Origin of the sequence: Burkholderia cenocepacia, assembly GCF_014211915.1 — a bacterium.
In the GTDB taxonomy this organism is placed as follows: domain Bacteria; phylum Pseudomonadota; class Gammaproteobacteria; order Burkholderiales; family Burkholderiaceae; genus Burkholderia; species Burkholderia orbicola.
Genome location: NZ_CP060039.1, coordinates 2,339,720 through 2,397,390, shown reverse-complemented (window position 1 = coordinate 2,397,390; position 57,671 = coordinate 2,339,720). Strand labels below are relative to the sequence as shown.

Genomic DNA, 57,671 nt, shown 5'->3' with positions numbered 1-57,671 from the left:
TCGATGCGTTCCGCATTCGCGGCTTTTCCGCCGCGGGCGACCTGCTGCTCGACGGCATGCGCGACGATGCGCAATACGTGCGCAGTCTCGGCAACATCGAACGCGTCGAAGTGCTGAAGGGGCCGGCTGCCGCGCTGTACGGGCGCGGCAGCGGCGGCGGCGTCATCAACCGGATCACCAAGCAGCCGTTGCCGGAAAACTTCGGGCATGTGTCGGCAGCGACCGGCAGCTATGGACGGCTCGGCGCGTCGGTCGATCTCAACCGCATGCTGTCGAGCGCATGGAGCGTGCGGTTCAATGCCGGACGCGAACACGCAGGCAGCTTCCGCGACCACGTCGACGGCACGCGCCAGTACGTCGCGCCGTCAATCAAATGGCGGGACGCGCGGCGAAGCTGGCTGCTGCAGTTCGAATACGACGCGTACCGGCGCGTGCCCGATCGCGGCATGCCGGCGCCGGTCGCCGCGGTCGACGCGGCCGGCAAGCCGTTCGCGTTCTCGCTGCCGTCCGCGCCACGCGCGACCTTCTTCGGCGCGGCGGGCCGCGACACGATCCGCGACGAGAACATGAACTGGCGCTCGGTCTTCACGCACGCGCTCGACGGCGACTGGGAATTGCGCCATACGCTCGGGGTGCTGAATTTACGCAGCACCTTCGACAATACCTACGTCACGCAAAGCTACGTCGCGAAGCCGCGCGACTACCGGCGCGTGCAGCGGGCGCGCTACCTGCAGGACATGACGCATCTCAACGTGCAGACCGGTGTCGAACTGGGCGGCAAGGTCGCGACCGGTCCGGCGCTGCATCACCTGCTGTTCGGCATCGAATACGGCTGGCAGAAACGCACGCCGACGCTCTGGCAGGCCGACGCGGCGCCGATTCCGGTGACCGGGCCGGATCGCTTCGCCTTGGTCGGCTCGACGCCGCGCCCGTACGCGATGAACCGCCACCGCGTCAGCGACTACGCGATCTTCGCGCAGGATCGCGTCGACCTCGGGCGAGCGTGGAAACTCCTCGGCGGCCTGCGCGGGGAACGTTTCGACGTCGATTCGACCAACGCGCTGAACGGCCTGCATGCACGGCGCACGACGGCGGCATGGAGCCCGCGGCTCGGCGTCGTGTGGTCGCCGGTCGGCGCGCACAGCCTGTATGCGTCGTACAGCAAGAACTTCGCGCCGGTCGGTGGCGACCTGATCGGCATCACGCCCGATGCGCGCGGCAACGCCAACGATCTCGGCCCGCAATACACGCGCCAATACGAGATCGGCGTGAAAAGCGACTGGCGCGCCGGCGCGCTGAGCACGACGCTCGCGCTGTTTCAGCTCGACCTGTACAACCGCCGCATCGCCGATCCGGTTCGCCCGGGCTTTTTCGACCTCACCGGCCTCGAGCGCAATCGCGGCCTGGAACTGGGCGTCGCCGGCCGGCTCGCGGGCAACTGGTTCGTCCGCGGCGGCATCGGCTGGCAACATGCGCGGGTGGTCGACGCCGAACCGAAGTACGCAGGCAAGCGCTCGGCGGGCGTGTCGGCGTCGAACGGCAGCCTGTTCGTCAGCCATGCGCCGCTACGCGGTTTTTTCGCGGAACTCGGGGTGGTGTACGAAGGCGCGCGTTACGCCGATCGCGACAACCTGCTCGAACTGCCCGCGTACGTTCGCTGGGACGGCAAGGCCGGCTATCGCACGCGCGACTTCGAGGTGACGCTGGCGGCCGTCAACCTGACCGATCGCGATTACTACGCGAATGCGACGGGCCTCGCGCAGATCATGCCCGGTACGCCACGCACGTTCACGCTGACGGCGGCATACAAGTTCTGACCTCGCGGGTAGCGCCGACACCCCGCGCAGCCGGCCCGCCGGGCGGCTTGCGGGTTGCACGCCTGTGCTATCGTATGCGCCGCGTTCGGTGCTCGCATGCGCATTCCGCGCATGCAGTTAAACGGGAAACAGGAGGCGGATCGCCGCCCGGCCTGTGCTGTCCCCGCAACGGTACGCCGCCCGCGCAACGCACTTCCCCGCGCTGCGCCCAGGCCGCCCGCGATGCCACTGCCCTTCGACCGGGCGGGAAGGCTGCGGCCTGGCAAGCGGCCAGCCCGGATACCGGCCGACGCAAGGGGCGAGCGCGCTGCTCGCCGAACGCCCGATCCGCGGGGGACGGATGGGGTGCGCATTCCACCCGCGCTCGCGCGGGTTTCGCCCGATCCGCCATGCACTGCCTGTCCGCCGGCCGCCGATGTGCCGCCCGCCTTCCCTGTTCCACTGTTTCGACACGGTGCGCGCCGTGCCGCGCACGATGAGCCGCGCCTGGCTCGTCGGCGCCGGCCCCGGCGACGCCGACCTGTTGACCCTCAGGGCCGTGCGCGCGATCGGCACGGCCGACGTGCTGCTCGTCGACGATCTCGTGAACCCCGACGTGCTGCGCCATGCACGCGCCGATGCGCTGATCGAGCACGTCGGCAAGCGTGGCGGCCATGCGTCGACGCCGCAGGAGGCGATCGTCGCCGCGATGCTCGCGCACCTGCGCGCGGGCCGCAGCGTCGCGCGGCTCAAGGGCGGCGATCCGTTCGTGTTCGGCCGCGGCGGCGAGGAACTGGTCGCGCTCGGCGCGGCGGGCTTTCCGGTGGAAGTCGTCAACGGCATCACCGCGGGCATCGCCGCGCCGGCCGCGCTCGGCATCCCGGTCACGCACCGCGGCGACGCGCAGGGCGTGATCTTCGTCACGGGCCACGGCGCGGGGGCCGACGAGCCGGACTGGCGCGCGCTCGCAGCCACCCGCATGACGATCGTGATCTACATGGGCATCCGCCGGCTCGACGCGATTGCCGCGGCGCTGCGCGATGGCGGCCTGCCCGACGACACGCCGTGCGCGGCGATCGAGAACGCCACGCGAGCCGGACAGCGCCACGTACTCGCGACGCTCGATACGCTCGTCGCGCGCGTCGGCGAGGCCCATATCGGTTCGCCGGCGATCGTCGTGATCGGCCGCGTCGCGGCGCTCGCCGACGATCCGGCGGTGCGCGCGGCGCTCGGCGGCCACGCATGATGCGCGTCGCGCTCGGTGTCGGCTTCCGCGCGGGCGTCACGGCCGCGCAACTCGATGCCGCGATCCGCGCCGCGCTCGCGCGCTACCCGGCCGCCGAACCGGCGCTCGTCGCGACGCTCGCCGACAAGGCATGCGCCCGTGCGCTGCGCACGCTATGCGCGCGCCGTGGCTGGCCGCTCGTCGCGTTCGAGGCGGCGCAACTCGCGAGCCGTCCGGAACTGGCCGCGAGCGGCCCGTCCGACGCCGCGCTGGCCCGCTTCGGCGTCGCGGGCGTGGCCGAGCCATGCGCGCAACTCGCCGCGCCGCACGGTCGGCTGCTCGGCGCCAAATCCATGCTGGGCGGCGTGACGGTCGCGCTCGCCGGCCCGCTCTGAACCCAATGTTTCGCTTTCGACAGGACGATTCCCGATGAAGACCGATTCCGAATCCCATCAGCGGATGGCCGAACGCCGCCGCGCCGGCCACGAGAAGAAGCAGGCCGCGGCCACTCAGGAAAAAGGCCTGCTGATCGTCCATACCGGCAACGGCAAGGGCAAGAGCACGGCCGCGTTCGGGATGGCCGTGCGCGTGCTCGGCCACGGCATGCGGCTCGGTGTCGTGCAGTTCATCAAGGGGGCGCTGCATACGTCCGAGCGCGACTTTCTCGGCGCGGTCGCGGAATGCGATTTCGTGACGATGGGCGACGGCTATACGTGGAACACGCAGAACCGCGACGCCGACATCGCGACCGCGCGCAAGGGCTGGGACGAGGCGCGCCGGATGATCGACAGCGGCGACTACCGGATGGTGATCCTCGACGAGCTGAACACCGTGCTGAAGTACGAATACCTGCCGCTCGACGAAGTGCTCGCGACGCTCGTCGCGCGTCCGGAGTCGGTGCACGTCGTCGTCACCGGGCGGCATGCGCCCGATGCGCTGATCGATGCGGCCGATCTCGTCACCGAAATGCGGCTCGTCAAGCATCCGTACAAGGAGCAAGGCGTGAAGGCGCAGCGCGGCGTGGAGTTCTGAGCATGCCGGCCTGCCCCGCGCTGTTCGTCAGCGCGCCCGCGTCCGGCCAGGGCAAGACGTCGGTGACGGCCGGCCTCGCGCGGCTGCACCGGCGGCTCGGCCGCCGCGTGCGCGTGTTCAAGACCGGGCCCGATTTTCTCGATCCGATGCTGCTCGAACGCGCGAGCGGCGCACCCGTGCATGCGCTCGACCTCGGGATGGTCGGCGGGGCCGGTTGCCGTGCGCTGCTCGCCGAAGCCGCGCGCGACGCGGACCTGATCCTGATCGAAGGCGTGATGGGCTTGTTCGACGGCACACCGAGCAGCGCCGATCTCGCGGCCGCGTTCGGCGTGCCGGTCGTCGCGGTGATTTCGGCGAAGGCGATGGCGCAGACGTTCGCGGCGATCGCGTTCGGGCTCGCGCGGTTTCGGCCGGGGCTGCCGTTTCACGGCGTGCTGGCCAACCGCGTCGGCTCGGCTCGGCACGCGGAGTTGCTGCAACAGGCGTTGCCCGACGACCTGCGCTGGCTCGGCCACGTGCCGGCCGATGCGGGTATCGCGCTGCCGGAACGGCATCTCGGCCTGCATCAGCCGGCCGATATCGATGATCTCGACGCGCGGCTCGATCGTGCGGCCGATGTGCTCGCGCAAACCGCGCTCGCCGAATTGCCGCCTGCCGTCGCGTTCGCGGAACCGGACGTTGCGGCGCCGCTGCCGCGCGCGCTCGCCGGCAAGCGGATCGCGGTAGCGCGCGATGCGGCGTTTTCGTTCATCTATCCGGCGAACCTTGTGCTGCTCGATGCGCTCGGTGCGGTGCTGCGGTTCTTCTCGCCGCTTGCCGACGAACCCGTGCCTGACGATTGCGACGCGCTGTTTTTGCCGGGCGGCTATCCGGAACTGCATGCGGCGACGCTGGCCGCGAATGCCACGACCGCACGGACGATTCGCGCGCATGCGGCAGCCGGCCGGCCGATCGTCGCGGAATGCGGGGGATGGTGTATCTGTGCGAATCGCTGACCGACGTGGATGGGTCGACGACGCCGATGCTTGGCCTGCTTCGGGGCCATGCGACGATGCAGCGCCGGTTCGCGGCGCTCGGCATGCAGCAGTTCGATACGCGCACCGGGCCGATGCGCGGGCATACGTTTCATTATTCGCGGCTGGATACGCCGCTGGTGCCGGTCGCGACCGCCGCCCGCCCCGATGGCTCGGAGGGCGGCGGCGAAGCCGTTTATCGCGTGGGCGCGATCGTCGCGACGTACATGCACATGTACTGGCCGTCGAATCCGGATCTGGTCGTGGCTTTGTTCGGTGGGGAAGTGTTCGAGACATGAGCGGCCAGCTTGCCGAGCGGCCGACCTTCGACGGTACGACGCCAACGATCTTCAGGATTCGGGGCAGGAATCGCGTGACCAGACGTGACCGGCCTTAGCCGCAACGCGTTGCGCCCGCATGCGAGCCAGGAAGGTTTCTCCGTCGAACGTATTGGGATGACCTGAGGCCTCCCCGGCGTCCAGCGCGTCCTGCAACGCGCGCACCTGCGCGTTGCGTGATTCGAGCAGCCGCAATCTCGCTCGCATGGTGTCGCTGTCGGAGCATCGCTCCGACAGCCCGTCGGCGTCGACGTACTCGGCAACGTGATCGTCTTGGGAAACAGGCACCTTTCTCGACATGGTTCACTTCGTTTGGTTTGAACACGATGGGCATATACCAAATACCAAGGCAAGGTACATGCCGTCTGTCATGGTTGGGAGCGGATTGTGAATTCCCGGCTCCAACCTCACGCCGCATCCTCCGTCACACCAGAAACGCCTCAGTTAACTTCACCCAATACGACGCACCGGTCGGCAACGCCGCGTCGTTGAAGTCGTAGCCGGGGTTGTGCACCATGCAGCCGCCCTCCCCGTCGCCGTTGCCGATGATCAAGTAGCACCCCGGCCGCTTCTCGAGCAGGAACGCGAAATCCTCGCTGCCGGTGAGCGGCACCATGCCGTCGATCAGATTGGCTTCGCCGACCCATTCACGGGCCACGCCGCGCGCGAACGCCGTCATCTCCGCATCGTTCACGAGCACCGGATGGCGGCGCTGGTAGTCGATCGTCGCGGTCGCGCCGTACACGGCCGCCTGCGCATGCACGACCTCCTTGATGCGCGTTTCGAGCAGGTCGCGCACGTCGGGCTTCAGCGCGCGCACCGACAGGCGCATCTGCGCGCGATCGGGAATCACGTTCGGCGCCTCGCCCGCGTGAATCGCGCCGACCGTGACGATCGCCATGTCGAGCGGCGACACGTTGCGCGACACGATGGTCTGCAGCGCCAGCACGATCTGCGCGCACACGACGACCGGATCGATCGCCCGGTGCGGCACCGCGCCGTGGCCGCCGCGACCCTGCACGTCGATGACGACGGTATCCGACGACGCCATGAACGAGCCCGGCAGGAAACCGAATTTGCCGGTCGGGAAGCCCGGCATGTTGTGCATCGCGAAGATCGCGTCACACGGAAATTGCTCGAACAGCCCTTCGTCGAGCATCTTCTTCGCGCCGCCGAGCCCTTCCTCGGCCGGCTGGAAAATCAGGTTCAGCGTGCCCGAGAAGCGGCGTTCGCGCGCGAGGTGCTTCGCGGCCGCGAGCAGCATCGCCGTGTGGCCGTCGTGGCCGCACGCGTGCATCTTGCCCGCGATCGTGCTCTGGTACGGCAGCCCCGTCGCTTCGTGGATCGGCAGCGCGTCCATGTCGGCGCGCAGACCGAGGCGCCGCTTGCCGTCGCCCACTTTCAACTGGGCGACGACGCCGGTGCCGCCGAGCCCGCGATGCACGGCGTAGCCCCACGACTGCAATTGCTCGGCGACGAGGTCGCCCGTCGCGAATTCCTCGAAACCCAGTTCGGGGTGGGCATGGATGCGGTGCCGGATCTCGATCATTTCGTCGGCGAGGCCGGCGGGGATCACGCTGTGCGTCACGGTATCGTCTCCTGTGTGCTGTAAGTGTGCGGGCAAGGATAGTCCGACGAACGGCAACCGAATAGACAGAAAGTCGTCACGATGGCAACTGGCGATTGCCAGCCGATCGCACGGCGCGAGGCGAAGCGCGGCTGCCGGGAGGGCTATCCCGTCCGGACGACTGCCGCTGGCGAGCGGCACGCCCGACACTGTGTGTTAAGGCTCGATTTTCACGTGGAGGTTATCGTTGGCGTCAGCTCAAAATTCCGGAATAATTCCTTTTTATCAAAGGGTTGAGAGCATTTGTTCATTTTTTGACGGTTGTACATTTTTTGTGTACGCTGACAAAACAGTGAACAATCGATCCTCCGTGATGCCGGCGAACGTCCCCCTCCCCCTATCGGAACAGCACGTGCTCGACGAGGCCTGTGCCGCGTTCGGACGCGCGACCCGGCGCTTCGCTGCGCGGCCCGTGCGTGTGCCGGCGGCGTACCAGGCGCGCGCCGACGCAATGATCCGCTTCGACATCGCCGGGCAGCGCTTCGAGATGCCGGCGGCCGTGAGCGTCGGGGTCGAATCGCTGCAGGCAGCGCTGGCGGCGCTGCGTCGCCGCGGCGGCACGCCGGCGCCGGGCGCGCGGCCGCTTATGCTGGTCGCGCCTTATTTTTCCGCCGAACTGGCCGCCCGCCTGATCGAGCACGACATCCCGTTTCTCGATACCGCCGGCAATGCGAGCCTGATCCAGCCGGAGGCCACCCTGATGATCGCCGGCCGGCCGAAACCTGCGCGCACGCCGCGCCGTCAGGCGTCGCGCGCGACCACGCCGAAGGGGCTCGCCGTGATGTTCGCGCTCGCGACGCAGCCGGGCCTCGTCGCGCAGCCGTACCGGGCGATCGCCGCCGCGTCGGGCGTCGCGCTCGGCACGGTCAACCTCGCGATGGACGACCTGATCGCGCGCGGCCTCGTCGCGCAGCGGCGCAACGGCGAACGGCTGATGCCCGACTGGCCGCGCTTCCTGCAGGAATGGGTCGCGCTGTACCCGAGCCGCCTGCGCGCGAAACTGCCGGCCCGGCGGTTTGCCGCGATCGCACCCGACTGGTGGCGCGGCTTCGATTTCGCCGCGTTCGATGCGCGGCTCGGCGGCGAAGCGGCGGCCGATCTGCTCACGCACGACCTGAAGCCGGCAGCGATCACCGTCTATACGCACGGCGCCATGTCGAATCGCCTGCTGCTGCAAGCCCGCCTGCGCCCGGACGAGCATGGCGACGTCGAGCTGCTCGAAGCGTTCTGGCCGCCGTCGCCGGCGCTCGACTGGCGCGAGCAGGATGTGCCGCTCGTGCCGCCGCTGTTGGTCTACGCGGATCTCGTCTCGTCCGGAGACAGCCGCAATCTTGCCGCCGCCGAACACATCCATGACCGATACCTCGCCCAGCCGCCCGCTTGAAATCGACGCGCGCCGGCCGCTCGAGCCGGCGGCGGTCGCGTTGCTGCAGGCGGTCGGCGCGGCCTGCGCGCGGCTCGACGCGGCATTCGTCGTGGCCGGCGCGACCGCGCGCGACATCCTGATGTGGCATGTCCACGGCATCCGTCCGGTGCGTGCGACGCGGGACGTCGACGTCGCTGTGTGCGCGGTCAACTGGCCGTTTCACGAGCGGCTCGTCGATGCGCTCGTCGCGACCGGGCAATTCGCCCGCGCGCCGAAGCATCGGCAGAAACTGCTGTTCGACAGCGGCTCGCCGGGGTTTCGCACCGAACTCGATCTGGTGCCGTTCGGGCCGCTCGAAACGCCGCCCGGCGAAATCGCATGGCCGCCGGGCGGCGACTTCGTGCTGAACGTCCTGGGGTTTCAGGAGGCGGTCGATACGGCGCTCGCCGTGTCGATCGGCGCCGGCATCACGGTGCCGGTGGCGAGCCTGCCGGCGCTCGCGCTGCTGAAGCTGCTCGCGTGGAAGGACCGGCGCGCGCGCCAGAACAGCGACGCATACGACCTGCTGTTCCTGCTCACGCATTTTCACGATGCGGGCAATCGCGAGCGCATCTGGGACGTTGCGCCCGACCTGATCGAACAACATGGCTTCCAGCCGGAGCTGGCGGCAGCGGCGCTGCTCGCACGCGACGCGAAGCAGATTGCGTCACCGCACACGCACGATGCGATCCGCGCACTGCTATCCGACGACGCGACTTACGCGATGCTCGGGCAGGATCTGCAGGCCCGCGCGTTCGCGCTGTTGCCCGGGGAATTCAACGACGACGCGGACCGGTATCTCGACGCGTTCCGCGGCGGCTTCCTCGCGGGTCCGCTCGTCCATCGGGCGTGACATCAGCCAGTCACGCCGTTTTCACCGTCCTGCCCGGGTCGGCTCGACGAGGAAGCTGGAATCGGCGAGCGGCTCGTTTGCAAAGGACAGCCACGTCAGCCGCACCGGCGCCGCGCACCCCCACCCCCGTCACGGCAACCGGAAAGTGTCAAAGAACGTATCGCGCTCGATCACCGTGAGCGCCGCGCGCTTGTGCGGGAAATCGAATTCCTTCAGCGTGTAGAAGCCGAGCCGGTGCATGTACGCGATGTGCCGCACGTGATCGACCCGCGGCTCGCCGACGAGCCGCTGCGTGCGCGGTTCGTCGACGAACATGTAGTGCAGCACCCCGCTCCACCACGCATGCAGCTTGCCGGCGCTCTGGAACCGCGAGTCGCCGATCAGCAGGTGCAGCCCGCGATCGTAGTCGTGCGCGTCGTAGAACGGCGCGAGGCGATCCTCCTTCGCCCAGTAGAACTCGAAATAGCCGAACGGCGTGTCGTCGAAATAGCCGATCATCGGGTGCATGTGCGGATCGGCCAGCCGTTCGGCCAGATACGCCGCGTGCTCGTCGCGCGTGCCGCGCTGATCCCAGAAATGCGCGACGCGGTCGAGGTTCATCCAGCCGCTGAAGAGATCCGCGTGTGCGTCGATGTCGACGGTGCGCAGGCTGAACGTCATCCCGACCTGCGGCATATGGCGCGCATAGATCTCGCCGGCCGGCGACGGCGGCCGCACCGGATGCCGATGGCCGTTCGTGATCGCGTAGCGCAGCGGCATCCCGCCCGATGCGCTCGCCTTCAGCCACGGCCGCGGGTTCTGCCAGAACGTCGTGCGCGACACGGTGAGCCGCAGCGTGTCGCCCGCGACCTGCGCGCCGTCGATCACGCCTTCACGCACCGCACGCGTGACGTACGAGGCCACGGCCGCCGCATCGGCGCCGCCGCGCGGCACCGTGATCGTCGCCGCGTCGTGCCGCGTGTCGGTGTTGAACAGCGCGACGAACGTCGCGAGCAGCGCGTCCGGCGCGTCGTCGGGCCGCCAGGCATCGAGCGCATGCTCGACGACGGCCGCCGCTTGCCCGTGCGCGGCGCCATCGAGCGCCGCGGCCACTTCACCTTCGACAGCGTCGGCGACGCCGGCCGGTTTCGTCAGCGTGTCTTGCATCACAATGCTCCCGCGTCGTGGCGGTCGGCGAGGACGTGCAGCCCACGCTCGAGCGCCGGAAACAGGCTGCGCTGGAAATTGTTCCAGCGCAGTTCGAGAATCGTGTCGTCCGGCGCGATCGGCGTGTCGAGCACGTCGCAGATCACCTCGCCGGAATCGATACCGTTGTCGACGTAGTGGAACGACGCGCCCGTCATCGTCACGGGTTCGATCGACGACGTCGCGCCGGTGACCCAGTCGACCCGCTCGCCGCGTGCGCCGTGCAGCGCGTCGAGCGTCGCCCACGCGCCGCGCCGCTGATACGGCGAGTCGTCGGCCGTAATGCCCGGATGGATGTTCGCGATGCGCCGATGAAAACGCGCGCCCGGCCGCACGAGTTCGTCGAGGATCACGAGCAGCCCGTCGAGCACGACGAGGTCGGCATCGAGTTCGAGCAGGCGCTCGAGCAGGCGCCGCTCGAATGCCTGTTTGCCGGCCACGCGCTCACGCGCGTCGCGCGGCAGCCGCCGGTACGTCGACGGGATCGAACAGAACAGCGCGTCGACCGGCCGGCCTTGCACCGTCAGGCCTTCCGGCAAAATCCACGGGCGGCCCGGCGTGCGCGCGAACCCGTAATCGGCGACTTTCGCGCGGTCGGCGGGCGAGCCTTCGTCGTCGTCGACGATCACGCCCTGGAGCGTATAGCGTTCGCCGAGCGGCGAATCGTTCAGGCGCTCGACGAGGAATTCGAGCGGCGCCTTCATGTAGCGCGTGCCGCCACGATAAGCGACCGGCTGGCCGGCACGATCAGCGGCGCCGTTGCGCAGCGACTGGATGTAGACGAGATTTTTCTTCGGCATGGAGGCGTCGTGGAAAAAGCGGACGAAGGCGCCGCGGCCGGCCCGCGCCGGCCATGAAGGCCGGCCGGCGAGCCGCGGCGCGCGACGTCACCAGTTGTATTTCGCGGTCGCGATCACGGTGCGGTCGGTCCCGAAAATGCAGACGTTGTTCGACTGGCAGCCGCTGATGTAATGGCGGTTGAACAGGTTCGTCCCGTTCACGGCGAAGCGCCAGTTACGCGTGTCGTAATGCAGGCCCGCGTCGAACAGCGTGACGCTCGATACCGTCAGCGAGTTGTCGGCCGCACCGGCCGACGCGCTCTGGTAGCGAATGCCGCCGCCGAGGCCGAAGCCGGCGAGCGGCCCCGTGTACCACGTCCAGTCGGTCCACAGCGACGCCATCTGGCGCGGCCGCGGAATGTCGACCGGCCAGTTGTTCAGCGAGACGTCGTTGGCCTGCACGTTCTTCACGTCCTGATAGACGTACGACGCGATCACCGACAGGTTTCGCGTGACCTTGCCGGTCGCGCTCAGCTCGATCCCGCGCGAGCGCACTTCGCCCGTCTGCACCGACTTCGTGCCGGTCGGGTCCTGGCTCGGCAGCGCCGACGTGAGCACGTTGGTCTGGTTGATCTGGTAGATCGCCGCGTTCAGCATCAGGTTCTTGCCGGGCGGCTGCCAGCGCAGGCCGGCTTCGATCTGCTTGCCGCGCGTCGGCTGCGGCAGCCCGCCGCCGACCAGGTTCACGCCGATCAGCGGATTGAACGACGTCGCGTAGCTGACGTACGGCGACAGCCCGTAGTCGCCCTGGTACGTGAGGCCGACGCGGCCGGTGAACGCCGTGACGTCGGCCTTCGTCGACGTACCGGCCGCGCGGTCGTCCATCCGCATGTTGACCCAGTCCTCGCGGCCGCCGAGCGTCAGCGTCCAGCGGTTCCACTTGATCTGATCCTGCGCGTACAGGCCGAACGTGTTCATCGTCGTGTACGTGTTGGTGCGGAACGTCGCGTCGGGCGTGAACACCGCCGTCGTGACGGGCTGGTAGACCGGGTTGTAGATGTTCAGCGGCGGCGCGGCGGCGAGCCATTCGCTGTCGGTCGCGGTCTGGCGGTTGTACTGGAAGCCGAGCAGCAGCGTGTGCTGCAGCGGGCCCGTCGCGAAGCGGCCCTCCAGGTTGTTGTCGATGTCGAAGCGGCTGTAGTTCATCTGGAACACGCCGGCCCAGCGCGACACGTCGGTCGTGCTGCCCTCGACGAAGCCGTTGCCGAACACCGAGCCGTTGTCGAGCGACAGGTGCATCAGCCGCGTGTTCTGGCGGAACGTCCAGGCCGGCGTCAGGTTGCGCTCGAACTGGTAACCGACCGACCACTGCTTCTTGCGGTAGTAGTTGAAGTTGCCGTCGCCTTCGTAGACGTCCTTGTTGATCTGGCCGTTCGGGTTCGGCAGCACCGTGCCTTGCGCGGGCAGGAAGTTCGACGAGATGTCGCCCCAGTCCTGCAGGTAGGTCGCGGACAGCGTCAGCGACGTATCCGCGTCGGGGCGCCAGCGGAACGACGGCGCGAGCGCGACGCGCTGGTCGTTGTTCGGGCCCGTCAGCGCGTTGCCGTCGCGCGCGACGCCGACGAACCGGTACGCATACTTGCCGTCCGGGTCGAGCTTGTCGCCGACGTCGATCATGAACTGCTTGCGCGCGTAGTTGCCGATCTGGACGCCCGCTTCGCGCACGCGCTCGCCGTCGGCGAGCTTGGTGTGCACGTCGATGATCGCGCCCGGATCGCCCGCGCCATACAGCACCGAGGTCGGCCCGCGCAGCACGCTGATGCTGTCGATCATGTACGGATCGACGCGCCAGCTCGCGAGGTTGATCGTGTTCGGCACCTGCAGCCCGTTCACGTAGGCGGTCGGCGTGAAGCCGCGCAGCGCCGCGTACCAGTCGGAGCGGTTGTCCGACCCGTACGACGAGAAGCCCGGCACGTAGCGCAGCGCCGCGTTCACGTCGGTGGCGCCGGTCATCTCGATCTGCTGCGCGGTAACGACGTTGATCGTCTGCGGGATCTCGTTGAGCGGCGTGTCGGTCTTGGTGCCGGTCGTGCTGCGTTTCGCGACGAGCCCGACCGTGCCGTCGCCGGCCGAGGCCGCGTTGACGGTGATCGCCGGCAGCGTGCCGTTTTGCGCGCTGGTCGACGTCGTCGCCGTCGCGCCGGTTTGCGCACTGCTGGCCGACGCCGTGGCGCCCGCGTTCACGGCCGGCGCCGTCTGGGCGTATGCGTGCCCTGCCGCCGCCGTACCGAACGCCACGCTTGCCGCGGCTGCGATCGCACGCAAACGCGTGCCTGTTGCCCACTCCATCTTCTTCTGCTCCACTTTTTTCATGCGGTCTCCGACCGCGCCTTTGTCAAAGAGCGAAAGCCATGCGGCTCGCGCTCACCCCGTCGTTCGGTCGTTTTTCATGCGTGGTCCGGGCCGCGCCTTCGTCATGCGCGGGCGCGATCCCGTCTTCGAGCGACGCGCAGATTTCGTCCGCGCGGCGCGCCAGTACCGACAGCAGCGTGTCGGACAGGCCGTGGCTGTCTTCGCAGCAGCCTTGCAGGTAGATGCGCGGCGCGAAGTGCTCTGGCGTCGCGAGCAGGTAGTCGCGTGTGACGTCGCCGCGCGTGAGCGCATCGCCCAGATGCGGCGCAAGCCCTTCGAGCAGCGCCGAATGCGTGTCGCGGCGGTAGCCGGTCGCGAGCACGAGCGCATCGAAGCGCTCGACGCGCGTCGCGCCGCTCATCCGGTCGCGCAACGTCAGCTCGATGCGGCCGTCGGCGGTGCGCACCGCGGCCTCGATCGCGCTGTTCGCGAGCAGCGCATGACGCGGCGTGCCGTCGATGCGCTGCAGGTACAGCATTTCGTAGATCTGCTCGATCAGCGGCCGGTCGACCACCGCATAGTTCGTGTCGCGATAGCGTTCGAGCAGCGCGCGGCGCGCGTCGTGCGGCTGCGCATAGACGACGTCGGTGAATTCGGGGCTGAAGATTTCGTTGACGAACGGGCTGTCGTCGGCCGGCTTCAATGCGCCGGCACGCATCACGAGGTTCGCGTCGACGTGCGGGAAACGGCGTGCGAGGTCGATGAACACTTCGGCCGCGCTCTGCCCCGCGCCGATCACCGCGACACGGCGGCGCTCGCCGTCGGGCGACGCGACGAGCCGGTCGATGTCGGTCAGGTACGACGACGAATGGATCACGCGGTCGCGGCCGAGCGCGGCGAACGCATCGGGAATCGCCGGCGTGCCGCCGACGCCGACCGACAGCGCGCGCGTGACGCGCTGACGCTCGTGGCCGGCCGCATCGCGCGACAGCACGCGCAGCGCGTCGATCCTCGCGCCGTCGCCGCGCACCGGTTCGATCCCCAGCACGGTCTCGCTGTAATGGACGCGATCGTCGAACGCATCGGCCACCCAGCTCAGGTAATCGTGGAATTCGACGCGGGTCGGATAGAAGTTCTTCAGGTTGACGAATTCGTTCAGCCGGCCGCGTTCGAACAGATAGTTGATGAACGTGTAGCGGCTTTTCGGATCGCGCATCGTGACGAGATCCTTCAGAAACGAAATCTGCATCCGGCAGTCGTCGAGCAGCATCCCGCGATGCCAGCCGAATTCCGGCTGACGCTCGATGAAGCAATGGGCGAGCGTGTGCGCGCTGCTGCGCTCCGCGAGGCGCACGGCCAGCGCCAGATTCGACGGCCCGAAGCCGACGCCGATCAGGTCGAATACGGTTTCTCTCTGCATGTCTCAGCTTCCTTGTCGGTGAATCCGGCCCGTCAGACGTGACGGCCGGAGAAGAACGTCTCGCGCAGCGTGCGCATCCACAACGGCTGCGCGTCGGCCAGCGCGAGACGGCGCTGCCGCGCGAAGCCATGCCGCGCGAGATGGTCGGCAACCCGCGTGTGGCCGGCCGGAACGGCACAGCCGACCGCTTCGGTACGCAGGTCGTCGAGAAACAGGTAATGCACGACGGACGGCAGCCAGCCGGCCACGCGATGCGCGCCGCGCCAGCGCGGCTCGCCGACCAGCATCCGCAGCCCGCGGTCGTAGTCGCCCGCCGCGACGTGCGGCCCGAGCGCGTCCTCCTTCAGCCAGAACACCTCGAAATACGCGAACGGCTCGCCGTCGAAACAGCCGACCAGCGGCGTCACGTGCGGATCGGTTTCCTGCGGGCCTTCCGTGCCGCGGGGCGCGGGCTGCGCGCCCGGCCAGCCGTCGCGCACGCGCGGCTCGTCGAACCAGCGCACGAGTCGGTCGGTGTCCTCCGCCGGCTGCCAGCCGCGCAACGTGAAGCGCACGCCGAGCGCCGGCAGATCGCGCGCATAGACATCGCCGCGCGGTGCGGGCGGCCGGCGCGGATGACGCCGGCCGTCGGTGATCGTTGGCAGCGTCGCGCACGGCAGAGGCGGGTCGACGCGCCACAGGTCGGCCTGTTGCGCCCAGCCGTCACGCAGGCAGCGGCCGCCGTCGGCGAGGACGCCGCTCGCGCGCAGCGCATCCAGCGCGACGGCCGGCCATGCGGCCGGGTCGAGCCGGATCGCCGCGTGGCACGCGCTGTCCGAAAACGCCGCGGCCAGGGCGGCCAGCAGCGCCCGTCGCTGGTCGGCCGGCGCCGCTCGATGGTTGTACGCGACGAGGCGCAGCGCGCCGTCGTCGCCGAGCTGCGCGCGCAGCAACTGCGCGCCGATGCCGTCGCCCTGCGCGACGCGGATCTCCACGCCGTCGCGCACGGCGAACAGGCCGTCCGCGAACGCGAGACGGTAGGTATCGAGCATCGTGAATCCGTCCGGACGCACTTCAGCCAGCATGGCGCGCCTCCTGCCCCGTTTCCGCGTGCGCATCGAGCCGCGCGCCGAGGGCCGCGAGCGTCGGTGCCGCGAACACGTCGGCCACCGTCAGCGCATGGCCGGCACGGCCGGCCGCGTCGACGAAGCGCACGACGTCGAACGACGTCGCGCCGGCTTCGAACAGGTCCGCATCGGGCTCGGGGGCGGCCGTCGCGAACGTGTCCGACCACAGCGCGGCGAGCACGGCGGCGGCAGGCGAAGGCGTTGCGTTCGGCCGGGTCGCGCCGTTGGCGCGCGCGTCGAACGCAGTGTGCTTGGCTGCGTGCGCATCCGGTGCACCCAGCGCCGCTTCCGACGCACCGGCGAAACGCGCGACTTCGTCGTGATACAGATCGACGAGCGCCTCGACGAAATCGCGCGCGAGCAGTTCATCCGCATACGAAAACGCGGCGCTCACGCGGCCGTCCGGATGCTCGACGACGTCCAGTTCCAGCGTGAACACGACGCGATGGCGCACGTCGTCGAATTCGGCCAGCGACAGGCCGGCCCAGTCGCGTGCGGCCGCGCCGGTCGGGCGCAGGTAGTTGAACATCACCTGGAACAGCGGATTGGCCTGCGCGGCGCGCGGCGCGCGCAGCGCGGCGACGACGTCGGCGAACGGCACGTCGGCATGCGCATACGCGGCGAGCGCCGTGTCGCGCACTTGCGCCAGCACGTCGGCGCGGCGCGCGGCCGGGTCGATCCGCGTGCGCACGACGACCGAGTTGATGAAGAGGCCCAGCGCGGTACGCGCCGCGTCGCCCGTGAGCTCGCGCGTCGACGCGAGCACGCCGACCGGCTGGTCGGCCACGCCCGTCGTGCGGAACAGTGCCGTGTTGAGCGCCGCGTGCAGCAGCATCGGCAGCGTCGCGTGCGAGGCCGACGCTGCGTCGCGCGCGGCGCGAATCAGCTGCGTATCGAATTCGAACGCGATGCGGGCCGCACGCCATTGCGGCACGGCCGGCGCATCGGTGCGCTGCGGCAACACGCGCGACGGCAGATCGGCGAGCGCATCGCGCCAGTACGCGACGCGCGCCGGATGGCACGGCGCGGGCAGCACGAGCGGCTGTGCGGCCGGTTCGACTGCTTCGTCGACCGGGGCGGCGCCGCGCTGCACGCGGGCGACATAACGGGCACGCACCGCGTCCAGCCACAGCTCGATCGATTCGCCATCCGACACGATGTGATGGATCGTCACCGACAGCACGTGATCGTCCGCCCCGAGCCGCAACACGCGGGCGCGCCACAGCGGCGCGTCGGCCGCGAGGTCGAACGGCGCGAGCGCATCCTCGTCGGTCAGCGCGGCCGCGCGGGCCAGCACATCGGCGTGCGCCGACAGGTCGATCACCGGCAGGTCGACGGCAACGTCTGCGTCGATCCGCTGGCCCGGCAGCGCGCCGTCGCGTGCGACGAGCCGTGCACGCAGCGCCGGATGCATGGCTGCCGCATCCGCGAACGCGGCGCGCAGCGCGTCGACATCGAGCGGGCCGCGCACACGCAGCGCGACCGGAATGTTGTACGCGGCGCTGTCCGGCTGCGCACGCCACAGGAACCACAGGCCGAGCTGCGCGGGCGACAGCGGCCACACGCCGTGCGCGTCCGGTTTGGCCACCGCGACGCCCGGCGCCGTGGCGCCGGTATGTGCGGCGCGCGGCGCATCGGCCACCTGCCGCGCGTATTGCGCGAGCACGGGCGCCTCGAACAGCGCGCGCACCGGCACGTCCCGGCCGAGCCGTTCGGCCACGCGCGTCGCGACACGCACGGCGGCGAGCGAATGACCACCGAGATCGAAGAAGTGGTCGCCGCGGCCGACCCGCTCCAGGTTCAGCACGTCGCACCAGATCGCCGCGAGCGCGGCTTCGTCGCCGTCGTGCGGCGCCTCGTACGCACGTTCGACGCGCACCGGCGCCGGCAGCCGCGCACGGTCGACCTTGCTGTTCGCGTTGCGCGGCAGCGCGTCGAGCACGATCAGTTGCGCGGGCACCATGTAATCGGGCAGCGTGCGACGCAGATGCGCGTCGAGCGTCGCGGCTTCGACCGGCTGCGCGGCCGCCTGCGCCTCGGCGGTCAGCTCGACGTACGCGACGAGCTGCGCGAGCGCGCCCTGCCCGTGCACGACCGCGCAGGCTTCGCGCACCGCATCGTGCGCGGCGAGCTGCGCTTCGATTTCGCCGAGTTCGATGCGCAGGCCGCGCAGCTTCACCTGGTGATCGACGCGGCCGATGAAATCGAACACGCCGTTCGCGCGGCGCCGCACGAGGTCGCCGGTACGGTACAGTCGCGCGCCCGGCGCGCCGTACGGATCGGGCACGAAGCGCTCGGCGGTCAGCGCCGGACGGTCGAGGTAGCCGCGCGCGACGCCGATGCCCTCGCCGCCCAGGTACAGTTCGCCGATCACGCCGACCGGCAGCGGATGCAGCCGAGCGTCGAGCACGTGCGCGGTGCGCGCGCCGACCAGCGTGCCGATCGGCAGATACGCGGCGTCGCCGAGCTTCGCGAGCGCGTCGCCGGGCCGGAACATCCACAGCGTCGGCGTGATGACCGTTTCGGTCGGGCCGTAACCGTTGACCATGCGTACGTTCGGCAGCGCGCGGCGCAGCATCGCGAACGCCTCGCGCGACGTCGCCTCGCCGCCGACGGTCAGCGAACGCAGCGTCGGCGGTGCGCCGTGCGCAAGCGCCCATTCCGCGAGCTGGGCCGCGCAGCCGGGCGGCACGTAGGTCATCGTCACCCCGTCGCGGATCATCATCGCGCAGGTCTGCGCGGGCGGCCACAGCACGTCGGCCGTCACCGACACGGCGGCGCCCGACATGTATTGCGAAAACCAGCCTTCGTGCGCGCCGTCGAAATTCACCGACTGGAACAACAGGAACACGTCGTTTTCACCCGCGCCGTAGCGCTCGGCGATCGCCGCGCAATGCAGCGCGAACGACGCGTGGTCGACGATCACGCCCTTCGGCTTGCCGGTCGAACCCGACGTGTAGATCGCATACGCCGCGTGACCGGGCAGCACGTCCGGCAGCGCGACGTGCGCGGCTTCGTCGAGCGCGTCGATTGCGTCCGCGCGCCAGATGCGCAGTTCAGGCAAGTCGGGCAGCGACGCGGCGCTCGCGGCGTCGGTCAGCACGTGCGCGATGGCCGCATCGCCGACGATCTGCGCGAGCCGTTCGCGCGGATGCGCCGGATCGAGCGGCACGAACGCGGCGCCCGACTTCAGCACCGCGATCAGCGCGACGAGCAGATCGACCGAGCGCTGCAGCGCAACGCCCACGCGCATCTCGTGCCGCACGCCGGCCGCCACCAGATGGCGCGCCAAACGTGCGGCACGGGCATCGACTTCGCCGCGCGTCAATGCGCGGTCGATATCGGCGACGCCGCGTGCGTCGGGCCGCGCGTGCGCATGGGCGGCGATGCGTGCATGCACCGGTACGAACGGCTCGGCCTCGGTCGCGCCCGCCGGCGCGTTCCATGCGAAGAGCTGTGCGCGTTCGTCGGCAGGCAGCCAGTCGAGATCGCCGATCGGCAGATCCGGGCGCGCGAGCGCGTCGGTCAGCAGCGTGACGAAGCGCGCGGCCAGCCGCGTGATCGCATCCGCGTCGAACAGGTCGAGCGCGTAGATGAAGGCGGCGTCGAACGTGCCGTCCGGCGTCGCTTCGACGGACAGCGTCAGGTCGAATTTCGCGGACGGCGTGCCGGACGGCAGCAACGCGGCCGACGCCGCGCCGAGGGCCGGCAGCGCGCGGCGTTCGCCGTACGCGGCCATCACCTGGAACAGCGGATGGTGGCTCGCGCTGCGCGGCACGCCGAGCGCATCGACCACCTGCTCGAACGGCACGTCCTGGTGCATCTGCGCGTCGACGAGTGCGCGCTGCGTACGCGCGACCAGCGACGAGAAATCGCCGTGCGCGGGCACGTCGACGTCGATCGCGAGCGTGTTGACGAAGAAGCCGATCAGGCCGGCGACTTCCGCGCGCTCGCGGTTCGCGGCCGGCACGCCGACGCAGATCCTGGCGTCGCCGGTTGCGCGCGCCAGCAGCGCATCGAGCGCGGCGAGCAGCACCGCGAACGGCGTCGCGCCGGATGCGGCCGCGAATGCGCGCAACTGCGCACCGATACGTGCGTCGAGCGAAAACACATGACGCGCGCCGCGCGCACTGCGACGGGCCGGCCGCGCGGTCGCGCCCGGCAGCGTCAGCACGCCGCGCTGCGGATCGAGCCGTTCGCGCCAGAACGCGAGCTGACGGTCGCGCTCGCCGGCATCGAGCCAGCGGCGCTGCCACAGCGCGTAGTCGGCGTACTGGATCGGCAGCGGCGCGAGCGGCACCGGCCGGTCGGACGCATACGCGCGATAGAACGCCGCGAGTTCTTCCAGCATCACGCCCGACGACCAGCCGTCCGACACGATGTGATGGACGGTCAGTGCGAGCCAGTGATGCGTCGCGTCGAAGCGGACCAGATGCGCGCGCACGAGCGGCGCCGTGCCGAGATCGAACGGTTCGGCTTCGTCGGCCGTCGCGACGGCTTCCGCGCGCGCTGCGCGCTGCGCGTCCGGCAACGCTTCGAGATCGGTTTCGCGCCACGGGCAGCGCAACGGCGCGTGGATCGTCTGCGCGACGCCGTCCTGCGCTTCGTCGAAGGTCGTGCGCAGCGCCTCATGGCGCGCGATCAGCGCATCGCACGCAAGACGCAGCGCATGCCCGTCGAGCGGGCCCGTCAGCGCGAGGCGCTCGGTGATGTGATACGCGTCCGGCGCATCGATCAGCCGCGCGTGCAACCACAGCCGCGTCTGCGCGAACGATGCCGGCACGCGGTCGCTGCGCGGCGTGCGCGGCGGGATCGGCAGCACGCGGAAGTCGATGCCGGCCGCGCCGAGCTTGTCGATGAAGACCGCGCGCTGCGCGTCGGGCAGTTGCGCGAAACGCGTCGCGAGCGCCAGCCAGTCGGGTTGAACCTTCGTCATCCGTCGTCCTTATTGGGTTTCCAGTTCGCCGAGCAGCGCGTCGATCGCGCTCGCCGCATCGGTCGCGCCGCGTGCCGCGCAGGCCGCGTCGATCGCTTCCGCGCAGCGCGCCAGCGTGCGCGTGTCGAACAGCGTGCGCAGCGGCAGCGCAAGCCCCCAGTGCAGGTTGGCCTGCGCGTGGGCCTGCGTCGCGAGTAGCGAGTGGCCGCCGAGCAGGAAGAAATCGCCGTCGCGGCCGATCGCGTCCACGTGCAGCACGCGTTGCCAGATGTCGGCGAGCGCGCGTTCGGTGTCGGTCGCGAGTTCGACGGCTTCGGTTGCTTCACGCACCGGCGCGGGCAGCGCATGGCGGTCGCACTTGCCGTTCGGCGTGACGGGCAACGCGTCGAGCTCGATCAGCTGCGACGGCACCATGTACGCCGGCAGTTGCGCACGCAGTGCGTCGAGCAGGGCCGTACGGTCGAGCGGGCCGGCGTCGCCGCGGGCGACATAGCCGATCAGTTGCTCGTCGCGCACGATCACGACCGCATCGTTGACACCCGGCGCCGCGCGCAGCAGCGCCTCGATCTCGCCCGGCTCGATCCGCTGGCCGCGCAGCTTCACCTGCGTGTCGACGCGGCCGAGGTAGTCGAGCGCGCCGTCCGCGCGCCGTCGTGCGAGGTCGCCGGTGCGGTACATGCGGGCGCCCGGCACGAACGGATCGGGCACGAAGCGCTCGGCGGTCAGCGCAGGACGGCCGAGATAGCCGCGCGCGAGGCCCGCGCCCGCCAGATACAGTTCGCCGGTCGCGCCGGCCGGCACCGGCTGCCATGCGGCGTCGAGCACGTGCAGTTGCAGGTTCGCGATCGGATGACCGATCGGCACCGCGACCGCATGCGCGTCGTCGGGGCCGCAGGTCCAGTGCGACACGTCGATCGCGGCTTCGGTCGGCCCGTACAGGTTCACGAGCGTCGCGTTCGGCAGCAACCGCGCCATCTTCGCGACGAGTTCGGGCGCCAGCGCCTCCCCGCTCGCGACGATCAGGCGCACGCTGTCGCATTGCGCGGCGGCCGAGAAATCGTCGAGATGCGCGGCGAACGCGGCAAGCATCGACGGCACGAAATGCAGCACCGTCACGCCGTGCGCGTGGATCGCGGCGGCCAGACGGGCTGGGTCGCGGTGGTCGCCGGGTGCTGCGATCGCGAGCTTCGCGCCGATCGCCAGCGGCCACACGAATTCCCACACCGACACGTCGAAGCCGAACGGCGTCTTGTGCAGCACGACGTCGTCGCGCGTCAGCCGGTACGCATGCTGCATCCACGCGATCCGGTTCGCCAGCGCGCCGTGCGTGTTGCCGGCACCCTTCGGCTTGCCGGTCGAGCCGGACGTGTAGATCAGGTACGCGAGCTGCGCGTCGTCGATCGCCGCGGTTTCATCGGCGATATCGCCCGCTTCGTCGGCCAGCAGATCCGCGACCGTCAGCAGTTGCGTGTCGGCGCCCTCGCCCAGCGCGGCCTCGACTTGCTCGCGCAGATGCGCCTGCGTGATCGCGACGGCCGGCCGCGCGTCGCGCAGCAGGTATGCAATGCGCTCGGCCGGATAGTCGGGATCGACCGGCAGATACGCGGCGCCGGCCTTCAGTACGCCGACGAGCGCCATCACCATGTCGAACGAGCGTTCGACGCATAGCGCGACCGGCGTGTCGGGCTGCACGCCGCGCCGGCGCAGCGCGGCCGCGATGCGCGACGTGGCGGCGTCGAGTTCGCGGTAGGTCGCGCGCTGCACGCGGCCGTGCGCGTCCGCATACTCGAGCGCGATCGCGTCGGGCGTCGCCCGTGCCGCGTCGGCGAATTGCAGATGCAGCGGCTGGCGTTGTTCCATCGGCCAGGTCCGTGCGGTGTCCTGCGCGCGCACCAGCGCGTCGCGGGTCGCCTCGTCGGCGATCGACAGCGTGCCGAGCAGCGCGTCCGGCGTGCGGGCCAGCGCATCGAGCGCGCAAGCGAACGCGCGGTGCCAGGTCTCCACCTGACTCGCATCGACGCGAGCGGTGTCGTAGCCGTAGTCGATCGTCAGTTCGGCGCCGCTCTCGATCACGAGCGTCAGTGCGAAATCGGTCGCTTCGATGCTGCGTACGCCGCTCAACGCCAGCGCGTGCGGATCGGCGTCACGCGCGGTGTCGTCCACCGGATAGTTCTCGAACACGACCAGCGTGTCGAACAGTGCGCCGCCCGACCCGCGCGCCCAACGCTGGATGTCGGCGAGCGGCGTGTGTGCGTGTTCGGCGGCCGCCGCGTTCTCGCGTTGCAGCGTTTGCAGCCAGTCGGCCGCGCGTTGCTGCGGCGCCGGCGCGGTGATGACCGGCAGCGTGTTGATGAAGAGACCGAGCACCGAGTCGACGTCCGCGAGCGCGTCGGGGCGGCCGGCGACGGTCGCGCCGAACGCGACGGCCGGCTGGTGCGTCATCCGCTGCAGCGCGAGCGCCCAGGCGCCCTGCACCAGCGTGTTGACGGTCAGCTTCAGCGCGCGGGCGGTCTGCGCGACGCGCGCCGTCGTGTCGGCATCGAGCGTTGCGCGCCACGTGACCATCTCGGCATCCGCGCGGTCGGCCGTGCGTTCCGCGATCAGCGTCGGCGCATCGAGCCGTGCCAGGCGCCCGGTCCAGAAGCGCTCGTCGGCATCGCGGTCGCGCGTGCCGAGCCATGCGATGAAATCGCGATAGCGCAGCGCCGGACGGCTCGCGAACGGCGACACGGCGTCCGGGTCGCGGTAGTCGCGCAGCACGTCGGCGAGCAGGCGCGCGGTGCTCCAGCCGTCGAGCAGCACGTGGTGACGCGTCCAGACGACCCGCCACGCGTCGTCCGTCACGCGGATCAGCGTGAGCCGCATCAGCGGCGGCTCGCGCCAGTCGAAACCGCGCGTGCGGTCGGCCGCGAGCCATGCATCGAAATCGGCATCGAGCGTGTCGCCGCGCGTGCGCCAGTCGAGCTGTTCGACCGGCATGCGCGCGTGACGATGCACGCACTGCAGCGGCGCGGCTTCGTCCGGCATCACGCTCGTGCGCAGGATGTCGTGACGGGCGACCGACGCGTCGAACGCGGCCGCGAGCCGGTCGGCGTCCAGCCCGGTGGCGGTCGCGACGAGCTGGTTCACGTAGCTCGCGTGGCCGGGCGCGAACAGCGCATGGAACAGGATGCCCTGCTGCATCGGCGACAGCGGATACACGTCGTCGATCGTGCGCCAGTCGAGCGGCGCGCGTTCGATCGCGGCCTGCGTGAGGCCGGCGGCCTGCGCGAGCGGGAAATCGCCCGGCGTCGCGCCGGCGCCGCGATGCGCGACGCGTGACGCACATGCATCGACGAGTTCGCGCAGCGCGGTGGCGAAGCGTTCGGCGAACGCATCGATCGTCGCGCGTTCGAATTGCGGCGCACCGTAGACCCAATGCACCTTCAGCGTGCGCGCGCCGTCGCCGTCCGTGTCGAGGTACGCATGAATCGCGAGCGCGTTGCCGAGCGGCCCTTGGGGATCGCGCTCGACGCCGGTGCCGCCGAAACGCGGCACGAGCGTCGCATCGCGCGGCGCGTCGAACTGGCCGAGATAGTTGAACGTGACGCACGGACGCGGCACGGCAGCCAGCGCCGCACGCGTGGCCGTATCGCCGAAGCGCGCGAGCACGCCGAAGCCAAGCCCCTTGTGCGGCACCGCGCGCAGCGTGTCCTTGACCGCGCACAGCGTGTCGCGGGCCGTCGCTGCGACCGGCAGCGTCACCGGGTAATGGCTCGTCAGCCAGCCGATCGTGCGGCTGGCATCCGCGTCGTCGAACAGCGCTTCGCGGCCGTGTCCTTCCAGTTCGACCCGGCACGATGCGGCGCCGCGCGCGCCGGCCAGCGCCAGCGCGAGCGCCGCGCCGAGCAGCTCGATCGTCTGCGTGCGATAGGCCGCATGTGCGTCGGTCAATGCGGCACGGGTCAATGCCGCGTCGATCGTCTGCACGACGACGCCGGCATCGGCGTTCGTCGCCGCTGCGCCGGGGTGATCGGGCACGATGTCGTCGCCCTGCGCCATGCCGGCCCAGTAGGTGACTTCACCTGCGAACGGCGACGCCGGTTCCGTTGCCGCGCGGGCGAGCCGGGCGGCCCATGCGTCGGCGCGCAGGCCCGGCTGCGACAGGCGGACCGGCGTACGTTCGCATGCCGCGCGGTAGGCGCCGTCGAGGTCGTCGAGCAGGATGCGCCACGACACGCCGTCGACGATCGCATGGTGAATCGCCAGATAAAGCCGCGTCGAACCGTCCGGCAGCCGTGCCGCGCACGCGCAGGCGAGCGGCCCGTTGCCGAGGTCGAGACGGCGTTGCAGCGCGTCGAAGCGTGCCAGCGCGTCGGCTTCGTCGCGTGCGGCGACTTCGACGAACGGCAGCGCGTCGTACGGCTTCGCCGCATCGCTCGCGTGCCACGTGCCGTCCGCGCCGCGTGCGAAGCGCTGGCGGAATGCGTCGTGATGCATGAGCAACGCGTCGAATGCGCGTGCGAATGCATCCGCGTCGAACGCGCCGCGCACATCGAACGACACCGATTGATTCCAGTGGCCGCGGTGCGGGATATCGAGCGCGAAGAAGCGTTGTTGTGCGGGCGTCAGGATCGGAGTGGCGGCCGGCGTGACCGTTGCAGGCGCAACCGCAGGGTTCGAGGCAACTGCCGTGTCATCCGTTTTCGCGATCCGCGCGAGTTCGGCGACGGTCGGCCCGTCGAACAGTTGCTTCGGCGTGAAGCGCACGCCGCGCTTGCGGGCACGGGCGATCACCTGCAGCACGAGGATCGAATCGCCGCCGAGTTCGAAGAAATTGTCGTCGCGGCCGACCTTCGGCGCCTTCAGCACGGCCTGCCAGACGTCGGCGAGCACCGTCTCGACCGCGCCCTGCGGCGCATCGCTGGACGCGACCGCGACCGGCACCGCTGCCAGTTCGCGCAATGCCGCGCGATCGATCTTGCCGTTCGCCGTCACGGGCAGGCGCATCAGCGCGACGAACTGCGCGGGCACCATGTAATCGGGCAACGTCGCGGCGAGCGCAGCGCGCACTGCCGCTTCGTCGAATGCCACGCCGTCGCGCATCACGACGAACGTCGCGAGCCGCAGGCGGCCGTCGTGCTCGATCGCGAGCGTTTCGGCCTGCGCGATCGGGCCGGCCGCGCGCACGGCGGCGCTCACCTCGCCCGGCTCGACGCGGTAGCCGCGAATCTTCACCTGATCGTCGATCCGGCCGAGGAATGCGAGGCGGCCGTCCGTGCGCAACCGCACGCGGTCGCCCGTGCGATACAGCCGCGCGCCGGGCGTGAACGGATCGGGCACGAAGCGCTCGGCGGTTTGCGCGGGGCGGCCGAGGTAGCCGCGCGCAACGCCCGGCCCGCCCAGATACAGCTCGCCGGTCGCGCCGGCCGGCACGCACGCGCCGAACGCATCGAGCACCAGCGCGCGCGCATTCGGCAGCGGCAGGCCGAGCGGCACGCCGCTCGCGGGATCGCGCGCGTCGGCGGCAATCGACGCCGTGTCGCACGCGATCGCGCCGACGGTCGCTTCGGTCGGCCCGTAATGGTTGATCACGCGGCAGGCCGGCGCGAGCGCGGCCAGGCGCGCGACGAGCGCCCACGTGAGCGTTTCGCCGCCCGTCACGAGCGCGTGGCGCGGCAGCACGTCGGCCGGCACGCGCGCGTCGAGCAGCGCTTGCAGATGGCTCGGCACGATCTTCAGCACGCCGACTTCGCGGCGGCGCATTTCGTCGGCGAACAGGTCCGGATCGAATGCGCACGCAGCCGGCAGCAGGTGCAGCGTGCGGCCCGCGCACAACGCGCCGAACAGCGTCGTGTGGCCGAGATCTGCCGCGACCGTCGAGACCATCGCGAACGATGCGTCGGGCGCGAACGCGAGTTCGTCGAGCATCCCCTGCACGTAGTCGGCCAGTGCGCCGTGCGACACGACGACGCCCTTCGGCGTGCCGGTCGAGCCGGACGTATAGATCAGGTATGCACCCTGTTCCGGGTGCGGCGCGACGCGCACGCCGGCCGCGTGGGCGAGCGTCGCGTCCTGCGCCAGCGCGTCGACGTCGAGCGACTGCGCGTCGAGGCCGGCCGGCCATGCGGCCGGCTCCGCGACGAGCGCCCAGCGCGCGCCGCAGTCGGCGGCGGCCGCGGCGAGACGCGCGGCCGGCTGCGCGGGGTCGAGCAGCACGGCCAGCGCGCCGGCTTTCAGCGCGCCGAGCAGGCCGACGACGAACCGTGTCGAGCGCTCGATGCAGACGACGACGGCCGCTTCGGCGGCCACGCCGCGTTGCGTGAGCGCCCGTGCGATGCGGTTCGATGCGTCGTCGAGTTCGGCGAACGTCAGCGAAATCGATGCGTCGGAAAGCGCGACGCGATGCGGATAGGCGGCTGCCTGCCGCGCAAACGCGGCGACGATGTCGGCATGCTCGATACGCAGCGCACGGCCGTCGCGCGGCTGGCGCGACGCAGCCGACGCATCGCACGGCAGCGCGGCCGTCGTGGCGTGCGGTTCATGGGCGGCGGACGCGACGAGTGCCGCATAGCTGTCGAGCCACGCACGTGCGGTGTCGGCCTCGATGCAGTCGGTCGCATAGGCCGCGACCAGTTCGATCCCGTTCGCGTCGTCGGTGAAATCCAGCGCGAAGTCGAAGCGCGCGGCGAGATCGGGCCCCGGCGTCGCGACCGCCGTCGCGCCCGGCAGCACGCTGTCGTGCCGTGCGTCGAACTGCTGCGCGAACTTCACGCGCAGCCATTCGTCGCCGCGCTTGACGGGTGGCTTCACCGCGTCGACGACGCGCTCGAACGGCACGTCCTGGTGCGCGACCGCGTCGAGCGCCGCGGTGCGCGCCGCATCGACGAGCGCACGGAACGGCAGCGTCGGCGCCACGCGCACGCGCAGCGCGACCGTATTCAGGAACAGACCCAGCAATGCGCGCGTTTCAGGACGCTGGCGATGCGCGACCGGCACCGCGACGACGACGTCCGTTTCGCCGGTCAGGCGCGACAGCCATGCGTCGAGCGCGGCCAGCAGCACCGTGAAGACGGTCGCCTGCGCGTCGCGTGCGAGTTGCCGCACGTCGGCCGCGACCGCATCGGGCAGGCGCACCGATACACGTGCGCCATGCAGCGTGCGCGTGGCGCCCGGCTGGCGGTCGACCGGCAGCGCGAGCGGGCCCGGCACGTCCCGCAACGCATCGCGCCAGTAGTCGAGCTGACGCTCGCCCTCGCCGCCGGCCAGCATGTCGCGCTGCCAGTCCGCGTAGTCGGCGTACTGGATCGGCAATGCGGGCAGCGACGGTTCGCGGCCTTCGGCATACGCGCGATACGCAGCCGACAGTTCGTCGAACGCGCAGCGCGAGCTCCAGCCGTCGGTGATCGCGTGATGCGCGGTCAGCAGCAGGCGGTGCCGGTCGTCCGCGAGCACGACCAGCGTCGCGCGCAGCAGCGGGCCGCGTGCGAGGTCGAACGGCACGGCCGCGTCGCGCTCGGCGAGGCGCGCGGCTTGCGCATCGCGGGCGGCCTGCGGTTGATCGCGCAGGTCGACCGCGGCGATCGATACCGGCAGATGCGCGTGAATCCGTTGCATCACGACGCCGTCGTCGTTGTCGACGAGCGTCGTGCGCCACGCTTCGTGACGGCCGATCACGTGATCGAGCGCGCGCTGCAGCGCGTCGCGGTCGAGCACGCCGTCGATCGTCCAGTGTGCGGCGATGTGATACGCGGCGCTGGCGTCGCGCGTTTGCGCGAGCACCCAGAAGCGTTGCTGCGCGAGCGATGCCGCACGATCGACGTACGGCGCGTCCGATGCGGCAGCATCGGCCGGCGTGCGGCGCGCGGTGATCGTGACCAGCGGTTCGCTGGTTTCGCGTTCCGCGCCATCGACCGTGTCGGCCAGCTCGGCGAGCGCCGGATCGGCGAACAGCGTGTCGAGCCGCAGGTTCACGCGCACGGCGGCACGGATCGCGGCCTGCAACTGCATCGCGGCGAGCGAATCGGCACCCAGCGCGAAGAAACGATCGTCGCGCGACGGCATGACGTCGAGACCAAGCAGCGTTTGCCAGAGGCCCGCGATCTGCTGTTCGGTCGGCGTGCGCGGCGCATCGCCGGCGGCTTGCGACGTGTCGCGCGCGGCGGCAATCCGCTCGCGCAGCGCGGCACGGTCGAGCTTGCCGTTCAGCGTGTACGGCAGCGCATCGCAACGCACGAACCGGTGCGGCTGCCACGCGGCCGGCAGTTGTGCGGCCACGTGCGCCTTCAACGCGGCATCGTCGGCCGTCGCGCGCAGCGCGACGCACGCGATCAGCCGCGTCGGCCCGTTGGCGGTGTCGGCGATCACGGCCGCGTCGGCCACGGCCGGATGCGAGCGCAGGCACGCGGCGATTTCCGCCGGCTCCACGCGTACGCCGCGCACCTGGACCTGATCGTCGAGGCGGCCCAGATAATCGTATGCGCCGTCGTCGCGCAGGCGTGCAAGGTCGCCGGTGCGATAGACGCGCGCGCCGGGTTCACCGTCCGCATCGGGAACGAACCGTTCGGCCGTGAGCGCCGGGCGGCCGTGATAACCGCGTGCGACGCACACACCGCCGAGCAGCAGTTCGCCCACTCCATCGGCATCGGCGTCGTCGATGCGTGCGACCCGCGGGCCGATCACGCGACCGATCGGCAGCGACGCATACGCGTCGTCCGCGGCCAGCGCCGGTGTCTCGCCCGGCTCGACCGGCCACAGCATCGGCGAGATCACGGCTTCGGTCGGCCCGTAACCGTTGATCAGGCGCACGGCCGGGAACGTGCGGCGCACGAATTCGAACGCCTGCTGCGGCAGCGCTTCACCGCCGAAAGCGAGCACGCGCAACGCCGGCGGCACGCCGTCGCGCGCGGCGACGGCCGCGAATTCGCGCAGGTAGGGGGGCGGAAACGCGGCGACGTTGACCGCTTCGCGCACCATCAGCGTGTGAGCGTCGACCGGCGCGAACGGCTGCGGCGGCGCCACGACGATGCCGGCGCCGACCGCGAGCGGCGCGAGCCAGCATTCGTGCGCGGCGTCGAAGTTGACCGACGCGAAATGCAGCAGACGGACGCCGGCCTCGATCGGCAGCGCGGCCGCGAGCGCGTCGCAATGCGCGGCGAGCGGCCCGTGCTCGACGACCACCGCCTTCGGCGTGCCGGTCGAGCCCGACGTATAGATCATGTAGGCGGCCGACCGCGGATGCACGGCCACGGTATCGTCATCGAACCCGTGATCCTGCGCGACGCCGGATGCTTCGGCCGTCACGTCGAACACGTGTTCGAATGGTGTGCCGAGCGCCGCGCGGCCGGCGGCGTCGACGATGCCGTGCCGCAGTTGCGCGTCCTGCACGATCCAGTCGAGGCGCGCGGCCGGATGACGCGGATCGAGCGGCACGAATACGCCGCCGGCCTTGAGCACGGCCAGCAGCGCGACGAACAGTTCGCCCGAACGCTCGACGCACACGCCGACCCGCACTTCGGCGCCGACGCCGGCCGCGCGCAGTTGCCGGGCGAGCTGCGACGCACGCGCATCGAGCGCACCGCGCGACAGCCGCAGGTCGTTCTGGAAAGGCACCGCGATGGCGGGTGCGTCGGGCGCGACGCGCGCCAGTTCGCGGATTCGGTGATGCAGCGCAGTCGGGAAACTCGTCATGTGCATGAAGTCCTTCGGTCCGGCCGCTTCGGCCAAGTCTCGGGGCCGCTTGGGGCGGCTTCACTGGTGTGACGAACGGCGCGGCCGATTTTTTACCGTTTTGCGCGCAAAGTACGTGCGGCCGCTTTTTTTGCCGATGGGACTAAATATTTGCGCGGCCCGTTCGTCTATCAGGGAGGAAAGCCGGAATGGGCTCGCCCCGCCGCTTTCGCGTCAGATTTGCCGTTTCCGCGTTATTGCCTGCCTTCCCTTTACCGACGTTGCCGATGACAGCCGCCCACGAGCCTTCTTCCCCGCCGTCCCTCGACGCTTCCCCCGGCCGCCCCGCGGCGCGCCTGATCCTTGCGCTGCTGCGCGAAAGCCGCGTGTCGCTCACGCTGGCGCTCACCGCATGCGTGCTGAACGGCGTCGCGAGCGTGCTGCTCGTCGCGACGCTGAACCGCGCGCTGTCGCAACCGGGCGCCGCCGACGCGGCGCTCGCGTGGCGCTTCGCCCTGTGCGCGGTGATCGCGCTCGTCACGCGGATCGTGTCGGGCACGCTGTTCGCCCGCCTGTCGCAGGACACGATGGCGCGCTTGCGCGTGCATCTGGCGCGGCGCGTCGGCGCGGCCGAGCTGCGCGACATCGAGCGGATCGGCGCGGCGCCCGTGCAGTCGGTGCTGACCGACGACGCGACCAACGTGTCGATGCTGTTCTTCGCGCTGCCGAACCTGGTCATGCACGGCTCGATCGTGTTCGGCTGCCTCGGCTATCTGGCGTGGCTGTCGTGGCCCGTGTGCCTGCTGGCGCTGGCCGCGATCATCGCCGGCTCGCTCGGCTATCACACCGGCGATCGCCGCGCGATCGCGGCGCTCGAAGCCGCCGGCCAGGCGCAGGACCGCCTGTTCGGCTATCTCGGCTCGCTGTTCTCCGGCGCGAAGGAGCTGAAGCTGCACGACGCGCGCGCCCGCCAGTTCGTCGACGGCCAGCTCGGCGCCGCGATCGGCGAAGTGCGCGACCACCGCCGCCGTGCGTTCAGCGCGTATGCGGTCGGGGTCGGCTGGATCATCTTCCTGTTCTACGTGTTCCTCGGCGTCGCGTCGTTCTGGCCGCAGCTCGGCGTGCATGCCGATCCGGCCACGGCGGCCGGCTACGTCGTCGTGTTCCTGTTCATGCTCGTGCCGCTCGACGGCCTGCTGAACAACCTGCCGACCGTCAATGCGGCGCGCGTGTCGCTCGGGCGGATCGAAGGCGTGATGGCCGAATTCGGCGCGCTGCGCACGGTGCCGCCCGCGGCCGATGCGCCCGACGTGCCGCCGGCCGGCGCCGTCACGCTGCGCGGCGTCACGCACGCGTATTTCCACGAACGCGACGAACGGATGTTCAGCATCGGGCCGATCGACCTGACGATCAAGCCGGGCGAGCTCGTGTTCATCGTCGGCGGCAACGGCAGCGGCAAGACCACGCTCGCGAAGGTGCTGACCGGGCTCTACGAGCCCGAGCAAGGCACGATCGAGGTCGACGGCCGCACGATCGGCTGGCGCGAGCGCGCGGCCTACCGGCAGCGCTTCAGCGCGGTGTTCAACGATTTCCACCTGTTCGATGCGCTGCTCGGCATCGTCGACCCCGACGATCCGTCGCGTGCGCAGGCCGATGCACGGGCGAACGCGCTCGTCGCGAAACTCGCGCTCGATCACAAGGTGAAGGTGGTCGACGGCGCGTTCTCGACGCGCGCGCTGTCGACCGGCCAGCGCAAGCGGCTCGCGCTCGTCGTCGCGTACCTGGAAGATCGCCCGTTCTACCTGTTCGACGAATGGGCGGCCGACCAGGACCCGTCGTTCAAGGCCGTGTTCTACGAGCAACTGCTGCCGGAGCTGCGCGCGCGCGGCAAGGCCGTGATCGTGATCACGCACGACGACCGCTACTTCAACCTCGCCGACCGTCTGCTGAAGCTCGACAACGGGCGCATCGTCAGCGATACGCAACCGGCGCGCCTGCGTGCGCAGGATGGCGTCGATGCGCTGAGCGCGTAACCTGACGACAGTCGATAAAAAACCGCCGGCACGCTGCATGGGCAGTGTGTCGGCGATCGTCGTTTTCAGCGGGGAATTCAGCAGCTGACGTGTGGCGAAAATGAAAGGCGGAAGCCACGCGTCGTCGTGCCGGTCACGACGCCCTGCCCGTCAACGCGGCATCACCTGCTGCTCGAAGCACGCCGCGCTCAACGCACGGCCGGCAGCTTCAACATCGTGTCGGTCATCACGTCGGCCAGCTTCAGCGCCGACATCGGCCCGCCGAACCCCCAGATGTTGCGCTCGATCAGCGCGATCCGGTGTTCTTTCAGTGCGGGCACGAAGCGCCACACCGGCGAATCGAGTTTCGCCGACAACGGCACGTCCATCCCAGACGCGGTCACGAACAGCACGGCGAGGTCGCGCTGCCGCAGCAGATCGGCCGACGTCACGTACAGCGTGCCTTCCCGCGTCGGCTTCTTCGGCCACGGCTCGAGCCCGAGCGCTCGCGCGAGGCCCGCCGACGTGCTGTTGCCCGTATAGGCCCAGTAACGATCGGGCAAGCCGAGATCCTGCAGCAGCGCGACGCGCTCGCCGTGGCGGCCCGCGGCCGCGAGCCGCGTCGCGTTGCGCGCGATGCCGGCGTCGAGTTGTGCTTCGACCGCCTGCGCGCGCGCGTCGCGCCCCGTCACCGCGCCGATCGTCCGGAAAATCTGCCGCATCCAGTCGAGCTGCGTGACCGGCACGCCGTCTTCCGACACGTTCGGGCTGAACTGGAACAGGATCGTCGGCGCGATCCGGTCGAGTGCGTCGAAAATCGGCGCGTGCCGGAAACCGACGCCGATGATGAGATCCGGCTTGACCGCCGCGATCGCCTCGAGCCCTGGCTCCTGCCGCGAGCCGATGTCGGTCACGTGCGCGAGCTGCTCGCTCCGATAACCGAGCCAGCCTGGGTAGAACGCCGTATCGGCCATCCCGACCGGCACGAGGTCGAGCGCGATCACGCTTTCCGCGAACATGAAGTCGAGCGCGACCACGCGCTGCGGCCGCACGGGCATCTTCGCGCTGGCCTGCGACACGACGGGATTGCCGGCCAGCGACACGGCGCGTTGCGAACCGCCCGCGCCCCCGGCCACGGAGGCGGCCGCCGCCGATGCGGAAAACGCGCCGCAGCACGCGGCGCCAAGCGCTGCCGCGAGTGCACCGAGCGCGTGCCGGCGGCCGGCGTGCGTCACCGGATCGCGTCCTGCTCGGCCAGCGCCGCGTCGTCCATCGTCAGTAGCAGGGGGCAGCTTCCACACAGTTGCGTTTCTCCAGGAATTTCGTAGCGCAGGCAGCACACGCGGCGCGCGCGAAACGGCGTCGGCAGCAGCGGCGAGCGCGGCACGGCATCGCGCACCGGCATGCGCAGCGGATTCGATTCGCCGCGCACGCAGGTCGAACCGAACAGCCAGTTCGCGTCCCCCACGGGATCGGCCGCGCACGGCAGCGAACGATACGTCTCGAGCAGATAGTCGAGCAGGTTGCCCGCGTTGCTCCACAGCACGCGCGGCGTGACGCGGCCCATCGCCGCGAGCAGGTCGATCACCGCGCCGAGATGCGCGATGAGCCCCGCATAGCGCGGCGCGGGATCGTCGCACGGCGCGCCGAGCGCATCGCTCGCGAAATACAGCGCGGCCGGCATCCCGTCGTCGAGCGCGACGAACGTGCGCTCGGGCGTCATGTCGAGCGGCCGGCCGAGCGTCAGCGCGGCGACGACGCCGGCCGGCGCCGCGCGGCCGAAATAATATTTGCTCCATTGCGACATCAGCGCGCGCGCATGCTGCGCCGGATCGCCGCCGTAATGGTCGACCATCGCGCCGAGCACGGCGTCGCGGTGGGCGGGCAACGCGCTGACGGGCACGACGACGCGGCCCGGCGCGTGCACATCGTCGGGCATGCCGAGCCAGACGACGTCGAGGTGCTCGGCGAACGGTTGCGGCGCGAACGCCGAAAAGCGCGTGGCGCGCGCGCCGTCGAGCGCCGGCGTCATCGCCCCGCGCGCCGGGCGCGGCGCCCCTCGAGAATCAGCAGACCGAGCAGGTACGGCGCGCCGATCAGCGCGGTCAGCACGCCGGCCGGCACCTCGCGCGGCGCGACGACGGTGCGCGCCGCGAGATCCGCGACGCCGAGGATCAGCGCGCCGCACGCCGCCGCGAGCCACAGCCGCGTGCGATGCCGGCGCGCGCCGAGCATCGTCGCAACGTGCGGCGCCATCAGCCCGATGAAGCCGACCGGCCCGACCGCCGCGACGGCCGCGCACGCGGCGAGCGTCGCGATCGTCAGCGCGAGCGGCCGCAGCGCGGCCACCGGCAGGCCGAGCGCGGCCGCCTGGTCGTCGCCGAGCGCGAGCATGTCGAGCGGTTTCGCGAGCCACGCGAACACCGGCACCGCGAGCACGCACCACGGCAGCAGCATTGATACCTCGCCCCAGCTGCGGCCATACGTGCCGCCGACGAGCCACACGACGAAACGCGCGGGTTGCACGCTTTCCTGCGTGATCAGCCATTGCGCGAGCGTGGTCCACAACGCGCCGATCACGATGCCGGTCAGCGCGACCGCGAGCGGCGCGTAGCGATGCCGGTGATTCAGCGCGAGCGTGATCGCGAGCGACAGCCCGCCTCCGATCAGCGCCGCCGCCGCAAGCGTCACATGACCCATCAGCGGCCACGTCGACAACGCGAACAGCGTGACGAGCCCCGCGCCCTGCGTGACGCCGAGTACTTCGGGGCCCGCGAGCGGATTGCGCACGACGCTCTGCATCGCGACGCCGCTGACCGCCAGCAACGCGCCGGCGAGCAGCGCGCACAGCAGGCGCGGCATGCGCAGGTCGATCAGCATGCGCGCGAGCGGATCGTGACCGGACAGCGCCGCCGACCAGCGCGCCGGCGACAGCCACTCGGGGCCGGCGGACACGCCGACGAAAACCACCAGCACGCCCGCCATGACGAACAGCACGGTGCGCAACGGCCAGCCGAGCCGTTCGAGCCAGCCGACGAGCCGCGTCGAGCCGCCGCCCGTCGCGCGTTCGGCATCCGCATGCAGCACGCCCGACCACGCGGCGCCGCGCCGGATCATCGCGAGCATCAGCGGCGTGCCGACCAGCGCGATCGCGACGCCGGTCGACAGCGTCGCGTCGAGGCCCGACGCGAGCACCGCGCTGTCGGTGACGAGCACGAGCGCGCCACCGGCAAGCGCCGACAGCGGCACCAGCACGCCGAGCCGCGCCGCGCGCGCGCCGCGCACCTGGCGCAGCAGGTTCGGCGCGACGAGGCCGACGTACGACAGCGGGCCCGCGATGCTGACGGCCACGCTCGTGAACGCGACCGCGACGATCGTCGCGGCAAGCCGCGTCGCATCGACGCGCACGCCGGCCGCGGCCGCCGCATCGTCGCCGAGCGTGAGCGGATTCAGCGGCCGGATCACGAACGGCAGCGCGGCGAGCGGCACGACGAGCCAGCGCGCGGCGAGCACGAGGCCCGTCGCGCCCGGCTGGTACAGGCTGCCGTTGGTCCACAGCGCGGCGCCCGCGATGTTCTGCTCGAAGAACGCGAGCACCAGTGTCGACAGCGCGGCGAACAGCAGCATGCATACGCTGCCCGCGAGCACGAGCCGCAACGGCGTCGCACGCCAGCCGCCCGCCGCGACGATCGCGCACGCGGCCGCGACGAGCCCGCACACGAACAGCAGCGGCACCGTCGCGACGCCCGCCAGCGCCGGCACCAGCATCGCCGCGAGCAGGCCGAGCTGGGCGCCGCCCGTCACGCCGAGCAGGTCGGGCGACGCGAGCGGATTGCGCGTGAGCGACTGGAACAGCGCGCCGGCGATGCCGAGGCAGCCGCCCGCGACGAGCGCGGCCGCCACGCGCGGCAGATTCAGGTCGAACAGGAACACGTGCGCGAGCGACGCGGCATCGCTGCCGGGCGCCGCGTCCCACCACACGCGCAGATCGGGGGCGATCCGCAGCGCCGCGAGCAGCGCGATCAACGCGACGAGGCCGAACGCGATCGCGCCGGCTCGCCCGCGGGTCGCCCCTCTGCCCGTCGCCGCGAGGCGCTTGCGCATCGCGAACGTCGTCATACGGCGAGATCCCGATCGAACACGCCGGCCGCCTGCGGCGCGGCGTCGGTCGACGGCCCGTAGGCCGGTACGCACATCGGCGCGCCCGTCTGCGGATGCGCGAGCTTCAGCATCTCGACGCCGAACGCCGCGCGCAACCGCGCCGGGTCGAGCATCGCGTCGGGCGTGCCTTGCGCGACGAGACGGCCCGCGCGCATCAGCACGATCTCGTCGCTGTACGCGGCCGCCTGGTTCAGGTCGTGCAGCACCCACACGATCGTCAGTCCGCGCGCGCGGTTCAGCGCGCGCAGCGCATCGAGGATGTCGAGCTGGTGATGAATGTCGAGATAGGTCGTCGGTTCGTCGAGCAGCACGATCGGCGCCTGCTGCGCGAGCGCCATCGCGATCCACGCGCGCTGGCGTTCGCCGCCCGACAGCGCGCCGACGTCGCGCTCCGCGTCGCCCGCGAGGCCGCTCGTGTCGAGCGCCTCGTCGATCGCCGCATGATCGGCGCGCGACAGGCCGCGCAGGAAACCGCCGTACGCATAGCGCCCGTACGCGACGAGCTCGCGCACGGTGAGCCCCGACGGAATCTGGTTGAACTGCGCGAGCATCGTCAGCTCGCGCGCGAGCGCGCGACGGCGAAACGACGCGAGCGGCTGGCCGTTCACTTCGACATGGCCGGCACGCGCGGGCTGCAGGCCGGCCAGCGTGCGCAGCAGCGTGCTCTTGCCGCAGCCGTTCGGTCCGCACAGCGCGGTTACGCGGCCGGCCGCGATCGACAGGTCCAGCCCGTCGATCACGACATGGTCGCGATATCCCACCGACAGCCCGCGCGCGGCAAGCGCGGCGGTACTACGCGTCATCAATCCTCCGTTCGGTCGCGCGGGACCGTGTAACTCTGCGCCATCGCGACGACGACCTTGCGCGGCCCCTCGAACGGGTCGCGGGCATGCGCGGTCAGCATGTTGTCGAGCATCAGCACGTCGCCGGTGCGCCACGGGAACACGATGCGCTGCTGGTCGAGCACGCCGCGGATCTGCGCGAGCGCATCCGCCTCCAGCGGCTCGCCATCGCCGTAATACACGTTGCGCGGCACGTTCTCGAGCCCGACCGCGTCGACGAGCGCTTCCTGCATGTCGTCGTCGAGCGCCGACAGGTGAAACAGGTTTGCCTGGTTGAACCACACGCGCTCGCCGGTGCGCGGATGACGCGCGACGGCCTGGCAGCGTTCGCGCGTGCGCAGCAGCAGCTCGCCGTCGTCGTCGGTGCGCCACGCACATTCGATGCCGCGCGCCGCGCACATCCGCTCGACCTCGGCCGGCTCGTCGGTGCCGAACGACTGCTGCCACGGCAGATCGAGCCCCTGCCCGAAATTGCGCACGTACAGCAGCTCGCGCCTCTCGAAGCGCGCGACGAGCGCGGGATCGAGCGCGCGATACACGGCACGGCTGTCCGCGATCGGCGTCGCCCCGCCCTTCGGCGCGGCCAGCGCGCAGTGGAACCAGATCCGCAGCGGCCATTCGCGCGTGTACGACTGCTCGTTGTGCAGCGGAATCGCGCGGTGCGGCGGGTATTCGGTCGACGTGTAGACCGCGCCTTCGACCTGGCTGCGCGGCGTCGACGCGTATTCATAGCCGATCAGCGGATCGCCGAACGAGGCCGCGAATTGCTGGAACGCGTCGATCGACGGCACGTGAAAGCCCGTGAACAGCACGCCGCCCGCCCGTTCGAGCGTGTCGGCCGCGATCTCGCGCGCCAGCGGCGCGACGTCGTCGATCGACATTCCATCGCTGCCGCGCGGCGACACGACGGTGGGCAGCCCCGGCTCGATACGCAGGTCGTCGAGCGTCGGCAACGAAAGCAGGGTCATGCAACGTCCTCTTCAGGTGGTGCGCCGCACACGCGGCGCAACGGGTCACGACGCGCGCGTGGCGCGCTCGCCGTCCATCGCGCGGCGCAGGCTCGCGGGGCGCATGTCGGTCCAGACGGTCTCGATGTGCGCGAGACAGTCGGCCTTCGGGCCGCTCACGCCGACTTCGCGCCAGCCGGCCGGCACGGGCCGGAACGTCGGCCAGATCGAATACTGTTCTTCGTCGTTGATGACGACCGTATAGACGAGATCGTCGGTGTCGGCGGAAGGCGTCGGAGCTTGCGTCATGATCGGAAATCGCTGGGCGGTTGAAGGAGGCGAAGCGGCGAATTCGGCCGCTCCTGTCTGATAGACGGTTGGCCGGCGCGTTTTTTTACCGCCGCCGCGCGCGGCCGCCCAGGAACACCGGGCAAGCGACGCCGCGATGGCACGCGTCGAGGCATTCCGCGCAGTGACGCTCCGCGTCGCGCACCATGAAATGCACGAGCGTCTGCGACACGTTCAGCGCGCGCGCCGCGGTCTGCAGCGTCTCCTCGCGCAGCCGCACCATCTCGAACGCCGCCCGGCTGCGCGCCGGCAGGTCGTCGAGCGCGGCCCACACGCGCCGCAGCGTATCGCGCGTCATCAGCGCGGCTTCCGGCGTCGGCTCGGGCGACGGCACGTCGAAGCCGTCGTCCTCTTCCGTGTGATAGACGTTTTCGAGGCTTTGCCGGCGGCACGCGTCGATCGACGCATTGCGCACCATCCGCGTCACGTACGCGACCGGCTGGCGCACCGCGTCCTGGTTCGGGAATTCGACGAGCTTCACGAACACGTCGTGCACGACGTCTTCCGCACGGCTCGCGCAGCCGACGAAGCCGCGCGCGACGTTGACCAGCATCGCGCGATGCGAGATCAGCACGTCGAGCAGCGCGCCCTGCGCAGCGGGCTGGGACGCCCGGCGCGCACGCGGCGCGGCGCGCGGCGGCAGGTCCGGATAACTGCCGAGAAACGGGTTTGCCGCTGCCGCCGCCGGTCGGTCGAGCACTTCCGCCATGGCCATCGATCTGCTCCGTCAAATTCCGAGATAGCGCAATCTAACGTAAACGCAAATCATTCTCAATCTGATTACAGGATGCCCCTTTCGGTTGTCGGGATTTGTCTGAACAATTGCCGGAATCGTTGCCCGGGCGGACGCGTACGCGTCCGGGCCGCGCGCACTGCCTTCACTTCGCCGACGCAGGCTTTCACGCTGCTGACGACGGGCTTGCACGTGTCATCGGCGGTAGCAACTTCTTACCACGTGAAATTTCGGGGGCTCGTACGATCGACTTGCCGTTTCCAAGGGAGAACAACATGAAATCCATCGTGTTATCCGCCGTCATGGCGGGCGCGCTGTCGAGCGTGATGCTCACCGGCTGCGTCGCCTACCCTGGCCCGGCCGAAGTCACGATTGGCTGGCATGGCGATCGTTACTGGGACGGAAATCGCTACTGGGAGCGCCGCGACTGGGAAGCCCGGCATGCCGGCCCGCGTGACGACCGCCGCGACGATCGCCGCGACGAACCCCGGCCGCAGTGGTGATGCCGCTGCGCACCCTTGATCCATCATTGAACGACAGGACCTCGACATGAAGACGCTACTGAAAACCCTCACCGCCGCCGCCGTGGCCGCTGCCGTGCTCGTGCCGGCCATCGCCGAAGCGCATCCGCACCGCGTGTGTCACTTCGAGCATCACCATCACCGGGTGTGCCACTGGGTGCGTTGAGCATCGCGCGGCAGACGCGGGAAAGCGCCGGCACGCCGGCGCTTTTTTCGTTTTGGCGGCTCGAATTGCGCGGATGCCGCCGTATCGGGATTCACGCGCACGGCGTCGCGAGCGTCAGGCCGGTGCCGGTGGAAGCCGATCCTGCTTTCGCGAACACGCCGCGCCATCCGTTCCCCGGATGGCGGGCCACGCGGATGGATGTGGCCCGGGCATCGCCCTCGATATCAATAGATGAACAAGCGGATCGTCGCCGTCGCGTCGAACCGGCCGATCTTCGGCGGCCCGAACGACTTCAGCACCGCGTCCATCAATACGCTCTGGTTCATGACGTTGGACGGGAATTGCGCGAGGTTGAACTGTTCGTTGAACGGAATCGCCTTGCCCTGGCTGTCCTCGATGCCGATACCGAAATTGCTGTCCTTCGCGGGAACCAGCAAGCCGTTTTGAACCGGATAGCTCGTTTCGAAGTACCCGTCCACCCGCACCGCGACGTTGCACTTCTTGGTCAGCGACAGCGAAAAGCGCTTGCGCGGCACCGCCGGCAGGAAGCCGTTGCCGACCGCCTGCACCTGCCCGAAATTGACGATGCCCGGTTCGGGCGTCACGAGCACGTCGACGAAGCACGGCGTCGGCTTGAGGTTGCGCAGGCCGCTCAGACGGTACTGGAAGCTCGTGCCGAACGCATTCAGCCCGAACTCGCCGTCGAACTGGAACACCGTATAGATATCGCTCGGCGGCTGGACCCAGTTGCCTCTTTTGCGCACGACGACCTGATAGTCGATGCTGATGCTCGTCCGCTGGCAACGCCCGCGGTCGAAGTCGTACCTGCTGCACGGCGGCACCGAATATCCGGTAAACACCCCGCCGCCGCGATTACTGGTCTTGTCGAAATAATCGACGCCCTTGTAGCGGATGCCGATCTCGAGCCCCCATGCGGCGGGGTCCGTGCGATTCGGATTCGCATAGAAGTAAATGTTGTCGACGACCTTCAGGCTGCCGGCGTCACCCAGGTCCTTGTAGCAATACCCCGACGTCGTGCGTACCGGCGACACCCAGATCACGTAGCCGTCCGGCGCATCGGTCGGATACGACGCCACGCCGCCGATCGGCTCGGTCAACGAGGTCGCGCCGCTGTTGGTCAGGCAGCGCAGCGCCCACGCGGGCTGAACCGCCGCGAGCAGCATCGCCAGGACGACCCAGCGCAGCCACGCCGCGAGCGGTGCGTTGCGTTGTCTCGCGGCCCCGCTCATTTCTTCACGCTCTTGCACGCACCGGCCTCGCACGCATACTCGACCGCCACCTGGCCGCCGTAGTCGTCGATGTGCGTGACGAACAGCGTCGACGGCGTCGCGGCCTTGAACGGCACGTCGGCCGTGCTCATCGGGCTCACCATGACCGGCTCGATCGGCACCGGCGTCTTCTGCGCGCCCGCGCTCACGTCGACCACCGTCACGTGGTAAGGCGTCGGATTGTCGAACACCAGCTTGTGCGCGGCCGCATCCACCCGCAGCGTCATCGGCAGCGTCCAGTCCTCGTCGCGCGCGGGCTGCACCGCCTTCGGCCGGTAGAACAGCTTCATCTGCGTGTGCAGCGCGATCTGCAGCGTGTTCGGCGTATCCGTCTTCGGCGGCACTTCGCGGATGTTCAGGTAGAACACCGTTTCGCGATCGGCCGGCAGTTGCGTACCGGGCAGCTTCGCGATCCGCAGCACGTTGCGCTCGTTCGCCTCGACCCGCTGCAGCGGCGGCACGACCATCAGCGGCGACGTGATCTTGTTGCCGTTCGCATCTTCGAGCCACGACTGCACGAGATACGGATACGTCGTGCTCTTGTTGGTGATCGTCACGATCGCGGCCTGTTCGCCTTCGTTGAAGATCACGCGCGTGCGATCGGGCACGATCGCCGCATGGGCGGCGCCGGCAAGCAGCGCACCGACGGTCGCGAACGCGCACAGCGCGCGCCGCGGGGAGGAAAGGGAAAAGGAATGCTTCATCGCTGGGTCCGTGAAATCATCGTTCGCCCCGCGCGGCCGCTGCATGCGACTCGCCGGGCGGCTGGCACGTCACCGGGATCGGCGTGCCTTCGAGTTGAAGCTGGTTCGGCAGTGCGTCGACCGTGCAGAGCGTCCGTTCGCCCGCCCGCACCGCCAGCGTGGATTTCGGCTGAACCTGGGTCAGGAACGCCGCACCGCTCTCGCCGACGATGCCGAGTTCCTTGCCGTTCGCCGCGTCCTGCACCGACGCGCCGAACGGCAGCGGCTTGCCGGCCGCATCGGTCAGCGTCAGGTACAGGTTGCTGCCGCGCGCGGCGGAGAACTTCACGAAGCCGATCGCGCCGTCGGTCAGCACCATGCGCTGGATCGGGTTCGTCACCTGCACTTCGAGCGGCAGCTTCTCGACGTTGACGGTCGCGTCGTACACGTTGTACGGCGAGATGCCGTCGAGCACCGCGTAGCCGCGCGAATCGGTGTGCGTGAGCGTGCCGGACAGCGGCACGTCGGGCACGCCGTCGGTCGACACCAGCAGCCGCGTATCGCCCGCATTGCCGTTCGCGTGCGCGGACACGCCGTACTGCGTCGCGACGAACGAGCCGTCGACTTCGAGCGACGCGGCCGCATACGCATTGGCGAGCGTCGACGCCTGTGCGTTGAGCTGGTACGCCGACGTGCGCTGGCGGAAGCTCGCGTTCGCCGACGCGCGGCCGTCGGTCGCGCCCGCGTTGACCTGATAGGTGCGGCCGGCCGAATCGTCGTAGATGTAGCCGGCGTTCGCGCTGGTGCTGCCGTTGCCCGTCGTCAGGTTCGACGTGACGGTGTGGCGGCCGCCGATCGGCAGCGTCGCGGTGACCGAGAACTGGTTACCGCTCGCGCCCGCGCTCTGCGTGCGGAATGCCGACACGCTGACGTTCAGGTTGCGCAGCGTGCCGATCGAGAACGCACGCGTGAGCGTCAGGCCGACCCGCTGCTCGGACGAACGCGCCCAGTAGGTCGTCTGGTCGTACGAGAAATAGGTCGACGTGTCGCCGAAGCGCTTCGACATCGTCGCCGAATAGCGCTGCTTGCTGTTGGCGAGGCCGTATGACGTCGGGTCGCCGGAGAACTGCGCGAAGTTCGTATATTCGCGCTCGGAGAAGCGGTAGCCGAAGAAGCGCACGTCGGCATCGAGCCCGTCGAAGTGCTTCGAATAGTTGATGCGGTACGAGTTGCCGTTGCGCGTCGCGCCGCTCCACCACAGCTTCGCCCGCGCGTGCGTGACATCGGCCGACACTGCGCCGAACGCGCCGAAATCGCGACCGACGCCGAGCGCGACCGACGTGTAGCCCGACGCGGCGATGAAGCCGCCATAGGCGGTGATGTCGAACGGCAGGCCGTACGCGATTTCGCCGAAGCCGAAGAACGGCGTGATGCCGCCGCCACCGAACAGGCGCGGCTTGCCGACCGCCGCCTTGTAGCGCAACTGGCCGGTGCGGGCGAGGAACGGCACGGCGGCCGTCGTCACCTGGAAGCGCTGCACGCTGCCGTCTTCTTCCTCGACCGCCACGTCGAGCGTGCCCTGCACGCTCGTGTTGATGTTCTGCAGCGCGAACGCGCCCGGCGACACGCGCGTCACGTACAGCACGCGGCCGGCCTGCGACACGGTCACGGTCGCGTTGGTGCGCGCGACACCCGAGATCAGCGGCGCATAGCCGCGCAGCGACGGCGGCAGCATGCGGTCGTCGCTGCGGATCGACGCGCCCGTCAGCGCGAACGTGTCGAAGATGTCGGAGGTCAGGTAGTCGTCGCCGAACGTCACCGTCGACTGGATCGACGGCAGCGCGCGAAACGCATAAAGCCGGCTGAAGCGGAACGTGCGGTCCGCGTACGCCGTGTTGCCCACGTTCGATTGCGCCTGGTAGTCGCCGCGAAAACGCCACGCATCCCAGTTCGCGCCGATCGTCCCGTAGGCCTGGATCGAATTCGTCTGCCCGCCGCCCGCCCCGAAGTTGCGATTCGTGTTCGCGATCACGCGATAGTCGAGCATCGCACCCGGAATGCCTTCGGACCAGCGCGACGGCGGCAGGTAGGTCGAATCGGTGAACTCGAGCGCGGCCTGCGGAATCGTGATCTTGAGCCGCCCGTCGCTTTTCAGGTAGCGCACGGTCGCGCCCTCGATCGCGCCGAGATCGACGCACCGCCCGCCCTGGAAGCGCGGCAGGTCCTTCGCGAGCGATGGCTTCAGCCCGAACTGCGCGACGAGTTCCGGCCGCAGGCACGGCTTGCCCGCGCCCGATGCGTCGAGCGCGATGAACTCGATCGCTTGCAGCCCGTAGAACAGGTCGTTGACCTGCACGTCGAGCATGTACTCGCCGGGCAACGTGAAGTCCGGCTGCGAGAACTGCGACAGATCGACGTTGCTCGTTCCGTCGATGTCGAGGAACGACGAATTGAATTCCGTCGCCTGGCTCTGGCTGCCGACGACCAGCACGGAGACGCAAAGGAAGGAATGTCTGATTCGCACGCGGCGCTACCGGGAGTCCAGGAAGAAGGAAAACGGGAGGAAAGAGGCAGGAGGAAGGGATGCACGCATCCCTCCTCCGGTACGGACGCTTACTGGTAGCGGACCGTGAAGTTCGCGACGCCGTCGGCGGTACCCGGCGTCACGCCGGCTGCCGTCGCTTCGTACATCGCGGCGAAGCGCGCGGTGTTCGTGCCGTTCTGCAGCAGCGTCGGGGCCTTCTGCTCGGCGCCGTTGTCGAGGTATTCGCCCGACGCGGCTTGCAGGCGGATGCCGACGTTGGTGGCCGAACCTATCGTGGCGAGCAGCTTCGGCTGGCCGGCGCTCGACGTGCCCGTGAACGTGAAGTACGCGTTCTGCGCGATGCTGGTGTCGCAGTCGGTCAGCTTGATGTCGAACGACACCGGGTCCGACTTGTCGCCGGCTTGCTTGAACTTGTTGGTCGGCACCTTGCCGAGCTGCACGGTCTGGTTGACCGAGTTCGAGTCGATGCCGCATGCGCCCGCGACGATCTCGCCCGTGAAGTTGATCGTGCCGGTGCCCGCTGCGAAGGCCGAGGTGGACAGGGCCGCGAGTGCGACGGCGGACAGGATGGATTTTTTCATGACGTTTCCCGTAAGGAGTGCGATTGGAATGGACGACGTGGCGGACACAAACGGCAGCGCATGGTGGCCCCGTCCGACACGAGGCGGCATTATCGAGATAACCGTGAAAGATTTCTGTAAATCATTGTCAAATGATTCTGACAATGTTCGATTCAGCCCTCTAAAACCCCATTCCTTCCTTTTAATTTTCAATCACGGAATTTTTATCCGCAGTCCTTTTTTATTTTTCGGAACCAATTGAAGATTAAGGGAATTTCTTGCCGATAATCGCCACCGCCCCGCTCTCCCTTGCCGGTATTGGCTTGCGCAGCCCTGCCTCTCAAAAGACAAAATATTGTCCAATGCCGCCATCGTTGTCCGATTACAACGTGAGCATCGATTCATTTTCAACTGACACGAAATGAACGGCGACATTCATGCGATACGGGTTTATCGCGCAAACGATTGCGAAAGCATACAAACGTTTTACCGCGACATTTTGCCGCCGCCATTAATTCCAATACATTGATTAATTGGATCGTCAATTGCAGCTATGCATGCGCGGCCTCTGGAACGCGGCTGACATGCCGGATCGGGCGAGATGAAAAAGCGGAAGAAGTGCGGCACACGTTAGCGCCGACGGGCGGCACGATCGGTTTGCGGATGTGGATGCGGGTGCGGCGAAAGCCACCCTTTCGCGGTGCTGCTGGATGGGAACGCGACGAGCGGATGTGCTGAACAGCGAAAGAAAGCGCCGATGACGATCGGCGGTACGACGGGCAGCATGCCCCGTCGAAGCGGCGGCCGCACGTCGACGCGCGCGACCGCCGTCATGCCACCCGACACGCCGCGGCGTCGGGCGACGCATCGCCCGTCACGCGGAAGCCGCGGCCTCCGCCGTGGCCGGCGCCCAGCCGCCGCCGAGCGCGCGATACAGCGCGATCGCATTCGCGAGCCTGAGCTGCCTGAGCCGGATCAGCTCCTGCCCCGACTCGTACGTGCTGCGCTGCGCGTCGAGCAGCTCGAGATAGGTCGCGACACCGCCCGCATAACGACGCTCCGCGAGCTTCAGCCGCGCGCCGTCCGCCGCATACACGTCCTGCTGCGCGACCAGTTGCCGGTCGATCCAGTCGCGCGCGGCGAACGCATCGGCCACTTCGCGAAACGCGGTCTGCACCGCCTTCTCGTATTCGGCGACCGCAATGTCCTTGCGCGCGTGCGCGACGTCGAGGTTCGCGCGATTGCGTCCGCCCGCGAAGATCGGCAGCGTGATGCGCGGTGCGAACGTCCATACGCTCGTGCCGGCCGCGAACAGGTTCGAGAACGCGTCGCTCACCGAGCCGTAGTCGGTCGTCAGCGCGATGCGCGGGAAGAACGCCGCGCGCGCCGCGCCGATGTTCGCGTTCGCGGCCTTCAGCCGTGCCTCGGCCTGCCGGATGTCCGGCCGCCGTTCGAGCAACTGGCTCGGCGCACCCGGCGCCACGGGCGCGATCGACAGCGAATCGAGCGCGGTCGCGTCGTCCGGCACGTTGCGCGCGAAATCGCCCGCCAGCAGTTGCAACGCGCGGACGGCCTGCGCATGCTCGCGCTGCAGCGCGGCCTGCGACGCGCGCGCGGACGCCACCAGCATGTCGGCCGAGCGCAGCTCGATCGCGTCGCTCGTGCCGGCGGCATAGCGGCGTTGCGTGAGCGCGGCCATCCGCTCGCGCGCATCGAGCGTGCGCTGGGCGAGCGCCAGTTGCTCATGCAACGATCGTTCGGAAACGTACGCGCCCGCCACTTCGGCGATCACGCCGATGCGGACCGTGCGCTGCGCATCGGCCGTCGCGAAATAGTCGGCGAGCGCCGCATCGGACAGGCTGCGCACGCGGCCGAACAGGTCGAGCTCGTACGCGCTGACGCCGACACCCGCGCGATACAGCCCGCTGATCGCGCTTTCGCGCACGACCGGGTCGTACTGGCGCGCGCGCTCATAGCCGAGATTCGCATCGACCGACGGCATCCGGTCCGCGCGCTGCACGCCGTACAGCGCACGCGCTTCCTCGAGCCGGCCGGCGGCGATCCGCAGGTCGCGGTTGTTCGCGAGCGCCGCGTCGATCCACGCCTGAAGCGCCGGATCGGTGAAATACGCATGCCAGTCGTCGAGCAGCGCGGCATCCTGCGCGATGGCCGGTTCGGCGGCCGGCGTCGTGCCGCCGTCGACCGGCGCATAGGTCGCCGGCACCGGCGCGGCCGGGCGCTCGTACCGCGGCGCGAGCGAACACCCGGCGAGCGCGAGCGCGGCGGCCAGCGCGAGCGGTACCCTCAGCGCGCCACGTGCATTCAGCGCAAACATCATGGTTGCGAACCCTCCATCGTCGTCGGCTGCGCCCCGCCGCGCCGGCGTGGGCCGACGTCGAACAGGCGGCCGACGATCACGAAAAACAGCGGGACGAGGAACACCGCGAGCACGGTCGCCGTGATCACGCCGCCGAGCACGCCGGTGCCGATCGCCATCTGCGCGCCGGACGCGGCGCCCGACGCGAACGCCAGCGGCAGCACGCCGACGCCGAACGCGAGCGACGTCATCACGATCGGCCGCAGCCGCAGGCGCGCGGCCTCGAGAGCCGCGTCGACGAGCGACATGCGCTGCGCGACGAGGTCCTTCGCGACCTCGACGATCAGGATCGCGTTCTTCGCGGACAGCCCGATCGTCGCGATCAGTCCCACCTTGAAATAGATGTCGTTCGGCATCATCCGCAGCGTCACGCCGAGCACCGCGCCGATCACGCCGAGCGGGACGACCAGCATCACCGCGAACGGAATCGACCAGCTCTCGTAGAGCGCCGCGAGCGCGAGGAACACGACGAGCACCGACAGCGCGAACAGCATCGGCGCCTGCGCGCCCGACAGCCGCTCCTCGAACGACTGCCCCGACCACGCATAGCCGATGCCGGCCGGCAGCTTCGCGGCGATCCGCTCGATCGCGCTCATCGCCTCGCCGCTGCTGTGGCCGGCCGCGGCCGAGCCGTTGATCGTGAACGACGGATAACCGTTGTAGCGCGTGAGTTGCGGCGGCCCGAGCGTCCAGTGCAGCGTCGTGAACGCCGCGAGCGGCACCATCTCGCCGCGCGCGTTGCGCGCGCGCAGCTTCTTCACGTCGTCCGGATCAAGCCGGTGCCGCCCGTCGGCCTGCACCATCACGCGCCGCACCTGCGTGCCGTGCATGAAGTCGCCGATATAGTCGGAGCCGAACATCACCGCGAGCGTCGTGTTGATCTCGTCCATCGACACGCCGAGCGCGGACGCCTTCGCGCGATCGATGTCGAGCTTCAGTTGCGGCGCGTCCTGCGTGCCCGCGAACATCAGGTCGGTGAGCGCGCGATCCTTGCCGCCCGCCGCGAGCAGTTGCTCGCGCGCGGCGCTGAACGTCGCGTAATCGAGCCCGCCGCGGTTCTGCAGCCGGAAGTCGAAGCCGCTCGACGAACCGAGATCGGGCAGCGCCGGCGAGTTCATCGCGAACACCGTCGTGTTCGGCGTGCCCGCGAAGCGCTCGTTGATGCGCGCGACGATCGACTGCACGTGATCGCGCGTGGCCTTGCGTTCCTTCCAGTTCTTCAGCGTGACGAAGATCATCCCGCCGTTCGGCCCTTCGCCGTACAGGTTGAAGCCGCCGAGCGCATACGTATAGGCGGTCGGCTCGTCGCGACGGATGGCCGACTCGACCGCGCGCACGCTCTGCATCGTCTCCGCGAGCGGCGTGCCTTGCGGGCGAATCACCATCACCATGAAGTTGCCCTGGTCCTCGTCCGGCAGGAACGCGGTCGGCAGTTGCGTGAGCATCAGCGCGGCCGCCGCGGTCAGCGCGCCGTACACGACGAGCCAGCGCACCGGCTTCTTCAGCATCGCGCCGACCCGCGTCGCGTAGCGCTGCGTCGCCCGCGCGACGAAGCGGTTGAACCCGCCGAAGAAGCCGCGCTTCTCGTGATGGTCGCCCGACACCGGCTTGAGCAGCGTCGCGCACAGCGCGGGCGTCAGCGACAGCGCGAGGAACGCCGAGAAGCCGATCGACACCGCGAGCGACAGCGCGAACTGCCGGTAGATGTTGCCCACCGCGCCGCCGAAGAACGCCATCGGCACGAACACCGACGTCAGCACCACGGTGATCCCGACGATCGCGCCGCTGATCTGTTTCATCGCCTTGACGGTCGCGTCGTACGGTGCGAGCCCTTCCTCGACCATCAGCCGCTCGACGTTCTCGACGACGACGATCGCGTCGTCGACGAGGATGCCGATCGCGAGCACCATCCCGAACATCGTCAGCACGTTGATCGAGAAGCCGGCCGCATACATCACGCCGAACGTGCCCGCGAGCGCGACCGGCACGACGAGCGTCGGAATCAGCGTCGCGCGCAGGTTCTGCATGAACAGGAACATCACGAGGAACACCAGCACGCCGGCCTCGATCAGCGTCGTGACGACCTTGTTCATCGACACGCGCACGAACGACGACGTCTCGTACGGGATCTGGTATTTCACGCCGGGCGGGAAGTACCTGGACAGCTCGTCCATCGTCGCGCGCACGCGCTTCTCGGTGGACACCGCGTTCGAGCCCGGCGCGAGCTTGATGCCCATCCCGGTCGCGACCTTGCCGTTCACGTACGACGGATAGTTGTAATCGTTGCCGCCGAACTCGATGCGCGCGACGTCGCGCAGGAACAATGCGGAGCCGTCGGGTTGCGCACGCAGCGCGATCGCCCCGAAATCGGCCGGCGTCTTCAGCGGCGCGTCCGCGAACACCGTCGCCGCGATCGGCGCGCTGTCCGGCACCGCGCTGCGGCCGATGTCGCCGATCGTCACGCGCGCGTTGTGCGCACGCACGGCCGATGCGATGTCCGACGCGGTGAGGCCGTGCCCGGCCAGCTTCACCGGGTCGGGCCAGATCCGCATCGCATATTCGGCGCCCCAGAACTGCACCTTGCCGACACCCTCGACGCGGCGCAGCGCCTGCACCACGTTCGCCGACGCGTATTCGCCGAGCTGCACGTCGGTCATCCGGCCGTCGTCGGAGGTCAGCGACACGACGAGCTGGATGTTGTCGGCGGCCTTCTCGACCTGGATGCCGTCGCGGCGCACCGGCTCAGGCAGGCGCGCATCGACCGTCTTCAGCCGGTTCTGCACTTCGACGGCCGCGAGATCGGCGTTCACGCCCTGCTTGAACGTCAGGTACAGCGACGCAGCCCCCGCGCTGCTCGTCGCGGACGTATACAGCAGCCCCGGCGCGCCGTTCATCTCGCGCTCGATCAGCGCGGTCACCGATTCCTCGACGACTTGCGCGGACGCGCCCGGATACGTCGCATAGATGCTGACGACGGGCGGCGCGATGTCCGGGTACTGCGCGACGGGCAGCGCGCGGATCGCGAACAGGCCGCCCAGCATGATGAAGATGGCGATCACCCACGCGAAGACGGGGCGATCGATGAAGAAACGTGCCATGTTGGTTTGAACCGGTCAGGTTTGACGGGCGGCCGCCTGCGAAGCGGCCGCTGCCGGCGCCGCCTTCGACGGCGGCGCTTTTTCGACGGGCTTGACGGCCGTATCGGGCGCGAACTGCGCGACGTCGTCGACGATCACGCGCTCGCCGCCCGCGAGGCCGCGCGTGATGCGCCAGTCACGGCCGCTCATCTGGTCGGCCGTGACCTCGACGTCCTTGACCTTGCCGTTCGCGCCGACGACGCGCACCGACGTCCGGTCGGCGGTGCGCAGCAGCGCGTCGCGCGGCACCAGGATCGCCCGCTGGTCGACCGCCGTGTCGAGCGCGATCCGGACGTACGCGCCCGGCAGCAGCTCGCGCTCCGGATTGGGGAACAGCGCGCGCATCGCGACGGTATCGGTGGTCGGATCGACCGCGAGATCGCTGAACAGCAGCTTGCCCTTCAGCGGATACGCGGTGCCGTCGGCGCGCAGCAGCGTCACCGCGACGTCGTGCTGCGCGATGCCCGTCGCGCGCCCGCTCTTCACCGCGCGACGCAAGGCGTCGACGTCGGCGGCCGGCTGCGAGAAGTTCACGTAGATCGGATCGAGCTGCTCGACGGTCGTGAGCGGCGTCGCCTGGTCCTGGCCGACGAGCGCGCCCTCGGTCACGAGCGCGCGCCGTGCGCGGCCCGCGATTGGCGCGGTGACGGTCGCGTAATCGAGCTGCAACTGCGCGCGCGCGAGCTCGGCCTTCGCGGATGCAACCTCGGCCTTCGCCTGCGTATCGGCCGCGACGGCTTCGGTATGGTCGCGCTCGCTCACCGCGCGGTCGCGCACGAGATCGTCGTAACGGCGGCGCTTGTCGGTCGCCGCGAGCGCGGCGGCCTGCGCCTTCGCGAGCGCGCCCTGCGCGGCGTCGCGTGCGGCCTTCAGCGGCGCGGGATCGATGCGGAACAGCACCGCGCCCTGCTTCACTTCCTGGCCTTCCTCGTAGGTGCGTGCGGTGACGATGCCCGCGACCCGCGCGCGGACTTCCGCCTGCCGGTAGGCGTCGAGCCGGCCCGGCAGTTCGACGGTCATCGGCACGGCCGTCGGGCGCACCGTCACGACGGTGGCCTGCTTCGCGGTCTCCGGCGCGGCATCCTTGTCGCCCTTTCCACATCCGGCCACGGCCAACAGGGCCGCGAGCGCGAACGGCGCCAGCCGCGTGCGGCGCCACAGGGTGCGTTTGTTATTCATGTTCTGACCTCGGATCATTCACCGCCGATACAATGCGGCGGCTCAGGGTGGCCGATTATAATCAGTCACGACTGATTAAATACACGCGCTTTCAATCCGGCTGACACACTGTCTCAATAAAACGACAGCGAACTGTAAGGAATTTCACGACATGGCCCGCAAGACCCGGGAAGAATCGCTCGCCATCAAGCACCGGATCCTCGACGCCGCCGAGCTCGTCCTGCTCGAAAGAGGCGTCGCGCAAACCGCGATGGCGGACCTCGCCGAGGCCGCCGGGATGTCGCGCGGCGCCGTCTACGGCCACTACCGCAACAAGATGGAAGTGTGTCTGGCGATGTGCGACCGCGCGTTCGCGCGCACGTCGGAAGGGTTCGACGCGGGCGACGGCCTGCCGCCGTTCGCGACACTGCGGCGCGCCGCATCGCACTACCTGCAGGAATGCGGCGAGCCGGGCCCGATGCAGCGCGTGCTCGTGATTCTCTATACGAAGTGCGAGCAGAGCGAGGAAAACGGCGCGCTACAGCGGCGCCGCATGCTGCTCGAGCTGCAGATGCTGCGGATCACGAAAGCGCTGCTGCGTCGTGCGATCGCCGCCGGCGAGGTCGCCGCCGATCTCGACGTGCACCTGGCCGCCGTCTATCTCGTGTCGCTGCTCGAAGGCGTGTTCGCGTCGATGATCTGGACCAACCGGCTGCGCGGCAACCTGTGGAACGACGCCGAGGCGATGCTCGACGCCGGCTTCGACGCCGTGCGCACCTCCGCCGCGCTGCGCCGACGCGCGCAAAAATTGCCGGACTGACGAGAATCGTCGTAACAAATGCTGATTTAACCCGACTTACCGCACTGCGAAACGAATGAGCTGACCCTCTTTAAAATTTTTAACGTTTCGCGGAACATCGGTAGACTGACGCTGTCATCTTTCTTTAGCGTCTTCGTGATAACCGGGTTCGACCCGGTATGCACGCCGCCGTTCGAAGCGGGCACTGCCCCGCAGGTTGGGTCGAACGGAAACGACACAGGCCCCTGGCGGGGCCTGTTTTGTTGCACGCCCGCCGCCCGCCCCGTCGCCGTTTGACGGTGTGCCGCCGGCGGCCCCCGCCCACACCCCTTTGAACCGCTTTCCTGGATGTGGACACCTTGGTCAAGTCCGTCGCAACCCCTGATGCCGTCGCACCCGGTCGCGCGCAGCGCGTCGTGCGCACGCTCGTGCCGGCCGCCGTGCTCGGTGCCCTCGCCGCATTCGGCCTCGCCGCCGCGCTGCCGGCCGTGTCGCAACTGCCGGGCGCCGTCGACTCGGGCACGGCCGCGCTGCCGCAGCGCGTGCTGTCCGATACACCGTTTCCCACCGCGCAGCATTTCGTGACGAGCGAGCTCGCCCGCACGATCGGCGAGCGCAACGAACACCTCGATCGCAACGATCGCAACCTGCAGCCCGGCCTGTTCGCGCCGCTCAGCGCGCATCGCAACGACATGCTCGGCTACGCGAGCCTGTTTCAGTTCGCGGCGCCCGACCACCAGCAAGGCATGCGCGCGGGCGACATCGAACTCACGCTGTCCGATACGCTGAACCGTCTCGACGTGCCGCCCGAAGTGCGCATCCAGCTCGGCGATCTCGTCACCGGCAAGGTCGCGATGCGCGCGAGTGCGCAGCGCGGCGACTATTACCGCGTCGCGTTCGACACGAACGACGGCACGCCGCGCCTCACCGCGCTCGAGCTGCGCGTCGCCGGCCGCACGTTCGGCGCGATCTGGTTCCGCGCGCCGGGCGCCGAGCACGGTGCGTACTACGCGCTCGACGGCTCGCCGCTCGAAGCCGCCGCATTCACGATGCCGGTCAAGTGGACGCGCATCAGTTCGTTCTTCGGCGAGCGCATCCATCCGCTGTCGCAGGCGATGGCGTTTCATACGGGCGTCGATCTCGCCGCGCCGAGCGGCACGCCGGTCGATGCGGCGGCCGACGGCGTCGTGTCGTTCGTCGGCACCGATCCGGGCGGCTACGGCCGCTATGTGATCGTCGATCATGCGGATGGCTATTCGACCTACTACGCGCACCTGTCCGCGTTCGCTCGCGGGCTCAAGACCGGCGAAACGGTGAAGCAGGGGCAACGTATCGGCTCGGTCGGGATGACGGGCGCGGCAACCGGCCCGCACCTGCATTTCGAGGTGCGGGTCGCGAACGATCCGGTCGACCCGCTCGTCACGCTGGCCAGCGCGCAGACGGCGCTGTCGGACATGCAGCTCACCGCGTTCCGCCAGGAAGCCGCGCAATGGCGCTTGCGCCTCGCGTCGATCAGCACCACGCCGTTCGCGTTCGCGCAGAACGACGGCCCGCTGTGGGGCGATTTCGCGACCGGCCCGTCGACGCTGCGTGCGGTGTTCGATACGCACTACAGCGCGTCCTGACGCTGACGGACTGAAGCGTCCGGGCATCTCAGCCTCATCGGCACCACCGCGCGCGTCGCCGCTCGAATAACGGCGACGCGACCCGCTGCGGATGGTCGCACATCATCCATCCTCATCACCGAAGCGCGCGCACGCCTCGCACGCGTGCTCGCCGGCCCACCGTTACCGCGCGGGTTCCGTGCGTTCGGCCGTCGCCTGCGCCGCACGTTGCGTGCGCGGCCCCCGCGACAGCAACCACCGCGCCCCTCCATCGAGCGACGTGCACAGCACCAGATAGATCAGCGCGACGAACAGGAAGATCGGCGCCGGATACACCATCAGCCGGTTGTTCACCTGCGTCGCGACGAACGACAGCTCCGGCACGCCGACGATATACGCGAGCGACGTGTCCTTCACGAGCGCGACCCACTGGTTGACGAACGACGGCGTCATGATCCGGATCGCCTGCGGCAGCAACACGTAGCGCACCGTCTGCCAGCGCGTGAGCCCGAGCGACAGCCCGGCCTGCCATTGACCGTCGCCCGCCGCGACGATCCCCGCATGCACCGCATGCGCGAGATACGCGCCGCCGATCAGCGCCAGCGCGCACACGACCGTCGCGAGCCCCGGCACGTTCATGTGCAACAGCACGGGCATCAGGAAATACGTCCAGAAGATCAGCATCAGCACCGGAATCGCGCGAAAGAAGCCGATGAACGCGAGCAGCAGCACGCGCGCCGGGCCGCGCGCCAGCGCCATCGCGACGCCGAGCGCCACGCCGAGCACGGCCGACGCGATCGCGGATGCAAGCGCCAGCACCAGCGACAGCGCGGCGCCGCCGAGCGGGCCGTCCGGAAACGCGCCGACGAGCAGGTACGGCAGATTCGAAAGCAGCAGCGAAAGGTCCATCGTCAGCGCCCCGCTCCTAGCCGGTCGCGCCATTGCGTGGCCGCATACGCACCGGCCTCGATCGCGGCCACCGCCGCGATGTACAGCAAGGTCGCGACGCCGAACGCGGCGAACGTCTGGAACGTCTCCGTCTCGACCTGCCGCGACGCATACGACAGCTCGGCGACGCCGATCGCCATCGCGAGCGACGAGTTCTTCACGAGATTCATGTATTGGCCGAACAGCGGCGGCAGCGCGATGCGCACGGCCTGCGGCAGTACCACGTAGCGCAGCGACTGCATCGGCGTGAGGCCGAGCGCGGCCGCCGCATCGTGTTGCGCGCGCCGCACGCCGCGCAGGCCGGCTTCGCATTCCTCGGCGACGAAGGCAGCCGTATAGGCGCTCAGGCCGACCCAGCCCGCCACGAATTCGAACGACGGCCACGCGGGCGTGAACGGGCCCACGCTCACCGCATGGCGCGCATTGAGCCATGCGATCCACGTTTCGGGCAGCAACGACGCGACACCGAAATACCAGAACAGCAACTGCACGAGCAGCGGCGTGTTGCGGAACGCGACGACGTACGCGGCGGCTGCCGCGCGCGGCGCCTTGCCGCGCGCATGCCGCATCACGGCGAGCAGCAGCCCGCCGACGGTCGCGGCGACGGCCGACGCGGCCGCGAGGCCGAGTGTCAGCAGGAAGCCCTGCCAGAGCCAGGACAGATATTTGGGAGCCAACCCGAGCATGCTGAGGAGCGCGCACGACGCGCGCGGTCGGATGAAAACGAAAAGCGCCGCGCGGCCGAAGTCCCGGCCAAACGCGGCGCGCGTGCGGCAGCGATCAGGTCTTGTCGCCGATCCGGAAAATGCGCGTGAGCGGCGTTTTCGTCGTCGGCCCGAACCATGCGTCGTAGATCTGCGTCGCGCGGCCGTTCGCCTCGAGCCCCTTCAGCGTGTCGTTGACGAAGCCGAGCAGGCGCGTCTCGCCCTTCGGCACACCGACGCCCATGTAGTCGTTCGAGATCGTGAACGCCGGGATCTCGTAGTTCTGCTTGTCGGGCACGTTCGCGAGCAGGCCGATCAGCTTCGGGCCGTCCTGCGTGATGGCCTGCACGTTGCCGGCGCGCAGCGCGGCGAACGCGAACGGCGTGTCGTCGTACGCGACGATCGTCGCCTTCGGGAATTTCTCGCGCAGCGTGATCTCGTTGGTCGTGCCCTTGTCCGCACCGACGCGCAGGCCGTTCAGCTGGTCGGCCGATTTCAGCACGCCCTTCTTCGCGAGAAATTGCTGGCCCGACGAGAAATACGGGATGCTGAAGTCGACCTGTTTCGCGCGCTCGTCGGTGATCGTGAAGTTCGCGAGCACGAGGTCGACCTTGCCGGAGGTCAGGAACGGGATACGGTTCGCGGGGTTGGTCGGTTGCAGCTGCAGCTTCACGCCGAGCTTGTCGGCGAGCGCTTTCGCGTAATCGACGTCGAGACCGACGATGTGGTTGCTTTTCGCGTCGACATAACCGAACGGCGGATTGCTGTCGAACGTCGCGACGCGCAGCACCCCGGCCTTCTTGATGTCGTCGAGACGGTCCGCATGGGCGACGGTGCCTGCGGTAACGAGCGCGACCCCGACGAGCCACGTAGCGAGCGTGTTGATTTTCATGAGCACGACCTGATTTGTTATGGAGGTCGCCGCGGATCGCGCGGCGGCACGGTTCGAAGAACATCGCGACGGAGTGTGTCGCCGCGAAGCCGCTAACGTATCAGCGCGTGCGGCGAATCCGAACCAACAAATGGTGCTTTGCTCTGCGGGTTTCGTGATGAGGCAGGCGGGCTGCGGGCACGCATTGTCGCCGCGCAAAAAAAGACGCCCGCTGCAAGCAGCGGGCGCGAATCCCAGTCAAGGAGGTGTCACACGAACTACGCAGTCAGATTAAGGAAATCGCCCGCCACGGACAACGAATCGATTTCCATATCGATATGACGCGGCGCGCTCATGCCGGCACTTCGCGGGTCGAACAATGGATGCCGCCGCGCACGTCATCGCACGCCGCAAAAAAACGTCCCGCCAACCGGCGGGACGTTCGTCATGATGCGAGTACGCGCCACGCGCGGCCGATCACGGCTCGTGGCGCAGGTACCCTTCCTTGCTCGGATCGCGCATCCGCCACGACACGATCAACGAGATCGCGC

The 57,671-nt window shown here is 69.6% G+C and carries 38 protein-coding genes, 1 pseudogene and 1 riboswitch (2 of these 40 running past the window's edge); of the genes and pseudogenes, 12 read left to right on the top strand and 27 right to left on the bottom strand.

Annotated features, from left to right (window positions below; all coding sequences use genetic code 11):
• The 5 genes and pseudogenes from SY91_RS11420 to SY91_RS11400 all read left to right on the top strand — a co-directional run.
• A protein-coding gene (locus SY91_RS11420) for a TonB-dependent siderophore receptor (RefSeq protein WP_185920915.1) crosses the window boundary here: on the top strand, positions 1 to 1,817 show its 3' portion. 322 nt of this gene lie to the left of the window's left edge; 1,817 of the gene's 2,139 nt are visible here — the last part of the coding sequence; its start codon lies off the left edge, out of view; its stop codon occupies positions 1,815 to 1,817.
• 69 nt (positions 1,818 to 1,886) lie between these two features.
• Positions 1,887 to 2,123: riboswitch (cobalamin riboswitch) on the top strand.
• A gap of 109 nt (positions 2,124 to 2,232) precedes the next feature.
• Complete coding sequence (gene cobA / locus SY91_RS11415; protein ID WP_185920914.1) at positions 2,233 to 3,042, top strand: uroporphyrinogen-III C-methyltransferase; 810 nt, start codon at positions 2,233 to 2,235, stop codon at positions 3,040 to 3,042.
• Positions 3,039 to 3,416 (top strand): cobalamin biosynthesis protein, encoded by a 378-nt coding sequence (locus SY91_RS11410; RefSeq protein ID WP_185920913.1) that lies wholly within the window; start codon positions 3,039 to 3,041, stop codon positions 3,414 to 3,416. Before cobA ends, SY91_RS11410 begins: the two co-directional genes overlap by 4 nt.
• A gap of 34 nt (positions 3,417 to 3,450) precedes the next feature.
• On the top strand, positions 3,451 to 4,053 hold the full coding sequence (gene cobO, locus SY91_RS11405) for a cob(I)yrinic acid a,c-diamide adenosyltransferase (RefSeq protein ID WP_011545387.1): 603 nt from the start codon (positions 3,451 to 3,453) through the stop codon (positions 4,051 to 4,053).
• 2 nt (positions 4,054 to 4,055) lie between these two features.
• Positions 4,056 to 5,365: pseudogene (locus tag SY91_RS11400) on the top strand (cobyrinate a,c-diamide synthase).
• A 51-nt stretch (positions 5,366 to 5,416) separates the two neighbouring features.
• On the opposite strand, the gene SY91_RS11395 reads toward SY91_RS11400, so the two are convergent.
• Positions 5,417 to 5,704, bottom strand: a complete 288-nt coding sequence (locus SY91_RS11395) for a type II toxin-antitoxin system ParD family antitoxin (protein ID WP_023478152.1) — start codon at positions 5,702 to 5,704, stop codon at positions 5,417 to 5,419.
• Between the two features lie 124 nt (positions 5,705 to 5,828).
• On the bottom strand, positions 5,829 to 6,992 hold the full coding sequence (locus SY91_RS11390; RefSeq protein ID WP_023478153.1) for a M20 aminoacylase family protein: 1,164 nt from the start codon (positions 6,990 to 6,992) through the stop codon (positions 5,829 to 5,831).
• 352 nt (positions 6,993 to 7,344) lie between these two features.
• Here SY91_RS11390 and SY91_RS11385 point away from each other — a divergent pair, with 352 nt between their 5' ends.
• Together SY91_RS11385 and SY91_RS11380 are read left to right on the top strand one after the other, a co-directional pair.
• Entirely contained in the window at positions 7,345 to 8,415 is a 1,071-nt protein-coding gene (locus SY91_RS11385; RefSeq protein ID WP_185921152.1) for a type IV toxin-antitoxin system AbiEi family antitoxin, read from the top strand.
• Positions 8,384 to 9,289 (top strand): nucleotidyl transferase AbiEii/AbiGii toxin family protein, encoded by a 906-nt coding sequence (locus SY91_RS11380; protein ID WP_124478109.1) that lies wholly within the window; start codon positions 8,384 to 8,386, stop codon positions 9,287 to 9,289. Before SY91_RS11385 ends, SY91_RS11380 begins: the two co-directional genes overlap by 32 nt.
• A gap of 129 nt (positions 9,290 to 9,418) precedes the next feature.
• Here the strand turns inward: SY91_RS11380 and SY91_RS11375 are convergent, their stop codons facing one another.
• From SY91_RS11375 to SY91_RS11345, 7 genes are all read right to left on the bottom strand, one after another.
• Positions 9,419 to 10,435: a GNAT family N-acetyltransferase gene (locus SY91_RS11375; RefSeq protein ID WP_023478206.1), complete on the bottom strand. Its 1,017-nt coding sequence runs from the start codon at positions 10,433 to 10,435 to the stop codon at positions 9,419 to 9,421.
• Positions 10,435 to 11,274, bottom strand: coding sequence for a formyltransferase family protein (locus SY91_RS11370; protein ID WP_006476042.1), 840 nt, complete (start codon positions 11,272 to 11,274; stop codon positions 10,435 to 10,437). Before SY91_RS11370 ends, SY91_RS11375 begins: the two co-directional genes overlap by 1 nt.
• An 87-nt stretch (positions 11,275 to 11,361) precedes the next feature.
• Positions 11,362 to 13,626: a TonB-dependent siderophore receptor gene (locus tag SY91_RS11365; protein WP_023478129.1), complete on the bottom strand. Its 2,265-nt coding sequence runs from the start codon at positions 13,624 to 13,626 to the stop codon at positions 11,362 to 11,364.
• Positions 13,627 to 13,648: 22 nt separating this feature from the next.
• A complete protein-coding gene (locus SY91_RS11360) occupies positions 13,649 to 15,025 on the bottom strand; it encodes a lysine N(6)-hydroxylase/L-ornithine N(5)-oxygenase family protein (RefSeq protein WP_006476044.1) in 1,377 nt (458 codons plus the stop codon).
• A 32-nt stretch (positions 15,026 to 15,057) separates the two neighbouring features.
• Positions 15,058 to 16,089 carry a GNAT family N-acetyltransferase gene (locus SY91_RS11355; protein ID WP_034174140.1) on the bottom strand — a complete coding sequence of 344 codons (1,032 nt, stop codon included), beginning with the start codon at positions 16,087 to 16,089 and terminating at the stop codon, positions 15,058 to 15,060.
• Positions 16,079 to 21,067, bottom strand: a complete 4,989-nt coding sequence (locus tag SY91_RS11350) for a non-ribosomal peptide synthetase (protein ID WP_185920912.1) — start codon at positions 21,065 to 21,067, stop codon at positions 16,079 to 16,081. The genes SY91_RS11355 and SY91_RS11350 overlap by 11 nt, the downstream gene beginning before the upstream one ends.
• Before the next feature lie 9 nt (positions 21,068 to 21,076).
• Complete coding sequence (locus SY91_RS11345) at positions 21,077 to 30,736, bottom strand: non-ribosomal peptide synthetase (protein WP_185920911.1); 9,660 nt, start codon at positions 30,734 to 30,736, stop codon at positions 21,077 to 21,079.
• Between the two features lie 266 nt (positions 30,737 to 31,002).
• Here SY91_RS11345 and SY91_RS11340 point away from each other — a divergent pair, with 266 nt between their 5' ends.
• Positions 31,003 to 32,748 carry a cyclic peptide export ABC transporter gene (locus tag SY91_RS11340; RefSeq protein ID WP_023478040.1) on the top strand — a complete coding sequence of 582 codons (1,746 nt, stop codon included), beginning with the start codon at positions 31,003 to 31,005 and terminating at the stop codon, positions 32,746 to 32,748.
• Between the two features lie 188 nt (positions 32,749 to 32,936).
• On the opposite strand, the gene SY91_RS11335 is transcribed toward SY91_RS11340, so the two are convergent.
• The 7 genes from SY91_RS11335 to SY91_RS11305 form a co-directional block, all read right to left on the bottom strand.
• Positions 32,937 to 33,962: an ABC transporter substrate-binding protein gene (locus SY91_RS11335; protein ID WP_023478039.1), complete on the bottom strand. Its 1,026-nt coding sequence runs from the start codon at positions 33,960 to 33,962 to the stop codon at positions 32,937 to 32,939.
• The gene (fhuF, locus tag SY91_RS11330) at positions 33,959 to 34,759 is read right to left on the bottom strand and encodes a siderophore-iron reductase FhuF (RefSeq protein ID WP_124477266.1); all 801 of its coding nucleotides are present in this window, start codon (positions 34,757 to 34,759) and stop codon (positions 33,959 to 33,961) included. Before fhuF ends, SY91_RS11335 begins: the two co-directional genes overlap by 4 nt.
• Entirely contained in the window at positions 34,756 to 36,846 is a 2,091-nt protein-coding gene (gene fhuB, locus SY91_RS11325) for a Fe(3+)-hydroxamate ABC transporter permease FhuB (protein ID WP_124591993.1), read from the bottom strand. Before fhuB ends, fhuF begins: the two co-directional genes overlap by 4 nt.
• On the bottom strand, positions 36,843 to 37,691 hold the full coding sequence (locus SY91_RS11320) for an ABC transporter ATP-binding protein (protein WP_124477264.1): 849 nt from the start codon (positions 37,689 to 37,691) through the stop codon (positions 36,843 to 36,845). Before SY91_RS11320 ends, fhuB begins: the two co-directional genes overlap by 4 nt.
• Positions 37,691 to 38,698: a TauD/TfdA family dioxygenase gene (locus SY91_RS11315; protein ID WP_006476051.1), complete on the bottom strand. Its 1,008-nt coding sequence runs from the start codon at positions 38,696 to 38,698 to the stop codon at positions 37,691 to 37,693. The genes SY91_RS11320 and SY91_RS11315 overlap by 1 nt, the downstream gene beginning before the upstream one ends.
• 45 nt (positions 38,699 to 38,743) lie before the next feature.
• Positions 38,744 to 38,986, bottom strand: a complete 243-nt coding sequence (locus tag SY91_RS11310) for an MbtH family protein (protein WP_006476052.1) — start codon at positions 38,984 to 38,986, stop codon at positions 38,744 to 38,746.
• Positions 38,987 to 39,071: 85 nt separating this feature from the next.
• Positions 39,072 to 39,740, bottom strand: coding sequence for an RNA polymerase factor sigma-70 (locus tag SY91_RS11305; protein ID WP_006476053.1), 669 nt, complete (start codon positions 39,738 to 39,740; stop codon positions 39,072 to 39,074).
• Between the two features lie 293 nt (positions 39,741 to 40,033).
• Here SY91_RS11305 and SY91_RS11300 point away from each other — a divergent pair, with 293 nt between their 5' ends.
• Together SY91_RS11300 and SY91_RS11295 are read left to right on the top strand one after the other, a co-directional pair.
• The gene (locus tag SY91_RS11300) at positions 40,034 to 40,261 is read left to right on the top strand and encodes a hypothetical protein (RefSeq protein WP_011545369.1); all 228 of its coding nucleotides are present in this window, start codon (positions 40,034 to 40,036) and stop codon (positions 40,259 to 40,261) included.
• A gap of 46 nt (positions 40,262 to 40,307) precedes the next feature.
• Positions 40,308 to 40,445, top strand: coding sequence for an HHHH-motif protein (locus SY91_RS11295; RefSeq protein WP_011545368.1), 138 nt, complete (start codon positions 40,308 to 40,310; stop codon positions 40,443 to 40,445).
• A gap of 224 nt (positions 40,446 to 40,669) precedes the next feature.
• On the opposite strand, the gene SY91_RS11290 is transcribed toward SY91_RS11295, so the two are convergent.
• The 7 genes from SY91_RS11290 to SY91_RS11260 all read right to left on the bottom strand — a co-directional run bounded on the left by SY91_RS11290 (position 40,670) and on the right by SY91_RS11260 (position 52,215).
• Entirely contained in the window at positions 40,670 to 41,695 is a 1,026-nt protein-coding gene (locus tag SY91_RS11290) for a fimbrial protein (protein WP_006476055.1), read from the bottom strand.
• On the bottom strand, positions 41,692 to 42,438 hold the full coding sequence (locus SY91_RS11285; RefSeq protein ID WP_185920910.1) for a molecular chaperone: 747 nt from the start codon (positions 42,436 to 42,438) through the stop codon (positions 41,692 to 41,694). The genes SY91_RS11290 and SY91_RS11285 overlap by 4 nt, the downstream gene beginning before the upstream one ends.
• A gap of 16 nt (positions 42,439 to 42,454) precedes the next feature.
• Positions 42,455 to 44,908, bottom strand: a complete 2,454-nt coding sequence (locus SY91_RS11280; protein ID WP_105797778.1) for a fimbria/pilus outer membrane usher protein — start codon at positions 44,906 to 44,908, stop codon at positions 42,455 to 42,457.
• 122 nt (positions 44,909 to 45,030) lie between these two features.
• A complete protein-coding gene (locus SY91_RS11275; protein WP_011545365.1) occupies positions 45,031 to 45,543 on the bottom strand; it encodes a fimbrial protein in 513 nt (170 codons plus the stop codon).
• A gap of 853 nt (positions 45,544 to 46,396) precedes the next feature.
• Positions 46,397 to 47,857, bottom strand: coding sequence for an efflux transporter outer membrane subunit (locus SY91_RS11270; RefSeq protein WP_105797790.1), 1,461 nt, complete (start codon positions 47,855 to 47,857; stop codon positions 46,397 to 46,399).
• Entirely contained in the window at positions 47,857 to 50,997 is a 3,141-nt protein-coding gene (locus SY91_RS11265; protein ID WP_185920909.1) for a multidrug efflux RND transporter permease subunit, read from the bottom strand. The genes SY91_RS11270 and SY91_RS11265 overlap by 1 nt, the downstream gene beginning before the upstream one ends.
• 15 nt (positions 50,998 to 51,012) lie before the next feature.
• Positions 51,013 to 52,215, bottom strand: coding sequence for a MexX/AxyX family multidrug efflux RND transporter periplasmic adaptor subunit (locus SY91_RS11260; RefSeq protein WP_185920908.1), 1,203 nt, complete (start codon positions 52,213 to 52,215; stop codon positions 51,013 to 51,015).
• 151 nt (positions 52,216 to 52,366) lie between these two features.
• On the opposite strand from SY91_RS11260, the gene SY91_RS11255 reads away from it, so the two are divergent.
• Positions 52,367 to 53,014 carry a TetR family transcriptional regulator gene (locus tag SY91_RS11255; RefSeq protein WP_069232612.1) on the top strand — a complete coding sequence of 216 codons (648 nt, stop codon included), beginning with the start codon at positions 52,367 to 52,369 and terminating at the stop codon, positions 53,012 to 53,014.
• A gap of 338 nt (positions 53,015 to 53,352) precedes the next feature.
• Positions 53,353 to 54,618 (top strand): M23 family metallopeptidase, encoded by a 1,266-nt coding sequence (locus SY91_RS11250; RefSeq protein WP_034174141.1) that lies wholly within the window; start codon positions 53,353 to 53,355, stop codon positions 54,616 to 54,618.
• Positions 54,619 to 54,780: 162 nt separating this feature from the next.
• Here the strand turns inward: SY91_RS11250 and SY91_RS11245 are convergent, their stop codons facing one another.
• The 4 genes from SY91_RS11245 to SY91_RS11230 all read right to left on the bottom strand — a co-directional run.
• Positions 54,781 to 55,506: an amino acid ABC transporter permease gene (locus SY91_RS11245; protein WP_034174142.1), complete on the bottom strand. Its 726-nt coding sequence runs from the start codon at positions 55,504 to 55,506 to the stop codon at positions 54,781 to 54,783.
• Between the two features lie 2 nt (positions 55,507 to 55,508).
• The gene (locus tag SY91_RS11240) at positions 55,509 to 56,231 is read right to left on the bottom strand and encodes an amino acid ABC transporter permease (RefSeq protein WP_185920907.1); all 723 of its coding nucleotides are present in this window, start codon (positions 56,229 to 56,231) and stop codon (positions 55,509 to 55,511) included.
• Between the two features lie 94 nt (positions 56,232 to 56,325).
• Positions 56,326 to 57,141, bottom strand: coding sequence for an ABC transporter substrate-binding protein (locus SY91_RS11235; RefSeq protein ID WP_006476062.1), 816 nt, complete (start codon positions 57,139 to 57,141; stop codon positions 56,326 to 56,328).
• A gap of 456 nt (positions 57,142 to 57,597) precedes the next feature.
• Positions 57,598 to 57,671, bottom strand: partial view of an MFS family transporter gene (locus SY91_RS11230; protein WP_006476063.1) — the 3' end only. The gene runs 1,231 nt beyond the window's last position; only the last 74 of its 1,305 coding nucleotides appear in the window; its start codon lies off the right edge, out of view; its stop codon occupies positions 57,598 to 57,600.

What these genes read in the sequence shown, in the direction of transcription:
- cobA (WP_185920914.1), top strand. Translation starts at nt 2,233, where the DNA reads ATGTGCCGCCCGCCTTCCCTGTTCCACTGTTTCGACACGGTGCGCGCC.
- SY91_RS11410 (WP_185920913.1), top strand. Translation starts at nt 3,039, where the DNA reads ATGATGCGCGTCGCGCTCGGTGTCGGCTTCCGCGCGGGCGTCACGGCC.
- cobO (WP_011545387.1), top strand. Translation starts at nt 3,451, where the DNA reads ATGAAGACCGATTCCGAATCCCATCAGCGGATGGCCGAACGCCGCCGC.
- SY91_RS11395 (WP_023478152.1), bottom strand. Translation starts at nt 5,704, where the DNA reads ATGTCGAGAAAGGTGCCTGTTTCCCAAGACGATCACGTTGCCGAGTAC.
- SY91_RS11385 (WP_185921152.1), top strand. Translation starts at nt 7,345, where the DNA reads ATGCCGGCGAACGTCCCCCTCCCCCTATCGGAACAGCACGTGCTCGAC.
- SY91_RS11380 (WP_124478109.1), top strand. Translation starts at nt 8,384, where the DNA reads ATGACCGATACCTCGCCCAGCCGCCCGCTTGAAATCGACGCGCGCCGG.
- SY91_RS11375 (WP_023478206.1), bottom strand. Translation starts at nt 10,435, where the DNA reads ATGCAAGACACGCTGACGAAACCGGCCGGCGTCGCCGACGCTGTCGAA.
- SY91_RS11370 (WP_006476042.1), bottom strand. Translation starts at nt 11,274, where the DNA reads ATGCCGAAGAAAAATCTCGTCTACATCCAGTCGCTGCGCAACGGCGCC.
- SY91_RS11365 (WP_023478129.1), bottom strand. Translation starts at nt 13,626, where the DNA reads ATGAAAAAAGTGGAGCAGAAGAAGATGGAGTGGGCAACAGGCACGCGT.
- SY91_RS11360 (WP_006476044.1), bottom strand. Translation starts at nt 15,025, where the DNA reads ATGCAGAGAGAAACCGTATTCGACCTGATCGGCGTCGGCTTCGGGCCG.
- SY91_RS11355 (WP_034174140.1), bottom strand. Translation starts at nt 16,089, where the DNA reads ATGCTGGCTGAAGTGCGTCCGGACGGATTCACGATGCTCGATACCTAC.
- SY91_RS11350 (WP_185920912.1), bottom strand. Translation starts at nt 21,067, where the DNA reads ATGACGAAGGTTCAACCCGACTGGCTGGCGCTCGCGACGCGTTTCGCG.
- SY91_RS11345 (WP_185920911.1), bottom strand. Translation starts at nt 30,736, where the DNA reads ATGACGAGTTTCCCGACTGCGCTGCATCACCGAATCCGCGAACTGGCG.
- SY91_RS11340 (WP_023478040.1), top strand. Translation starts at nt 31,003, where the DNA reads ATGACAGCCGCCCACGAGCCTTCTTCCCCGCCGTCCCTCGACGCTTCC.
- fhuF (WP_124477266.1), bottom strand. Translation starts at nt 34,759, where the DNA reads ATGACGCCGGCGCTCGACGGCGCGCGCGCCACGCGCTTTTCGGCGTTC.
- fhuB (WP_124591993.1), bottom strand. Translation starts at nt 36,846, where the DNA reads ATGACGACGTTCGCGATGCGCAAGCGCCTCGCGGCGACGGGCAGAGGG.
- SY91_RS11320 (WP_124477264.1), bottom strand. Translation starts at nt 37,691, where the DNA reads ATGACGCGTAGTACCGCCGCGCTTGCCGCGCGCGGGCTGTCGGTGGGA.
- SY91_RS11315 (WP_006476051.1), bottom strand. Translation starts at nt 38,698, where the DNA reads ATGACCCTGCTTTCGTTGCCGACGCTCGACGACCTGCGTATCGAGCCG.
- SY91_RS11310 (WP_006476052.1), bottom strand. Translation starts at nt 38,986, where the DNA reads ATGACGCAAGCTCCGACGCCTTCCGCCGACACCGACGATCTCGTCTAT.
- SY91_RS11305 (WP_006476053.1), bottom strand. Translation starts at nt 39,740, where the DNA reads ATGGCCATGGCGGAAGTGCTCGACCGACCGGCGGCGGCAGCGGCAAAC.
- SY91_RS11300 (WP_011545369.1), top strand. Translation starts at nt 40,034, where the DNA reads ATGAAATCCATCGTGTTATCCGCCGTCATGGCGGGCGCGCTGTCGAGC.
- SY91_RS11295 (WP_011545368.1), top strand. Translation starts at nt 40,308, where the DNA reads ATGAAGACGCTACTGAAAACCCTCACCGCCGCCGCCGTGGCCGCTGCC.
- SY91_RS11290 (WP_006476055.1), bottom strand. Translation starts at nt 41,695, where the DNA reads ATGAGCGGGGCCGCGAGACAACGCAACGCACCGCTCGCGGCGTGGCTG.
- SY91_RS11285 (WP_185920910.1), bottom strand. Translation starts at nt 42,438, where the DNA reads ATGAAGCATTCCTTTTCCCTTTCCTCCCCGCGGCGCGCGCTGTGCGCG.
- SY91_RS11275 (WP_011545365.1), bottom strand. Translation starts at nt 45,543, where the DNA reads ATGAAAAAATCCATCCTGTCCGCCGTCGCACTCGCGGCCCTGTCCACC.
- SY91_RS11270 (WP_105797790.1), bottom strand. Translation starts at nt 47,857, where the DNA reads ATGTTTGCGCTGAATGCACGTGGCGCGCTGAGGGTACCGCTCGCGCTG.
- SY91_RS11265 (WP_185920909.1), bottom strand. Translation starts at nt 50,997, where the DNA reads ATGGCACGTTTCTTCATCGATCGCCCCGTCTTCGCGTGGGTGATCGCC.
- SY91_RS11260 (WP_185920908.1), bottom strand. Translation starts at nt 52,215, where the DNA reads ATGAATAACAAACGCACCCTGTGGCGCCGCACGCGGCTGGCGCCGTTC.
- SY91_RS11255 (WP_069232612.1), top strand. Translation starts at nt 52,367, where the DNA reads ATGGCCCGCAAGACCCGGGAAGAATCGCTCGCCATCAAGCACCGGATC.
- SY91_RS11245 (WP_034174142.1), bottom strand. Translation starts at nt 55,506, where the DNA reads ATGGACCTTTCGCTGCTGCTTTCGAATCTGCCGTACCTGCTCGTCGGC.
- SY91_RS11240 (WP_185920907.1), bottom strand. Translation starts at nt 56,231, where the DNA reads ATGCTCGGGTTGGCTCCCAAATATCTGTCCTGGCTCTGGCAGGGCTTC.
- SY91_RS11235 (WP_006476062.1), bottom strand. Translation starts at nt 57,141, where the DNA reads ATGAAAATCAACACGCTCGCTACGTGGCTCGTCGGGGTCGCGCTCGTT.